67 protein-coding genes (2 of these 67 cut by a window edge) are annotated in these 52,698 nt (G+C 62.0%); 18 read left to right on the top strand and 49 right to left on the bottom strand.

Annotated elements, in window-relative coordinates; genetic code table 11:
• From H7A76_RS06560 to H7A76_RS32595, 34 genes are all read right to left on the bottom strand, one after another.
• Positions 1–583 carry the start of a DNA circularization protein gene (locus tag H7A76_RS06560; protein WP_185697753.1) on the bottom strand. The gene continues 806 nt to the left of window position 1, outside the view, so 583 of the gene's 1,389 nt are visible here — the first part of the coding sequence; its start codon is at positions 581–583; the stop codon falls past the left edge of the window.
• Positions 584–585: 2 nt separating this feature from the next.
• The gene (locus tag H7A76_RS06555) at positions 586–2,784 is read right to left on the bottom strand and encodes a phage tail tape measure protein (RefSeq protein WP_185697752.1); all 2,199 of its coding nucleotides are present in this window, start codon (positions 2,782–2,784) and stop codon (positions 586–588) included.
• Positions 2,785–2,920: 136 nt separating this feature from the next.
• Positions 2,921–3,220, bottom strand: a complete 300-nt coding sequence (locus H7A76_RS06550) for a phage tail assembly protein (RefSeq protein WP_185697751.1) — start codon at positions 3,218–3,220, stop codon at positions 2,921–2,923.
• Positions 3,220–3,567: a phage tail tube protein gene (locus H7A76_RS06545; RefSeq protein ID WP_185697750.1), complete on the bottom strand. Its 348-nt coding sequence runs from the start codon at positions 3,565–3,567 to the stop codon at positions 3,220–3,222. Before H7A76_RS06545 ends, H7A76_RS06550 begins: the two co-directional genes overlap by 1 nt.
• A 57-nt stretch (positions 3,568–3,624) precedes the next feature.
• Complete coding sequence (locus H7A76_RS06540; protein WP_185697749.1) at positions 3,625–5,121, bottom strand: phage tail sheath subtilisin-like domain-containing protein; 1,497 nt, start codon at positions 5,119–5,121, stop codon at positions 3,625–3,627.
• Complete coding sequence (locus H7A76_RS06535) at positions 5,118–5,318, bottom strand: DUF2635 domain-containing protein (protein WP_185697748.1); 201 nt, start codon at positions 5,316–5,318, stop codon at positions 5,118–5,120. The genes H7A76_RS06540 and H7A76_RS06535 overlap by 4 nt, the downstream gene beginning before the upstream one ends.
• Positions 5,318–5,914 (bottom strand): hypothetical protein, encoded by a 597-nt coding sequence (locus tag H7A76_RS06530; protein ID WP_185697747.1) that lies wholly within the window; start codon positions 5,912–5,914, stop codon positions 5,318–5,320. The genes H7A76_RS06535 and H7A76_RS06530 overlap by 1 nt, the downstream gene beginning before the upstream one ends.
• Before the next feature lie 38 nt (positions 5,915–5,952).
• A complete protein-coding gene (locus H7A76_RS06525) occupies positions 5,953–6,453 on the bottom strand; it encodes a hypothetical protein (RefSeq protein WP_185697746.1) in 501 nt (166 codons plus the stop codon).
• A complete protein-coding gene (locus tag H7A76_RS06520; protein WP_185697745.1) occupies positions 6,431–6,811 on the bottom strand; it encodes a head-tail adaptor protein in 381 nt (126 codons plus the stop codon). Before H7A76_RS06520 ends, H7A76_RS06525 begins: the two co-directional genes overlap by 23 nt.
• Complete coding sequence (locus H7A76_RS06515) at positions 6,808–7,191, bottom strand: head-tail connector protein (RefSeq protein WP_185697744.1); 384 nt, start codon at positions 7,189–7,191, stop codon at positions 6,808–6,810. The genes H7A76_RS06520 and H7A76_RS06515 overlap by 4 nt, the downstream gene beginning before the upstream one ends.
• A 39-nt stretch (positions 7,192–7,230) precedes the next feature.
• Positions 7,231–8,466, bottom strand: coding sequence for a phage major capsid protein (locus H7A76_RS06510; RefSeq protein ID WP_185697743.1), 1,236 nt, complete (start codon positions 8,464–8,466; stop codon positions 7,231–7,233).
• A 15-nt stretch (positions 8,467–8,481) separates the two neighbouring features.
• Positions 8,482–9,105 carry an HK97 family phage prohead protease gene (locus tag H7A76_RS06505; protein WP_185697742.1) on the bottom strand — a complete coding sequence of 208 codons (624 nt, stop codon included), beginning with the start codon at positions 9,103–9,105 and terminating at the stop codon, positions 8,482–8,484.
• A gap of 4 nt (positions 9,106–9,109) precedes the next feature.
• Positions 9,110–10,279: a phage portal protein gene (locus H7A76_RS06500; protein ID WP_221775118.1), complete on the bottom strand. Its 1,170-nt coding sequence runs from the start codon at positions 10,277–10,279 to the stop codon at positions 9,110–9,112.
• A 53-nt stretch (positions 10,280–10,332) separates the two neighbouring features.
• Positions 10,333–10,479, bottom strand: a complete 147-nt coding sequence (locus H7A76_RS06495; RefSeq protein WP_185697740.1) for a hypothetical protein — start codon at positions 10,477–10,479, stop codon at positions 10,333–10,335.
• 6 nt (positions 10,480–10,485) lie between these two features.
• Entirely contained in the window at positions 10,486–12,192 is a 1,707-nt protein-coding gene (locus H7A76_RS06490) for a terminase large subunit (RefSeq protein WP_185697739.1), read from the bottom strand.
• A 3-nt stretch (positions 12,193–12,195) separates the two neighbouring features.
• Entirely contained in the window at positions 12,196–12,684 is a 489-nt protein-coding gene (locus H7A76_RS06485) for a phage terminase small subunit P27 family (protein ID WP_185697738.1), read from the bottom strand.
• Positions 12,685–12,865: 181 nt separating this feature from the next.
• Positions 12,866–13,192: an HNH endonuclease signature motif containing protein gene (locus H7A76_RS06480; protein WP_312026242.1), complete on the bottom strand. Its 327-nt coding sequence runs from the start codon at positions 13,190–13,192 to the stop codon at positions 12,866–12,868.
• Positions 13,193–13,284: 92 nt separating this feature from the next.
• Positions 13,285–13,608: a phage holin, lambda family gene (locus tag H7A76_RS06475; RefSeq protein WP_185697736.1), complete on the bottom strand. Its 324-nt coding sequence runs from the start codon at positions 13,606–13,608 to the stop codon at positions 13,285–13,287.
• A 101-nt stretch (positions 13,609–13,709) separates the two neighbouring features.
• Positions 13,710–14,231, bottom strand: a complete 522-nt coding sequence (locus tag H7A76_RS06470) for a hypothetical protein (protein ID WP_185697735.1) — start codon at positions 14,229–14,231, stop codon at positions 13,710–13,712.
• A gap of 321 nt (positions 14,232–14,552) precedes the next feature.
• Positions 14,553–14,942 (bottom strand): antiterminator Q family protein, encoded by a 390-nt coding sequence (locus tag H7A76_RS06465; protein ID WP_185697734.1) that lies wholly within the window; start codon positions 14,940–14,942, stop codon positions 14,553–14,555.
• The gene (locus H7A76_RS06460) at positions 14,939–15,226 is read right to left on the bottom strand and encodes a hypothetical protein (protein ID WP_185697733.1); all 288 of its coding nucleotides are present in this window, start codon (positions 15,224–15,226) and stop codon (positions 14,939–14,941) included. The genes H7A76_RS06465 and H7A76_RS06460 overlap by 4 nt, the downstream gene beginning before the upstream one ends.
• Positions 15,219–16,607, bottom strand: coding sequence for a replicative DNA helicase (locus H7A76_RS06455; RefSeq protein WP_185697732.1), 1,389 nt, complete (start codon positions 16,605–16,607; stop codon positions 15,219–15,221). Before H7A76_RS06455 ends, H7A76_RS06460 begins: the two co-directional genes overlap by 8 nt.
• Entirely contained in the window at positions 16,604–17,404 is an 801-nt protein-coding gene (locus H7A76_RS06450; protein ID WP_185697731.1) for an ATP-binding protein, read from the bottom strand. Before H7A76_RS06450 ends, H7A76_RS06455 begins: the two co-directional genes overlap by 4 nt.
• Positions 17,385–18,152: a hypothetical protein gene (locus H7A76_RS06445; protein WP_260497913.1), complete on the bottom strand. Its 768-nt coding sequence runs from the start codon at positions 18,150–18,152 to the stop codon at positions 17,385–17,387. Before H7A76_RS06445 ends, H7A76_RS06450 begins: the two co-directional genes overlap by 20 nt.
• Complete coding sequence (locus H7A76_RS06440; protein WP_221775117.1) at positions 18,149–18,613, bottom strand: HNH endonuclease; 465 nt, start codon at positions 18,611–18,613, stop codon at positions 18,149–18,151. The genes H7A76_RS06445 and H7A76_RS06440 overlap by 4 nt, the downstream gene beginning before the upstream one ends.
• Entirely contained in the window at positions 18,610–18,837 is a 228-nt protein-coding gene (locus H7A76_RS06435) for a hypothetical protein (RefSeq protein ID WP_185697730.1), read from the bottom strand. The genes H7A76_RS06440 and H7A76_RS06435 overlap by 4 nt, the downstream gene beginning before the upstream one ends.
• On the bottom strand, positions 18,834–19,124 hold the full coding sequence (locus tag H7A76_RS06430; protein ID WP_185697729.1) for a hypothetical protein: 291 nt from the start codon (positions 19,122–19,124) through the stop codon (positions 18,834–18,836). Before H7A76_RS06430 ends, H7A76_RS06435 begins: the two co-directional genes overlap by 4 nt.
• Complete coding sequence (locus H7A76_RS06425) at positions 19,121–19,453, bottom strand: hypothetical protein (protein ID WP_185697728.1); 333 nt, start codon at positions 19,451–19,453, stop codon at positions 19,121–19,123. Before H7A76_RS06425 ends, H7A76_RS06430 begins: the two co-directional genes overlap by 4 nt.
• Entirely contained in the window at positions 19,450–20,181 is a 732-nt protein-coding gene (locus H7A76_RS06420) for a Rha family transcriptional regulator (RefSeq protein ID WP_185697727.1), read from the bottom strand. Before H7A76_RS06420 ends, H7A76_RS06425 begins: the two co-directional genes overlap by 4 nt.
• Positions 20,178–20,402, bottom strand: a complete 225-nt coding sequence (locus H7A76_RS06415; protein WP_185697726.1) for a hypothetical protein — start codon at positions 20,400–20,402, stop codon at positions 20,178–20,180. The genes H7A76_RS06420 and H7A76_RS06415 overlap by 4 nt, the downstream gene beginning before the upstream one ends.
• Entirely contained in the window at positions 20,399–20,686 is a 288-nt protein-coding gene (locus H7A76_RS06410; protein ID WP_185697725.1) for a hypothetical protein, read from the bottom strand. The genes H7A76_RS06415 and H7A76_RS06410 overlap by 4 nt, the downstream gene beginning before the upstream one ends.
• On the bottom strand, positions 20,683–20,982 hold the full coding sequence (locus tag H7A76_RS06405) for a hypothetical protein (RefSeq protein WP_185697724.1): 300 nt from the start codon (positions 20,980–20,982) through the stop codon (positions 20,683–20,685). The genes H7A76_RS06410 and H7A76_RS06405 overlap by 4 nt, the downstream gene beginning before the upstream one ends.
• Positions 20,979–21,299, bottom strand: coding sequence for a hypothetical protein (locus H7A76_RS06400; RefSeq protein ID WP_185697723.1), 321 nt, complete (start codon positions 21,297–21,299; stop codon positions 20,979–20,981). Before H7A76_RS06400 ends, H7A76_RS06405 begins: the two co-directional genes overlap by 4 nt.
• Before the next feature lie 143 nt (positions 21,300–21,442).
• The gene (locus H7A76_RS32595; RefSeq protein WP_185697722.1) at positions 21,443–21,739 is read right to left on the bottom strand and encodes a transcriptional regulator; all 297 of its coding nucleotides are present in this window, start codon (positions 21,737–21,739) and stop codon (positions 21,443–21,445) included.
• 92 nt (positions 21,740–21,831) lie between these two features.
• Between H7A76_RS32595 and H7A76_RS06390 the strand changes: the two genes are divergently transcribed.
• From H7A76_RS06390 to H7A76_RS06355, 8 genes are all read left to right on the top strand, one after another.
• The gene (locus H7A76_RS06390; protein ID WP_185697721.1) at positions 21,832–22,602 is read left to right on the top strand and encodes an XRE family transcriptional regulator; all 771 of its coding nucleotides are present in this window, start codon (positions 21,832–21,834) and stop codon (positions 22,600–22,602) included.
• A 165-nt stretch (positions 22,603–22,767) separates the two neighbouring features.
• On the top strand, positions 22,768–23,151 hold the full coding sequence (locus H7A76_RS06385) for a LuxR C-terminal-related transcriptional regulator (RefSeq protein WP_185697720.1): 384 nt from the start codon (positions 22,768–22,770) through the stop codon (positions 23,149–23,151).
• A gap of 94 nt (positions 23,152–23,245) precedes the next feature.
• Complete coding sequence (locus tag H7A76_RS06380) at positions 23,246–24,028, top strand: Bro-N domain-containing protein (RefSeq protein ID WP_185697719.1); 783 nt, start codon at positions 23,246–23,248, stop codon at positions 24,026–24,028.
• 179 nt (positions 24,029–24,207) lie between these two features.
• Positions 24,208–24,759 carry a hypothetical protein gene (locus H7A76_RS06375; protein ID WP_185697718.1) on the top strand — a complete coding sequence of 184 codons (552 nt, stop codon included), beginning with the start codon at positions 24,208–24,210 and terminating at the stop codon, positions 24,757–24,759.
• Positions 24,756–25,022 carry a hypothetical protein gene (locus H7A76_RS06370; protein WP_185697717.1) on the top strand — a complete coding sequence of 89 codons (267 nt, stop codon included), beginning with the start codon at positions 24,756–24,758 and terminating at the stop codon, positions 25,020–25,022. The genes H7A76_RS06375 and H7A76_RS06370 overlap by 4 nt, the downstream gene beginning before the upstream one ends.
• Positions 25,019–25,219 (top strand): hypothetical protein, encoded by a 201-nt coding sequence (locus H7A76_RS06365; protein ID WP_312026241.1) that lies wholly within the window; start codon positions 25,019–25,021, stop codon positions 25,217–25,219. Before H7A76_RS06370 ends, H7A76_RS06365 begins: the two co-directional genes overlap by 4 nt.
• A complete protein-coding gene (locus tag H7A76_RS06360) occupies positions 25,212–25,700 on the top strand; it encodes a hypothetical protein (RefSeq protein WP_185697716.1) in 489 nt (162 codons plus the stop codon). The genes H7A76_RS06365 and H7A76_RS06360 overlap by 8 nt, the downstream gene beginning before the upstream one ends.
• A gap of 159 nt (positions 25,701–25,859) precedes the next feature.
• Complete coding sequence (locus tag H7A76_RS06355) at positions 25,860–27,047, top strand: Arm DNA-binding domain-containing protein (RefSeq protein ID WP_185697715.1); 1,188 nt, start codon at positions 25,860–25,862, stop codon at positions 27,045–27,047.
• A 256-nt stretch (positions 27,048–27,303) separates the two neighbouring features.
• On the opposite strand, the gene H7A76_RS06350 is transcribed toward H7A76_RS06355, so the two are convergent.
• From H7A76_RS06350 to H7A76_RS06320, 7 genes are all read right to left on the bottom strand, one after another.
• On the bottom strand, positions 27,304–28,881 hold the full coding sequence (locus H7A76_RS06350; protein ID WP_185697714.1) for an anti-phage dCTP deaminase: 1,578 nt from the start codon (positions 28,879–28,881) through the stop codon (positions 27,304–27,306).
• Positions 28,882–29,187: 306 nt separating this feature from the next.
• Entirely contained in the window at positions 29,188–30,702 is a 1,515-nt protein-coding gene (locus tag H7A76_RS06345; RefSeq protein ID WP_185697713.1) for an ABC transporter substrate-binding protein, read from the bottom strand.
• 28 nt (positions 30,703–30,730) lie between these two features.
• Complete coding sequence (locus H7A76_RS06340; RefSeq protein ID WP_185697712.1) at positions 30,731–31,702, bottom strand: ABC transporter ATP-binding protein; 972 nt, start codon at positions 31,700–31,702, stop codon at positions 30,731–30,733.
• Entirely contained in the window at positions 31,699–32,685 is a 987-nt protein-coding gene (locus tag H7A76_RS06335) for an ABC transporter ATP-binding protein (protein WP_185697711.1), read from the bottom strand. The genes H7A76_RS06340 and H7A76_RS06335 overlap by 4 nt, the downstream gene beginning before the upstream one ends.
• A complete protein-coding gene (locus tag H7A76_RS06330; protein ID WP_185697710.1) occupies positions 32,682–33,533 on the bottom strand; it encodes an ABC transporter permease in 852 nt (283 codons plus the stop codon). The genes H7A76_RS06335 and H7A76_RS06330 overlap by 4 nt, the downstream gene beginning before the upstream one ends.
• A complete protein-coding gene (locus tag H7A76_RS06325; protein ID WP_185697709.1) occupies positions 33,530–34,477 on the bottom strand; it encodes an ABC transporter permease in 948 nt (315 codons plus the stop codon). Before H7A76_RS06325 ends, H7A76_RS06330 begins: the two co-directional genes overlap by 4 nt.
• 3 nt (positions 34,478–34,480) lie before the next feature.
• A complete protein-coding gene (locus tag H7A76_RS06320) occupies positions 34,481–35,368 on the bottom strand; it encodes a proline iminopeptidase-family hydrolase (protein ID WP_185697708.1) in 888 nt (295 codons plus the stop codon).
• Positions 35,369–35,532: 164 nt separating this feature from the next.
• Between H7A76_RS06320 and H7A76_RS06315 the strand changes: the two genes are divergently transcribed.
• Both H7A76_RS06315 and H7A76_RS06310 read left to right on the top strand, forming a co-directional pair.
• Positions 35,533–36,294, top strand: coding sequence for a LuxR family transcriptional regulator (locus H7A76_RS06315; protein WP_185697707.1), 762 nt, complete (start codon positions 35,533–35,535; stop codon positions 36,292–36,294).
• Between the two features lie 89 nt (positions 36,295–36,383).
• A complete protein-coding gene (locus H7A76_RS06310) occupies positions 36,384–37,289 on the top strand; it encodes a proline iminopeptidase-family hydrolase (protein ID WP_185697706.1) in 906 nt (301 codons plus the stop codon).
• Between the two features lie 40 nt (positions 37,290–37,329).
• On the opposite strand, the gene H7A76_RS06305 is transcribed toward H7A76_RS06310, so the two are convergent.
• The gene (locus H7A76_RS06305) at positions 37,330–38,211 is read right to left on the bottom strand and encodes a LysR family transcriptional regulator (protein WP_185697705.1); all 882 of its coding nucleotides are present in this window, start codon (positions 38,209–38,211) and stop codon (positions 37,330–37,332) included.
• Positions 38,212–38,327: 116 nt separating this feature from the next.
• Here H7A76_RS06305 and H7A76_RS06300 point away from each other — a divergent pair, with 116 nt between their 5' ends.
• The 3 genes from H7A76_RS06300 to H7A76_RS06290 are packed head-to-tail and all read left to right on the top strand — an operon-like array spanning position 38,328 to position 40,348.
• Positions 38,328–38,747 carry an ester cyclase gene (locus tag H7A76_RS06300; protein WP_185697704.1) on the top strand — a complete coding sequence of 140 codons (420 nt, stop codon included), beginning with the start codon at positions 38,328–38,330 and terminating at the stop codon, positions 38,745–38,747.
• Between the two features lie 3 nt (positions 38,748–38,750).
• Entirely contained in the window at positions 38,751–39,788 is a 1,038-nt protein-coding gene (locus H7A76_RS06295) for an SDR family oxidoreductase (RefSeq protein WP_185697703.1), read from the top strand.
• A 17-nt stretch (positions 39,789–39,805) separates the two neighbouring features.
• Positions 39,806–40,348 (top strand): histidine phosphatase family protein, encoded by a 543-nt coding sequence (locus tag H7A76_RS06290; protein WP_185697802.1) that lies wholly within the window; start codon positions 39,806–39,808, stop codon positions 40,346–40,348.
• A gap of 51 nt (positions 40,349–40,399) precedes the next feature.
• Here the strand turns inward: H7A76_RS06290 and H7A76_RS06285 are convergent, their stop codons facing one another.
• Positions 40,400–41,017, bottom strand: a complete 618-nt coding sequence (locus tag H7A76_RS06285) for a helix-turn-helix domain-containing protein (protein ID WP_260497912.1) — start codon at positions 41,015–41,017, stop codon at positions 40,400–40,402.
• A gap of 165 nt (positions 41,018–41,182) precedes the next feature.
• Between H7A76_RS06285 and H7A76_RS06280 the strand changes: the two genes are divergently transcribed.
• From H7A76_RS06280 to H7A76_RS06270, 3 genes are all read left to right on the top strand, one after another.
• A complete protein-coding gene (locus H7A76_RS06280; RefSeq protein ID WP_185697702.1) occupies positions 41,183–42,319 on the top strand; it encodes an NAD(P)/FAD-dependent oxidoreductase in 1,137 nt (378 codons plus the stop codon).
• 30 nt (positions 42,320–42,349) lie between these two features.
• On the top strand, positions 42,350–42,727 hold the full coding sequence (locus H7A76_RS06275; RefSeq protein ID WP_185697701.1) for a RidA family protein: 378 nt from the start codon (positions 42,350–42,352) through the stop codon (positions 42,725–42,727).
• 101 nt (positions 42,728–42,828) lie between these two features.
• Positions 42,829–43,884 carry a hypothetical protein gene (locus H7A76_RS06270; RefSeq protein WP_185697700.1) on the top strand — a complete coding sequence of 352 codons (1,056 nt, stop codon included), beginning with the start codon at positions 42,829–42,831 and terminating at the stop codon, positions 43,882–43,884.
• A 95-nt stretch (positions 43,885–43,979) separates the two neighbouring features.
• On the opposite strand, the gene H7A76_RS06265 is transcribed toward H7A76_RS06270, so the two are convergent.
• Positions 43,980–47,141 (bottom strand): efflux RND transporter permease subunit, encoded by a 3,162-nt coding sequence (locus H7A76_RS06265; RefSeq protein ID WP_185697699.1) that lies wholly within the window; start codon positions 47,139–47,141, stop codon positions 43,980–43,982.
• A gap of 12 nt (positions 47,142–47,153) precedes the next feature.
• Positions 47,154–48,359, bottom strand: a complete 1,206-nt coding sequence (locus H7A76_RS06260) for an efflux RND transporter periplasmic adaptor subunit (protein WP_185697698.1) — start codon at positions 48,357–48,359, stop codon at positions 47,154–47,156.
• 90 nt (positions 48,360–48,449) lie between these two features.
• Here H7A76_RS06260 and soxR point away from each other — a divergent pair, with 90 nt between their 5' ends.
• Positions 48,450–48,935, top strand: a complete 486-nt coding sequence (gene soxR, locus H7A76_RS06255) for a redox-sensitive transcriptional activator SoxR (protein WP_185697697.1) — start codon at positions 48,450–48,452, stop codon at positions 48,933–48,935.
• Positions 48,936–48,983: 48 nt separating this feature from the next.
• Here soxR and H7A76_RS06250 read toward each other — a convergent pair whose 3' ends face one another.
• Both H7A76_RS06250 and H7A76_RS06245 read right to left on the bottom strand, forming a co-directional pair.
• On the bottom strand, positions 48,984–50,171 hold the full coding sequence (locus H7A76_RS06250; RefSeq protein WP_185697800.1) for a type II toxin-antitoxin system HipA family toxin: 1,188 nt from the start codon (positions 50,169–50,171) through the stop codon (positions 48,984–48,986).
• Between the two features lie 8 nt (positions 50,172–50,179).
• Positions 50,180–50,431, bottom strand: a complete 252-nt coding sequence (locus H7A76_RS06245) for a helix-turn-helix transcriptional regulator (protein WP_185697696.1) — start codon at positions 50,429–50,431, stop codon at positions 50,180–50,182.
• A 238-nt stretch (positions 50,432–50,669) separates the two neighbouring features.
• Between H7A76_RS06245 and H7A76_RS06240 the strand changes: the two genes are divergently transcribed.
• Positions 50,670–51,608 (top strand): cyclase family protein, encoded by a 939-nt coding sequence (locus tag H7A76_RS06240; RefSeq protein WP_185697695.1) that lies wholly within the window; start codon positions 50,670–50,672, stop codon positions 51,606–51,608.
• Positions 51,609–51,675: 67 nt separating this feature from the next.
• On the opposite strand, the gene H7A76_RS06235 is transcribed toward H7A76_RS06240, so the two are convergent.
• Positions 51,676–52,125, bottom strand: a complete 450-nt coding sequence (locus H7A76_RS06235) for a GNAT family N-acetyltransferase (protein ID WP_185697694.1) — start codon at positions 52,123–52,125, stop codon at positions 51,676–51,678.
• A 66-nt stretch (positions 52,126–52,191) separates the two neighbouring features.
• Positions 52,192–52,698 carry the 3' end of a glycosyltransferase family 39 protein gene (locus H7A76_RS06230; RefSeq protein WP_185697693.1) on the bottom strand. The gene runs 1,134 nt beyond the window's last position, so the window shows 507 of its 1,641 coding nt (coding positions 1,135–1,641); its start codon lies off the right edge, out of view — the gene reads right to left on this strand; it ends in the stop codon at positions 52,192–52,194.

The raw sequence follows: 52,698 nt of genomic DNA, 5'->3' as shown, positions 1-52,698 counted from the left end.
CAATGCCCAGCAGTTGCCCAAACTCCTGTTGAATCACCTGCTGTATCCCGGCTATGCCGTTCTGCAGCACGGTGATAGCCATCCGCGCCCGGTCTACCACGGCCATCGCTTGCTTGTAGCGAGCGATGGCCGACTCAAGCAGGCTTTCGGAATCCTCCTCGACCTGCACCGCTTGACGCTTGACCCCGACCGGGTAGCCCTTCTCCCCGGCTTCAATGAACACCAGGGCGAAGCGCACCAGGCCACCGGCCCGGCGTTCGTGCGATACCTCGCAACCCTCCCCGGCCGTCACCTGCAGGCGACCGAACCAGGGATGCACCAGCTCGCCAGAGCCGGGCGTGTCCAGGGCATGCAGCAGGTTGTCCCGCTGGAACAAGCAGTCATCGCCGATCACGAACGCATCGAGCTTTATTTCTCGGGTCTTGGCGCCCATGTCTTCCACCTGCGGCCGGTCCCGCTGGGGATATTCATGCAACTGCGTCCGACGCCCGACCGGGGTTGCGTCGCTGTCAACGTAGAACGGCACCCCGCGAAAGCTCGCCGGGTGCAACTGTTCCCGCCATGTATCCGGCTTATCCGCCACACTCACCTCCCGAGGGATCGATAACCCACCTGCGGGCTAACCGACAGCCCGGGCTGGTTCGTTTGCGCAGGGTCCGCCCGCATGCCGGCCGGCGCGTTCTCGAAACGCACGACCATGGCGCCGGTCAGCTCGGTACGCTGTGACGCGGCCGTCTGCTGAATCAGCGATCCACGTCCGGCCGGCAGGCTGCCGGAGCCCTGGCCGGCCCCAGGCGCACGCAACAGCGCGCCATCGTTCGCCGGAGCGCGCAGCAGGCTGGCCACCTGCGTCGCCTGCGGCAGCAGCTCAGGCGCTGCAGCAATCGGCTTGACCAACTGCCCCGGCGCCGGCAGCCCTTCGCCGTTGCGGGCGTTCTGCTGCTCGGCCCAGCTGCGGATCTTCGACGACGCCGCGCTGATCACCCCGTCACCGTCCGAGCTGACACCAAAGAAATTCATCATCGGTTCAATGATCGGCTTGAGGTCGTTCCACAGGTCTTGGAAAAACTGCGTGATCGGCGCCCAGTGCTTGACGATCAGGCCGAGCGGGGTCCAGTCGAACATGTGTTTCATGTAGTCGATGATTGGCACGGAAAACGCCTTGATCAGCTCCCACAACGCGCTAAAGAACTCGACCAGGGGCCCCCAGTTCTGAATCACCATGCCGATGGGGGTCCAGCTCAGACCGGCTTTCAGGAACTCCCAGGCCGCCATAGCCGGCGCCTTGACCTGCTCCCACAGCCGCACGCAAAACGGGATCAGCTGCCCCCAGTTCGCCGCAATCAGGCCGAGCGGGGTCCAGCGGAACGCCTGCTTGAACCAGCCCCACAGCATCAGGGCCGGGCCCTTGATTTGCTCCCACAGCCGCACGAAGTACGGGCCCACCGTTGACCAGTTCGCAATCAACACGCCGGCCGCAATCGCGATGCCGCGCACGATCAGCCCTACCGGGCTCATCATGGCCACGCCATTCATGATCGTCAGTACTGCAGTAGCGCCGGCAGCGGCCAGGCGCAGCGCGGTGAACCCCACGGCCGCGCCGAGAATGCCCTTGACCAGCATCGGGTTGGCTCCGGCGAACTCGGCCACCTTGCTGACAATCGGCCCGACCACGGCCACAAAGTCATTGAGCGGCGGCAACAGGGCGTTGCCTACCGTGATGCCCAAGCGGGTTACGCGGTTCTGCAGCAGCTGCAGGGAGTTTTCCGTAGTCGCGGCGCGGGACGTGTACTCATCGAGCATCGAGCCGCCGTACTGCTCCGCATCACCGACTTTCGTTAGGTTCCCCTTCAATAGCTCAAGATTGGTCACTAGCGGGGTAATTGCGCTGACTGACTCGCTGCCAAACAAGTTGGTCAGCAAGGCCGGGCGCTTCGCTGCATCCACTTCGGATATGCGCTTGAGCAGATCCAACAGAGTGGCCTTTGAGTCCTTCTGCATGGCCACTGCCACTTGCTTGGAGTCCAGCCGTAACGCCTTGAACGCCTGGGCTTGAGACTTCGTTGCCGCTGACCCTTTAGTCATTGCCAACATAAAGTTCTTGATGCCCGTTGCCGCTACGTCTTGCTTGACCCCCACGCCGGCCATGGTGGCACCGATGGCCGCCACCTGCGCCGAACTCAAACCGGCCACCTCGCCCAGGGCACCGACTTCCGTGATGATTGAGGAAATCTGCGCGGTAGTCGCCGGCCCCGTGTTGCCTAGGTAGTTGATTTGATCCGCGAGCGCGACCACTTCGTCCTGATTCATCCGGAACGCTGTGCGCCACTTGGCCATCATTTCCCCGGACTGCTCGGCCGTCTGGTCGAAGGCCACGCCCATTTTTACCGCGTCCTCCGCAAACCGCATCAGGTCGTTCCGTTCGATACCTGATTGCCCACCGGCCGCGACGATCTTGGCGATCCCGTCCGCCGCCATCGGCAGGCGTTCGGACAGGTTCAGAACGTCCGTGTTCATCGCCTGGAACTGCTCGGGCGTATCGAATTTAACGACCTTCTTAACGTCCGCCATGGCGCTTTCAAGCTTGATCGCCGCACGCACGCCCATCACGAACGGGGCCGCAATGGCCCCGCCCTGGATCGCATCGCCGAACGTGATTTTCCCAAGGCCCGAGCTGTTCAACTGCTTGCGCAGATTGGCCGCGTTCTTGCGAATCCCGGTCAGTACCGGCGACAGCTTATCGACGCCGGTAATCAACGCCTTGAGCTGGAATCTGTCCGCCATCATTCACCCCCTGATGCGGTCTGCCGCTGTATCCGGTGCGCGTGTTCTTCACTTTCGAACAGCACGTCCAGGGGCCAGGCCTTGACCTGTTCCGGGCTGGTTTTCCAGTACCAGGCCAGGTCATAGGCCAACTCGGTCAGCTCTCCGATTTCGGCGAAGCGGCAGCCATGAAAAAACCCGCAACCGCCCAGGCAATGCCGTTAAAGTCGTGCAGCTCCAGCTGGCTAACAGAGCCCGGGGGAATGCCGGCACACACGGCGATGTACTTGCTGGCAATGTCCAGATCCAGGGAAACCGACTCGTCTTTGTCGATCTTGTACGGCAGCGCCTTGATATCGCGGCAGTCCTGCACCGTTGGCCGGCGCAACTCCAGGGTGTTCAGGGTTTCACCGTGGGCTTGAATCGGTGTGCTCAGGTCAATAGTTACCTTGCTCATTACTGCCAGTCTCCCGCGATACCTTCGAAATTGAGGGAGACCTTGCCGTCATCCCCTGTCACCTTCACTTCGTCGACCAGGTAGGCCCCGGACAGCACGTAGCTAGTGCCGTCCTTGAATTCGGCCGTGATCGTCATGTTCGTACCGTTCTCAAGCTTGGCCATGGGAAAACGCGGGGTCTTCACCGCGTCCACTTTCAGAAAGGGCGTCAAGTCTTCCTCTTTGAAATAGCCCTTGATGATGGTTTCCCGCTTGAACTTCGACAGCGGCACCTCAACGCCGCCCGTAATCGTCAGCTGGTCGCCATCGACCTTGATGTAACAAGTACCTGCAACTTTCTGACCCATAAAAAAGGGCTCCACAAAAAGGCCCGCACAGGGCGGGCCGGGGTGAATCGGTAGGGTTTAGGCGGCGTCGGGGTACTGCAGCCGGAACTGATACGACAGCGCCAGAACGCGCAGCTGGTTGACCAGATCCGGCGGGAACAGCACCGCGATACGGTTGGGGTCTTTCGCGTCGCGCTCAACGATCAGGTGTTGCTTGAACAGTTCCATGTTCTCGACCAGGCCGGCGCGCTCCAGCTCGCCGTAGGCCGCCACCAGCTCGCCACGGATCACCAACGGCGTCACGATGGCCTGGCCATCGCCGAAGGGGGTGCCATCGTTGGCCAGCTTGTGACGGCCATACTTGCTGGTGATACGGCCCTGCAGGTTGCGGATTACATGCGCCGACTGGTGCAGCGGCTCACTGTCCAGGTAGGACGTATCGGCCTGGCCGTAAGCGTTGCGCTGGTAAGTCGTCACGGCGCGCTGGATGCGATACGAGCCGCCCTCGTAGTACGCGGTAGCAATGCCGTAGCTCAGCAGCGATTGACGCTCGGTCAGGGTGAAACGCTCGCTGGCCGGGGCCGGATCGATGCCCGACAGGGCACCGGTCTGCGTTGGCCGGCCGGGGTCGGCACTGATGAACACCGCCGTTCGTGCTGCGTACTGCGCCGCCACTTCCCAAACCGGCTGCGGCAACCCACGTTCGAAGCCGTGCAACGTCATGTGCTGATCGTTGCGGGCCCGGCCGGCGGCCACCAGCTCGCCGACGCTGCCGCGCTTCGCGCTGTAGACATGGCCATAGAGCTGCTTGGCCCAGGACCAGCGCCCGGCCGTGTCGTCCATGGTGGTCTTCCAAGCGTCGAGCGTGGTCGTGTCGCTCCAGGGCTGGCAAATGAACTCGAACGGTTCATCGCCCAGCGCTGCCAGCGCGGCGGCCATGTCCGGCGCGCCAAGCCCGCCAGTCATCACACCCGCCACCAGGGTCAGGCCTGGCGGGGTTTCCTCGCCAGAAGCGCGCCCAAGGCGGTTCAGTTCGACGCGAATATCGTTGCCGAGGTCGCCCTTGAACTTTGCCACCAGGTTGACCACTGCGCCGGCCGCCGTGGCCGTGACCGGCAGATCGATCGACTCGTTAACCCGGGCCGCGATGGCCGTGGCCACGGCCTCGGCGGACATGGACGCGGCGACGTTGGTCCGTACCCGCTGGCCAGCAATGTACAGATTGACCAGGCCCGGCGCCGAGGCCGTGCCCGTTACAGTAACGGTGCCCTTGGCCGCCGCGCCTTCGGTCACGGTCAACGGCAGACACCAGACCTCGCCGGCCACGTCGATGGCCCGATGCTGGTTGTACATGGCCGCGAGCATCGAGCCGGCGCCGCCGATGTCCAGCACGTCCGCCGGCCGCGTCACCAGCACCAGGCGGCCAACTTCGGGGCTGGTGACACCTTCGTTCACCTGACCGACGATCAGCCGGCGCAGCGCACCGCCGCCGCTGGTGTTCGCCATCGAGTTGTCTACTTCGGCGTAGAACAGCGGGACGCGGATATCGGCGGGGATGTTGTTGAAGCTGATCATGCCTTGCCCCCTTTCGCAGGCTTGGTTTCAGCGGCCGGCAGATCCTCGACCCGCACCACGTCGCCATCGTTGAGCCGGCGTTGCCACCAGGCGTTGAGCGCCACCGTTCGCCCTGCTGCAGGTAACAGGCGGCCGCCGTCTTCCGGCACCGGGCAATCACGCCCCGGCGCCGGCATCACATGAATCAAGGTTTGCATTACGGGAAGTCCTCACGAGTTGTTAGCTCGATCCGGCCATCAGGCCCGGTCGGGGCTAAGTTTTTGTCGGCCATCGGGTCGATAAAATCGACGGCCATGTCTACGCCTGACAGCGGTGGAAGCCCGGCAAGGGTCCACTCTTGCCACGTCTCCGGGATGCCGGTACCGGACCAGTGCACGTTGCCAAGCGTGAACTCGGCAACGAACCGGAAGCGGTAAACCACCCGGTCACGGTCGATCACCAGCAGCGCGCCGCTGTCGTACTCCAGCCAGCCCATGTCCTTGTCAGGCTCGAAGCCGACTAGGGCGCGAAACAGGCTCGCTCGGACTGAATGCAGCTGATCGGCAGCGGCCTGGCCGCGCTCGTCGACGTTGCGCAGCACAACACACACGTCTATCGAGTCGCGCACGGTCTGAGTAACCACGTTCTGCGAGGCCGGTGGGTCGGCCTCGTCGCCCGTGGGGATCACAAACGCCGCCGGCAACTCGACCAGGGCGCTGGCTTGCGTGGGGTTCCAGTCCAGCGCGCCGGCCACCCGCTTCTGGAAACCCGGGCAGCGGGCGCGCAGCTGCTCCACGATTGGAGTAATTCGCATATCTAGGGGCTCAGGTAGGGCCCAGGGGGCCGTAGGTTTCAGTTCAGGGCAGCGGCAAAGGCCGCCTGCAGCACGCGCTGCACGTCGTCGCGAGCGTCCTGCAGGGCGTCGCTCATGTAGTTGTCACGCGGGGCAATCCTCCAGCCCGATTGCCGGCGGGCCTCGCGCAGCGCCTGCCGCTCGCCGCGCGCGCGGCGCTTGCCTCCTCGGCCTTTGATCCGGGGGCCGTTGCGCACCCCGTAATGCAGGTACGCGGGGTAAAACGCGGCCATGTCTTTGGTCTTGGAAGGCGCGACGCGCACCAGGAAACCGGACCGAGAAACCTTGGCATTGATCGAATGCAAGGTAGCCCCGGTACGGTTGACCGGATAACCCGCCTGCCCCTTGCCCAGGGCCAGGTTCATCTGTGCCCGCTGCAGGACCAGCAAGCCGGCCTTGCGCATCCCTGCGCGCACCTGGCGTTTGTCGAAAGCGTCACGCTCGAAGGCTTCGAACCCCTCGACATGCATGTAACCGTCAACGGAAGCGGAATTCGTCATCGATCACCTCCCCGGCCTCCACCGCGCCGCTTTGGACTTCCTCAACTTCGACCACCGACCAGACGTTGCGGCCGGCAATGGTGCTGGGCCGCTTGACCCGGAACACCTGACCGCCCTCGACAATTTCATGCCGGGCGTCGAGGCCTCGCACATAGCGAAAGTAGATCCGGTGGGTGAACACATTCCCGGTCTGCACCGTGCCTTGATACGTCGCCGTCCCGAGCGGTTCGATCTTGGCCCAGCGCGAGGCCACCGGGATAAACTCCGACTCCAGGCCTGGGCCGTCACGCTGCGCGTGATCAGCCCGACGCCGCACCTGGACCCGGTGCTGCAGCTCCCCGGCTTCTGGCGGCCTCATAGCGAGAACCAGCGGTAGGGGTTCAACAGCTCATCTACCGCCAAGGGCAGTTTCTTGGAGCCCGTGGCGGTGGATTCGGTGACGGCCTCGCGGTTGCGGTGCCAGTGCGCGACCAGCAGCAACATGGCCAGGCTCACGTCCTCCGTTACGGGTAACGCGTTCTCCGGCGCACCTGGCGGCAGCAGGCCGCGCAGGTACACTTCATCGGCGCCGGCATTGACCGGCGCGCCCTCGGGCAGCACCACCTGGAACAGCCGGCGACCGGTCGAGGTTTCAACCAGGCGCCAGGCTGCGCGCCCGTAGGCCAGCAGCAAGCGGTCTTCCTCGGTTTCGTCCAGCTCAAGGTGGCAATGCGCCTTGATTTGCTCAAGCGTCAGCATGTACGCACAGGGGCCGCTTGCGCGGCCCCGCCTCCAGGCTTAGGCAGTTTTGCCTTCCAAATGCTTGATGGCGGCAGTGTCCTGCAGCACCAGACCGAAGCGCACGAACGCCAGGAAACCGACTTGGCCAAACTCGGCGTAACGCTCCACCAGGCGCTTCAAGGTCAGGCTACGCACGGCCCGCAAAATCAACTCATTGAAGTCACCGGCAAACATGAATTTCTTGCCGGCGCCGATATTGGCAATCGCCTGATCGATCACGTATTGATGTTTGAGGATGGTTGCCGGGCGGTCGGAGTCGATGCCAGGCAGCCACAGCGGCCGGTTCTGAGCGTCCACCATTTCTTCCATCACCTGCAGGGTCTGGTCATTGAACGCCAAGCGGAACTTAGGCGACGTTCGATAGGCCGGGTCGATGGAGTGAATCAGGCTATTCACCTCCTGCCAGGTGAACGAGCCCGCCTTCGCGGACATGGCGCCGCGCGAGGTCGCGTACTCCAGGCCTTTCGGCTGCGCCGGAGCATCGGCGGTTTCACCCGCGCCGGTGCCCTGTACGATCAGGCGGTTACGGGTGCGCGACACACGCTTGCCGATACGCCCAGCGAGGAAAGCTTCCATGTCGATCCCCGAGTCCTGCAGCAGCTGCTCAGAAACGCGGATGATTTTCGAACTGATGGTGTGCGATCCGAGGGAGCCTGTACCAAACTCAACGTCCTTTTCACCGGCCGCCTTGTTCTCGCCGATCAGCTCGCCTTCTTCCTCGCCGCCGTTGCTGGTCGCCCAAGCAATCGGCGCGCCGTTGTCGGTCTGCAGCAGCTGGCACACCGAAGCAATACCGCCAAACGTTGCCAGGGACTCGATTACCTTCGCCTGCAGCGTGGTAGGCACCGTATAACCGCCCGCCTCGTTCGGGTTAGTACCCTGGGAACGCATCTGCAGGACCATCGAGCGCTGCTCTGCGCTCAAGCCTTCCATGCCCTCGCGAACCCAGCGATCCCAGGCGCTACGCTGCTCGGCCTCGGGGCCAGCCAGCTCGGCGGGCGGTCGGCCGGCGGCGCTGGTTTGGCGGGCGCGTTCTTCGACAAACGCCTGATCGTTCTCGCGCATTTCTTCCTCGCGCTCGATCTTTTCGCGCAGCGCTTTCAGCTCGCCTTTCATCGTCTCCCACTTGGCGCGGGTTTCACCGTTCCAGGCTTCATCTCCGGTGCTTTCGTGCAGGCTGCGCATTTCGGCCGATTTCTGCGCGTACAGGTCTTTCATTTGTTGCAGTGTCATAAGTCCCCCAGGGGTTCAAAGGTCGTTCAGATCAAGCAGGCGCTCGCGAGCATCGCGCTCAAACTGAGCGCGACCCTCAAGGCCTTCTTTTTGCGCCTGCTTCCAGGCATCCATGGAGCGCTGTGCAGCGCTTGAATCGGGGTAGGCCGGAAAGGACACCGGCCCCACGTCGCGTAACTCGGCGATCTTGTAGATCGTCCGGACCACTACGCCGTTTTCGTCGTGCCAGGTGTCACCGCCAGGGGCTACACGCATGGCAAAGCTGCTGCCGCTCATGTCGCCGCGCTTCAACGGCTCGACAACCAGGTCACGGATGGTTTGCGTGTTCGGCGTGTCGATTTCGTAGGCCAGGCCGCGCTGATCGACGGACAGCCGAAGCGTGCCGCTGACCGTGCGACCAAGCAGGTAGTTGGGGTCATGGTTGAACAGGCCGCGCACGTCCTGCGCCAACACGTCGTCGAAAGCGCCGGGCGCGATAATCTCGACAAATAGGCCGCCCAGCAGCTCGCTACGCTGGTTGAAAACAGCACCGTAACCGGCGATTCGCGGCGGCTGGTCCTGGGCGCCGTCGCCTGTCGGCTGGACAGCGCGAAGCTCGCATAGCTGCGCAGGCAGCATGCGTTTTTCAAAGTCACTCATGGAATTATTCCTTTGGCGTTACGGGTAACGGCATGCCGTCAGCGCCAAGCAATTGCGTGTTGACGTTGAGCAACATCTGGTCGAGGCCGGTCAACGGGTTGAGATCTTCCAGCACGCGCACTTCATTGCGGCTCATCCAGCCGTCTTGAATGGCGATGCGGTAAAACTCGGCGCGCTCTTTCGGGGTGCCGCGCAGCAGGCCGGCCAGGTTGAACTTGACGTAGTAGCCCGCCAGGCGCTCGGCACGGGTGAACACCCGCCGGTTTATTTCTTCTTCCCAGTTCTTAATCCACGGCATGACGGAGTGCCGCACGAACTGGATAGCCTGTTCGCTGATGTTGGAAAACGTGGCCTTTTCAAGGTCGTTGATCATGTGAGACGGCACGTTAAACATGCTCGCAATCTCACTGCGGGTCAGCTTGCGCGTCTCCAGAAACTGCGCATCCTCGGGCGCAATGGTCAGGGCCTTGTAGTCCAACTCCGCCGGCATCAGCAGGGTCTTGTTATCCGAACGCTTGAGCGCACCTGCCGCGTCTCTCCAGACCCGCTTGAGCCGCTCCCAGGCATCATTTCCAAGCTTGCCGTCCTTGACCGACACAATCCCGGTAGGCCGCCCGCCGCCTTCAAAGAATTCCTTGCCGTAGCGCACCGCCGCCATGCCCAGGCCCACGGTTTCGGCGTTCTGCTGTATGGGACTGGTACCCATACGCCGCTTGGAGCCGATGGCGCGCAGGTGAATCATGTCCTCCGGCGCCACGGCCAGCGGCTGGCCGTCCTCGTCCTGGGTCGAGTAGACCCACCGGCTACCGTTCTTGACCAGATCCGTTACCCAGGGCTCGCACATGTCCAGCGTCTGCAGCTCGCCGCGTCGGCTGCGCACGATCCGGGTAAAACCGTTGCCCCAGCCCAGGGCGTGGGCCTGCTTGGTTTCACGCCAGCGGTAGGAGGTCTGCCACTGGTTCGGCTCGTCGTGCAGCAGGTAATGCGCCGGGTGATCCGTCCCCGGCTCGATGCGGCCGCCTACCTTACGCAGCACGCTCAGCGGCAATTGCCCCATGGTGCTGGACAGCACATAGATACAGGCATACACCGCCGTCAGCTTTAGCGCGCTGGCCGGGCTTACGGCAATGCTATTGCCCAGGCCGACCCACTCAGCCAAGGCCTTGCTGTTCATCGGGGTGCTAGGGCTCTCCGGACTGCTACGGCTCTCGAACGCCGCACGAAAGATCACCGCGCCACCGCCTTGACGGCGAGAGCCAGCAGCAGGACGCCGCCGGTAATCAGCGCAACGCCCAAGTCAAACTTGACCCACAGTCCAGCAGACAGCAGGCAATAGCCGGCCGTCCCGAACAGTTCAGGAAGCCACTCTTTCATAGGAACTCACATAGCTAAGGGTTCGTCGTAATCCGACAGGGAATCCAGCAGGCTGCGCGGCGCCCCTTCTGCCATCAGGGCCCGACTCATGGCCATGAGAATGGCCACCATGCCGTCAATCTTTTTCGAGCCGCTTTCCTTGGTCGGGGTAATACAGCCCTTGTATTCGTGGGCCACCACGTTACTGGCCATCCAGGACAACAGCGGGTCGCCGTTGTGCCGGACCCGGCCGGAGACTAACGCCGCCTCCAGCTCCCTCATGGCCAGGTTCATGGTCTGGATGCCACCCCCTACCTCGATCACCTCGGCGCCATCCTTCTGCAGCTGGTGCGCCAGTTGGGTAGCGCGCCACTTGTCGTAGGCGACTTCCTCGACTTGGTGCATGCCGGCAATGTCCTTCACGTCCTCGCGGATTACGTCAAAGTCCAATTCCTCGCCATCAGTGGTGATCAGGTGCCCTTCAATGGCCCAGCGCTCATAGGCTTCTTGGTTGGGGCCGTCACCTTGGACGGCCCCCTCGGGCAGGTAATGCCGGTTGAAGAACGACCAGATATCGCGGCCGTTCTCGTCCTTCTCGCGGAACACCAGGGCAACGTCGGCAATGTCACACTTACTCGCCAGGTCAACGCCCAGGTAGCAGCGCTGCCCCTTGAAGTCATCCAGGGACAAGCCCGGGACAGCGGCGCGGTCCCAATCCAGCTGGTTAAGCCATGCCATTTTTGCGTTCACCCATAGGTTGCAATGCTTGGTTTTGAATGCGTTCTGCCGTGACGGGTAACGCACCGCGTCCGCCAGGCTCCGCTGCAGGTTGTCCGGAAAGATCGAAACGCCGTAGTTCGGGTTTGCCTTCTTCAAGGCCTGCAGCGAACGCCAGTCGTCTTGCTCGTCGAGCGTGTAGATCAGGCCGAAAATTTCATCGTTGGCCACCGTCTTATCAAGCATCGCGCACACCTGCTTACGCTTCTCGTAGCACGGACCGGCGATGTTCGATCCGGCGGTGGTGATGGTGAAAATCAGCGGCTGTTCACGGGCCCCCATGCCGGTCAGCATGGTTTCGTAGAGGTCATCACTGTCGTGTTCGTGGTACTCGTCCACCAACGAACAACTCGGCGACGAACCGTCGCCCGGGTCGCCAATGATCGGTTCCAGGCGGCTGCCATCCTCGGGAATAACCAAGCTGCGCGCATTGATTTCAACGCCGGCAGCGTCTGCCAGATCCGGCGTTCTGAGCATCATCAGCCGCGCCGGGCGGAACACTTCCCATGCCTGCTTCTCGGTGGTGGCCCCGCAATACACCTCAGCGCCAAACTCGCCATCCGCGCACAGCATCAGCAGCGCGACCCCGGCGGCAATCACGCTCTTGCCGTTCTTCCTGGGAATCTCGCAATACACCTCGCGGAACCGGCGAAGGCCGGTCTTCTTGTGGAGCCACCCGAACACACAACAGAAAATGAATTTCTGCCAGGGCTCCAGCTTGAGTAACCGCCGCTCGCGAGCCCACTTGCCCTTGGTGTGCGGCAGCAGCTCAACAAAGGCGCAGACCCTTTCAGCCTCAGCCCTGTTGAACTTCCACTTGAACCCCTTTTTCTTGCTGGCCTCCAGGTCGTCCAAGTGACGCTGGCAAGCCAGGCGCACCCACTTACACGCCTCGACCTTGCCGGCCACCACGTCGCGGGCGTACTTGTTCGCCGCGTTAACGCTGAAATTGGCCATTGATCAGTTCCCGCGGTTGCCTCCGAGCAGTGCGGAAAAGGCATTGGATTTCTTGGACTTGGGCACCACCAGGCGCGCCCGACTGGAGGGGTCGAGCCCCAGTGCGGCGCCATAGCTGGTCATCTGGCGCATGGATTCATTGGCCACGGTGCAAGCCGGGTTCTTTACAACCCCCATCGCGGTTGTGACCTTGATCCCGTTACGCATAACGTCCGCCTCGGCCTCTCGCCACCGGCTGTAGGCCAGGCAAAAGCCCTCCAGAACATGCAAGTCCGTCAGGGTCAGCACCTTGGAGTCGATCAGTTCTGGAGCCAGCTTGTCCCACATGCTGCAGGCGATATCGCTCATCCAGTCCGGAGCCGGCGGCGCAATCAGCAGCGTCGAGAACTCCGGTTCCGCGTCGTTGAGTTTGCGTTTGCCGGGGTTGCCGGCCGCTCGCTTCTGCGCGGTGGGCTTGGGCTTGCGGCCGCCACCAGGGGCACGAGTTGCCATGTAACTCCCCGTATTCGTTGTCGGGTCGCCCGGCGCGCCCGGGATACCCTGATTTTTTTATTTCGCGGTCGTATGGAAAAGGCTGGGCGATCGGTGAGGAACGCGAAAACCTGCAGAGATTTTCACCCGCCCCCCTTTTGGCCAATTTTTTGACGATTTTCGGCGGTTTTTCGCCACTCGTTCACGACCTGGCCGCTTTCGCCTCGCGTTGCGTCTTTTCCTTGTGGCAGGCCTCGTTTATCGCTGCCAAATTGCCAGGATCGTCCGTTCCGCCCAGGTGTTTTGGTATTACGTGGTCAACTTCTGTCGCCGGAAGGCGGCGACCTTGGCAGTTTTCGCACTGGCACAAGTACCGATCACGCTTTAGCACAGCGTTGGCCAGCTTCCGCCAGGCCCAGCCATACCCGCGCTGTTCTGCAGTGCCTCGCCCTGGACGGTTCCAGCCGCTGGCCAGGTGCGAGTGAGCATCGCAGTAGCCGTGGTCACTTTGCGTCTTGCCGGGACACATAGGTGAGCGACACGGGCGCTTGGCTCTTGGTGGCATGGTGAGATCTCATGGTTCGGCGCCACGAAATGGCGCACTCGAAAACGTGGCGCGGATCAACTCTCGACCTTTCGACTCATGAAGCGATCGGAGTAATCCCGCAGTTTCTCCACTCCTACAAAGCCGACCATACAGCCAGCAAAAGTGGCCAGGTTGGCCGGGAGCGTGAAGTACTCAAGCAGAGGGATAAGGCTGGAGCCGATCAGGCCGCAGATGACGGCTTCAAGCACCATCTTGCGACCACTACCACCGCCATAGATCACGCGAAAAACGGCAACGATGGCAGCGGTGCCACCTGCATAGATCTGGGGCTGATGGACCGCAAACCATGCCAGTGCTGCCGCCCACAGGTCAGGGTTCTTTTCTGGCATGTTGGACATACTCGATTCCTCCCTTTTTGGGAGAGCAAATAAAAAGCCCCAGCGATTGCCGGGGCTTAGAAGGGAAACCCTATACGGGTTCGATTCAGTTCAAGTTGAAACTAAAAAACATTCATTTCAAACGGCACATACTGAGTCTTGATGCTGTTGAAATAGAAAGCCATCGTGAAAGGCTTGCTTGCGGCCGATTTCCACACATGAGCCATGTTTCCACTTGCTTGCTCTGGTGTTTCATAGTCCGGCTGCAAAGTCCGCATAACCGCATAGGTCGAGCACATCATAGCTTGGACCTGAGCGTCGTTTTTTGCCCCCTGGGAGCCAGTGAACTTGGCGTTAGCAATTTTTCCATTCGCGCTCAAATCAAGAATGACTTCTATCGATGCACTACCCAGCTTCAGCGTCTGATAAACCACCTTGCCGTCTTTGATCAATTCCCCCTTGCTCAACTTCGCAGCGGAGCATTGAGGGATCTCCTTGAGGTGCTTTCCCATACCAGCCTGGAACGTTTTAGGCGTCAACTCCAGGTGGCTTTCCTCTTTGGCCTCCGACTTACCCGCCTCCCAGTTCTCTGGAATGAGGTACTCCGTCTTTTGGGCAGCGCCTGCAATCAGAGGGATCAGCATGAGGCTAATTACAGCTGTTCTCGCAAACATTCCTTTTGCTCTCTCATGTTTGAATGACGCCAGAATGCTATCAGGCTTTCTCACCCCTCAGAAACGACAAACCCCGCTCACTGGCGGGGTCTGGTCCACCCCTCATCCCAGCCCCCAAAAGAGAGGGATGGAGGACTGGGTATGAGGAATGGCGGCCGGATGATGCCAAACAAGGATCAACCGGGCAACACAAAGCCCGACTCAATGGCCGGGCTTTCTCTTGGGTGTCGCGCTTGAAAAGCTAAACACGCTGCCATGAAAACAGGTGTTTATCCGCGAGGAAAGAACTTTTTACGCAGCATCTCGGAATTGCTCCAGCGCGCAATCGATCCAAGCTACGCCAGCCTTGATAACCTCCCTGGCCTTCGCCTCGCTCAACCCGTTCTCGCGACCGACCCGGAGTGCGGGCCACTTCGCACCGTAGTACAGCCAGATGAATCCCCCCATCTGCTCGTCGCGCTTAGTCAGTCTGCCAACCGCACCATCTACGGCCAGGGCCAAGTCGTCGGTGATCACGTACTGTTTCATGCCGCCCTCCGACGGCACATTGTCCCGCATCAGTGCATACAGCGGCGACGTGTAGCGCGGCACACCCATTCCATCCATTCGCCACCAGCCCCACTGCTCTAGCAAGTACTCAGTGTCCCCCAGGGGCTTGTCGATATACGTTCGCTTCTTCATGCAGCCCTCCGCGGGGTCGGATCTTGATCAAGGCCAAACAGCTCTCGTAGCAGCTTGTTGGCGTGTTTGTTCTTGGCGTTGCCCTCGGTGATCCAGCTCTTGGCAAACTGCTCGAAACCGATGTTCGCCCGAGCACCGTGCCAGTCGGCAACGATGTCCATCAGGGCCGCCGAAGCGATACGGCCATTGACCTGCTCTAGCAGCATCCGGTTGCCGACCTTCAGGAACTTGCATTCGACTGAGCTCAGGCTTTTGCGCGGCAACGCCGCAGTTACGTTATTCATTGTCTTTTCTCCCCTTGTATCGATTGGCGTAGCTGCCGCGCCCCATCTCGACCTCGTCGTCGCTGGGCAGACTGCCGGTGAAGTTGGCGAACCGGCCATACTGCCCCTCCTGCTGGACGAAGCAGCTACCGACCCGGGCATGGCGACACTTGGTCATCAGAATCTCGGTGACGCCGTTCTGGCCCGCCTCGCTATCCATGTCACGGTGAGCCATGAGGATGCAGCTGGCGTCCGCCTCGATCTCCCCGGAGTCGCGCAGGTCGCTGGATTGGGGCTTTTTCCCTACCCGCTTTGTCGAATCCCGGTTGAGTTGGGCCAGCTCAATGACCGGAATGTCCAGCTCCTTCGCCAACTGCAAGAACGCCTTGCTGATCTTGCCGACCTCCTCGCTACGACTTCGGCCTGCACGATCGCTACGCACCAGGGTCAGGTAGTCCACCACGATGCCGGCCAGACCGTGCTCACGCTGGCATTGCCGGGCCGTGGCACGGATGGTCGCAGGGGTCTGCACAGGCTCATCGCAGACGAACAGCGGAGCGTTGTTGGCGATTGCTACCGCTCCCACCATGTTCGCCCAGTCGTCGTCGCGCATGTCCTCCGGGTTGTCCAGCTTGCGCAGGCTGACACCGCCTAGCGAGGCGATGGCCCGCAGGCCAAGTTCTTCGCCGGGCATCTCGATAGAGAAGACCAGCCACGGCTGTTTGCGCCTGATCGCGTTGTGCTGGGCAATCTGTAGCGCCAGCGTGGTCTTGCCACTGCCCGGCAAACCAGCAATCACCGTGACCTTTTTCGGGCGAATGCCCTGCACCAGCTCATCCAGTGTTTCAAGGCCAGTCGAGGGCCATTCAGGTGCAACCCCGCGGTGCTTTTCGTCCACCAGATCGGCAGCATCCCCCATCCATTGATCAAGCCGCTTGAACGACTTGGCCTCACCGTCCAAGTTGCGCAGATCCGCCATGGCCTGCTGGGAGGCGGCGATGATCTCAGCGGTGCGAGTGCCCTCCTCCACCATTTCCCTGGCCTGTTCGGCGATGCTGAGAATGCGGCGGATAACGCCCCACTCTTTGACGTGTTTGGCGTATGCCTTCCAGTTCGCCATCGACGGAACGTTGTTGGCGAGCTCCGAGGCATAGGCCAGGACCAGGTCACCGCTGGGCAGCGTCCGCTGAACGGTACCCACCATCACAGGGTCAACCGGTATGCCTTGGGCGTGACACTCGAGCATTGCCTCGAACAGCGCGGCATTGTCGTCATGGAAGAAGTCGCCAGAGGCCATCTGCCCAAGAATATCCTCGACCAGGCCGAAGTCCTGCCCCAGAGCGGCCTGCATCACAGCGCCCAGCACGCCGTGCTCGGCCTCAATGCTGTAGAGCTCTCTCATGCCGTAGCCCTCATGGAGGGCCAGGTGAAGCCCAGCGCCTTGCCACCGTTTTGCCGCAGTCGATCCAGGGCGCGATCGCCAATGTAGGCCTTGAGCCCTTCGGGGCCGAGGTTGCTGATCAGCACCGTGGGCAGCACGGCCTGATAGCGGCGGTCGATGATGCTGTGCAGTAGCCGCAGCTCGTACTCGCTGCCTTTCTGACAGCCGACCTCGTCGATCACCAACAGGTCCAGGGCGCCCAGATGCCGCACCACGTCGTAATCGGTGTACCCGGCACCGGGTACCATCGAGCCTTGGGCAATGCTCACGATCTCCCCGGCCGGAACGATCAGCGCAGTGGCCCTGTCCGCTACAACGGTGCGTACGATAGCCGTGGCCAGGTGGGTCTTGCCGCAACCGACATTGCCGGTCAGCAGCAGCGAGCGGCCATCGCGAAAGTGCTCAGGGAACTGCTCGGCATAGGCCCGGCATTCAGCCAGGGCCTTCTGCTGTCCTTGATGCTCCACGCGGTAACTCTCGAACGTCGCATCCGAAAATCGCGGAGTGATCCCGGCAGAGATCAATGCGGACATTGAGCGCTCGGCTTGGCGCTGGGCGTTGGCCAGGGCATAGGCCTGCGAATCGCGAGGGGCGTTATGCAGCGCCTCCCATGCACAGCGCTTGCAACCACGCGCCAGCATCGAGCCATCGAGCTGCTCGACCTCGCTCATGTCGACCTCGCCATGGACGGCACACTGCCCGGCAAAGCTACGCATGGTCTGGCGGCGATGGAACAGTTCAGAAATTTGCACGGCCATCGTGGCTCTCCTCATACATATCGGGTGTGTGTTGCGGCAGGTCGTTGAAAGACCCAGAGCGGGCGGCGGTTGCGGGGAGTTCGTCCTCCCAGCGCTTGCCGTTCAGCCAGGTGGCAGCGTGGGGAATGAACTGACCACCATCCTTGGTCCATTCAGGAGACTTGCTCCAGGCAGCCAGGGCGGTACCAATGCGGGCGAACAGGGAGGCGTCCACCTTGAGCTTTGCCCAGACCTTCGCGGCCTTGTCCTTTCCAACCCTGCGAGGGTAGAGCTTCCAGAACCGCTCAAACTCGACGCTCGACTCTCCCGAGTTGCACGAGGGTTTTTCAGTCCTTGCTGGTTTTTTCAGTACTTGCTTATCTTCAATACTTACTAGTGTCGGATTTGCCGGATACGGCTGAGCCGTTTCCGGTGAAGCCGGATACGGTGAATCCGGAAGCGGTGTTTCGGACACCACGTAATGGATTTCACCGAGTACGCCATCTTCGGATCGATCCTGCCTGCGCTCGACATAACCTGCCGTGATCAGCTCCTGCAGCAACCCGTAAACTCCATCTCGACCAGTGGGTTTGAACGCGTTGGCAGTTTCGTTACGCAGGTGAGCGACAGACACGTTCCAGTGGTCAGGCTTGCCAAGCAGAAACACCAGCAGGCCGCGAGCAGCCCATCCGAGACGACCATCCTCGATGATCGCCTTGTTGAGCATGTAGAAATTTGCCTCGGGCCGAGGCGCGCGGATGATGCTCATACAGATACCTCTACCCGCCCGCCCTTGCTGGTATTGCAAGGGCGGCAGAGTGTTTGGAGATTTTCAAGGGTTGCCTCACCTCCCAGCACCTCGGGAAAGATGTGGTCGGCGCACAGCTCACGATGCGAGCCGCACCGAACGCACCGGTACATATCGCGCTCCATCACGGCCGTGCGCAGGCGATCCGGGATTTTCTTCTTCCGGTAGGCGGTCTTCTTGTCGTCTCGAGCCCCGAACAGCGCTTGCTTGAGGATTTGCACCAGGCGACCACCCTCCCCATCGCCCTGACGGGCGACGTACATCAGCAGGTCGCGGTTTTCATCCAGGTAGGCGCAGAAATTGTCGATAGCTTCTGTCTCTTTCGCGGCGATCGCTTCGAAGTACTGATCGCGGTCTTCGTAGATCACCCCATCGACTTCGCCGAAGTAAACGGGCTTCCGCAGGATTTGGTCGATGCTCATACATCAAGCTCCCCAGAGACGCGGCCGATGAAGTCGTCGTAGCTCTCGCTGATCTGGAAACCTTGCCGCTCCAGCGCTTCGCGATAGGCTTTGGCCGATCCATACAACACCCAGCGCTCGCGCTCGGGCAGATCCTTGAACTGGGCGTAGGTCGGCCAGGGGCCGGTCACGATCGTGGCTGTACGGAGCTCCTGGGGGGGTGTATGAGGGTTGATGATGGTCATTGCAGCGTCTCCCCAATCATCGGGGACTCGCCCGCCGCCCGCGCTTCCGCAGACTCACTGCTCAGCCTCAGCACCAGCACACGAAGGGCCATGTTCGCGTTCGCGATGGATGCAGCCAAATCCCATGCGGTGTCAGCGTCAAGGCGCAGATCCTGCGTGTGAGTCAGCTCGTCATAGGCATCGTCGGTCAAGTTGAAGCTCATCGCTGCCAGCGTGAAATTGTCGAACTGCTCGAAATAGAACTGGTCATGGTGGATTTGACGATCGACTTTGAATTGAGCGCTCATGCCTCACCTCCGTCGCGCGAAATTCCGCATGCGGCGAGCAAGCGGCGCGTCTGCTCTCTCTGAATTTCGCGGGGTTCTACGCCAATGATTCGGCGAACCAGCACCCGAGCGCATATCTGGGCCTCCAGCGAGTTGCCATAGGCTTCTTGCTGATTGATCTGCCAATGGTCACGCGAGTCGGGGTCATTGGGGTTGCCGATGATCTCGACTGTGCTGTCGAGCAGATCCCAGATCCGGTAGATGAGCTGATCACTGGCAAGCAAGCTCATGGTCTCGTCGTTGATGTGCACGGTTGCTGCAGGCTGAGGAAATCCGATGACATTGCTCATTGAGGCACCTTCTGGACCAGGCGGAACCGGCCCTCGAAATATGGGTGGGTCGCCTGGGTGGCGGTGACCATCGTGGATTCGGAAACGAAGCGGTGGAAAGCGGCTGTGACGTGGTGCTTCGACCAGACGAGATACTGCGAGCCGAGCGCTTCTTCGTGGCCGTTGCGAACCATGCCGGCCGGGTTTGGCTGGTTCGGCCAGACCCTCAGCACGTAGTCGACGACGGCGCCTGAGAGCCCGTGGCGCTTGAGCATCGTTTCCTTGACGCGAGTGAGCGCCTGGCAGTTCTGCGGGCAGTGATCCCATACCACCGTCTGGCTAAGGTCCTCGACGCGGCGCTCGATCCGTTCCAGCGCCACCTGCTGCTCCCGCTGCTGGCGCTCGACTGCCACCAGGTGGTTCGCGTTGGCGGCGATGATCTCGGCCTGGGTCATCGGGCGGGCGGCCTGCTCTTCCAGGGCCTGCCAGCGATCGACCAGCGCCGCGGTAAACTCTGGGCAGAGCTGAGCCACGACGATGAAGCTGTCGCGCTTGCTGACCAGGTACTCGACCGCCGGCCGACCGAGACTGTCGAGGTATTCCACCGATGGTGGCGCACCGATAACCTTCCGCTCGACCAGCCTTTCAATGGTCCGCTTGACGCTATCGTGGCGAGAACCAACCAGATCGGCGATCTCACGGGAGGACATGGTGACGGCATCGCCGCCTTGGAATTTGACGATGCTCATTGGCGCGCCTCCATCGAGTTCATCACCTCGCAGAAATCGTCGTGAGCCCGACCGCTGATCAGCAGAACCGCCCTCATGACCGCGTCAACATCAAGCGAATCGAGTTGAGGTGGCTGATCACTTCCGCGCAGCGCCTCGTTGTTGATCAGGATCTTCGCCAGGCTCTCGATGGTGATCAGTGAGGTCTCTAGGCGATCTTCAAGAATGGCCTCCCGGCTCATAGGTCACCCCCGGTAGCTTGCTGGGCTTTGCCATTGGCCTTGGAAACAATGGCTGCAATCGACCTGAAGTGTTCGAATGCAGCGGCCATGCTCGTAGCGCCCGCGTCGTCGAAATACTTCGCCAAGTCGGTCAGCACTGGTACGTCTTTGCCACCGCCGGTCTCAGCGTCACGAGCGATGGCGCGAGCGATGGCTGCAACCCAGGTGCAAACTTCAATGGTCGCGTCTGCCTGAAATTCCGCGTCATCTGCCAAGCTCTTGATCTCATCGATAGAAGTACTCATCGCGAGCCCTCCACGGGAATCCGCGCCACGTTCTGCGATTCGCCGTTTTGTGGCGCAGAAATAGCCTCGTCATACCGCCCTTCAAGGCTGCTGATGTTTTCAGATTCGAGGTTGGCGATGTCGCCAGCTACGGAAAGCCCCAGGTTGACCAACTGCTCCAGGGTGTCACGGGTGAGGTCTTGATTTTTCATAGCAAGAAACAAGGCCTCGATCTGGAAAAGCGCCTCCCGGCAGGTGATGAGCTCATTCAGGGCCGCGCGGGCAATTTTCTGCAGGTTCTGAGTTGAGGCGGTCATTGGGCATCCTCCGCCGGGTATGCGGCCCTCAGTCCGCGCTCTGCAGATCGGCACAAGGTACCGACCACATCGCTGAGGAAGCCCAGTGCACGAATTTCGCTCAGATAGCTGAGCTCGCCGTCATTGATCGCATACGCAAGGCGACCAGACAGCTGGCTAGCGCCGTCAGCAAGGTCGGCGGCAAATCCCAAAGCGCCAATGAGATCGGCATCTGGATTGATGCGAAAAAGATCGGTGTAATCCGGGCCAAATTCGCAAACCCTCAACTTGGGGAGTTGCGCAACTGATGGGGCGGTGCTATTTTTTGGGTTCGGCATTACTTCGTCTCCTTCAAGACGATTAGATACAAACCACTCGTTGGCGCGAGTGGCGATTAGAAAAGCTCAGCCAAGTGCTGGGCTTTTTTGTTGCCCGGAGAAAAGTCAGCCGGACAGCAAAAACAGGGGGGAATGACGGAGGCTCACGGGAAGGCCTGCTTGGTACTGGATGTTTGAACAGCACCATCAGCGGACTGATGGGCGGGCGGGACTGGGCGTACAGTTTCGGTCAAGGTTGGAGCGGGGTTTGCGAGGGATGGCCTAAGTTGAGACGCAAGAAATTTGCCATCGGTAATGCGCTCGGCAAGAAAGGCCACTTCAGCAGAGCAGCCATGGACACCCCGAATCCATCCGCTAACAGTTCCCTGGGTTACTCCAAGAGCTGCAGCTGTTGCTACCTGCCCCCCGAAGAAGGACGCTAATTCGTTGAAGATGCTCATGATAAAAACAGACCTTGTAGAGGTATTCCTTTATCGTATTTACAGGCAAACCTTTTTGCAAGGAAAAAGGCAATCCATTAAATTGAGCAGCTATGGAACTTAAAGATCGCCTCAAGTACGCACGCAAGAAAGCAGGGCTCACTCAGGTGGAGCTGGCTGAGCGTGCGGGCATAAAACAAGCATCCGTGTCCGAAATAGAGCGCGGCCTCTCAAAATCCAGCGGCCATCTAGTCCGCCTGGCTCAGGTTTGCGGAGTTGACCCGGTATGGCTGTCAGAGGGAACGAAGTTCCCTGGGCACCAGTGGGCGTCGACGGTTGGAGGGTTTCAGGCCAAGATTATCCCTGAAGACTTCCAGAAAGTGATTGAGTCAAGCCCTGCCCAGCTTGGAGCGATTGAAACTTGGGACGACGAAACGCCGCTCCATGACGACGAGGTTTACGTCCCCTTCCTTCAAGAGGTCGAGCTAGCCGCGGGCACAGGCCGATTCGCGATCGAAGAAAGCGATACCGCCCGGCTACGCTTCTTTAAAAAGGATCTGCGCCAGAATGGCGTGCAGTTCAATAACGCAAAATGCGTAGCCGTAAGCGGCAGCAGCATGCAGCCCGTTTTGCGTGATGGAGCAACTGTGGGCGTCAATACAGCAAAAAGCGCGTTCACCGACATCGTTAACGGCGAGATGTATGCGATCAGTCATGATGGCCAGCTACGCATAAAGCAGGTATTTCGACTGCCTACTGGGCTACGCCTGCGCAGTTTTAACCGGGATGAATACCCTGACGAGGACTACACCTTTGCCGAGCTTCAGGAGCAACAGATCTCAATCATTGGGCACGTATTCTGGTGGGCAATGTATTCCAGGTGATCCTCAGGTCAACGCAGCCCGCCATGAGCGGGCTTTTTTCACCCCCTCGATCCTTCTGCCGCAATTAAGTTTCGAATTAAGCCAAAAAATAAAGGTATTCCTGTTGACCTTTTAATAAAGGATATCCTATATTTTGTCCATCGCAACCAGCATGGAGCTACCAGCATGACTTCCACCACCATCAACTTCGCGGGCTTCACAGGCTTCCTTGGCCGCGGCGCAGCTCCGCGCGAGCTGCAGTGTCTGATGGCGATTGCTGGTGGCGCATCGGGAAAAGAGGTCGCTCGCGCCCTTGGAATCAGCGAGGACGGCGTGAAGAAGCGCCTAATCGCGCTGGGCACTAAGTGGGGCGTCACCCGCCGAGCCGCATTGGTTGCCGAAGGCTTCCGGCGAGGAGTTATCAGCCCTGCCGCGATCCTGGCCGCAATTCTGGCAGTGCATGGCGCAGTCAGCGACGACCAGGTCCTGCGCATTCGCCGTGGTGGTAGCGAGAAACGGGTCGAGCTTCGCGTTGCGGCACGGCGGGTTGAGCAACAGGTGGCGGCGTAGTCAGCGTCGAGGGCTTTCAGCGAGAGCCCTGTGCGGTGACCAAGCCTGATCGAAGGGGTAGCGAAACGCGACCCCATCCTTTCGGAGATACCAGATGAACTTGATTCAACGCAGCTTCAACGGCCACTCGATCCAGGTGATTCTGGATGAGAACGGAGAACCGTGGTTCATCGCGATGGAAGTCGCCGAGGTACTGGGCTACAGCGATGCCTACGAGATGACCAAAAAGCTGGATGACGACGAAAAGCAAAACCGGCAAATCGCAGGTTTTGGACCACGCGGCATCTCGACCATCAACGAACCAGGCCTGTTCTCGGCAATCCTTACCAGTGGCAAGCCGGAAGCCAAGCCATTCAAGCGCTGGGTAACCCATGAAGTACTGCCAACCATTCGCCGCAGCGGCAGCTATTCGATGTCCCAGCAGCAACAACCCCCAAGCGCCAATGACGCGACGATCTTTATCGAATCAGCGGCCCGCGCTTTGAACCTCTCGCCCAGCGCTACCTTGGGCATGTATCAAAAGTACGGAGCGAAAATCGGTCAGGCCGACCTGCTACCTAACTATGCAGTTGATGCTCCGGATGGCAGCGATAGCAGCCATACAACTGCTGCCCTTGCCACTTTGATCAAGAAGAAGTCTATGCCCTTTACGGCGCGCAAGGCGTACTTGTGCATGCAGTCTGCGGGGATGGTCGAGCGCAAGCAGCGTCCAAGCAAAAGCAAAGGACTCAAAGAGTTTTGGGCGCTGACTGATGCAGGCCTGACATACGGCAAAAACGTAACTAACCCGGCGAATCAACTTGAAGTTCAAGTTCACATTTACGAAAGCAAGTTCGACGAACTGTGCGAACGTCTGGATATGTACGACCTGCGTTAACTAGAAAGTAACGCCACAACTTTAACTGATTGCCAAGTTATTCGGCACGCCCTCGGCTTGCCTGGAAAAACCAATAAGGAGGCTCGCTCGAACCGATTGGTCAGCCATCCGTGACTGGTAAAGAACCAAAGGCTCGAGCGAGCCGGCCAGTAGTAGATCCTATTTATGGAGCCAAAACCATGAGCAGCATTGATCGCGTGACTTTGATCTTACGCCCCAGCGATGGTGGCAACCTGGAAAGCATCCTGCCGTTCGCCAAGCTCGGCGCCCACGTTTCGATCGGGCGCGGACTGGCTGTGATTGCCGGCGCCAGCCTGGGCGACCTGCAGGCCATCCTTGAGGAACAACAGGCGAAGCCTCGATCGACCTCGGTTGACAGTGGCACTGTCAACCAGAACGTCAATTTCGGTGAAAACGTCAACCAGCACCAAGACGACCTGGAGCCTGACCTCATCGCAATCATTGCCGCCCTCCAGCAGAAGATCAGCCTGATGGAGGCGCCGCTCGATATCGATGATCGCGTCCGCATGACTGCCGATGCCCGCCGGTACCGATGGCTGCGCGATCATGCCGTGTCAACCGGAAGCGGTTTCACTCCCGCCGTGTTCGATAGGGCAGGCGGTATCGGCACAGCGCGTGTTGGCGAGGACCTGGACCTGCGCATTGATGCTGCGATCCGGAGCTTCACCCAGCAGCAGGCGGCGCAGGGAATGCAGGAGCATCCGCTATGAAGTCCATGATCATTCTCGCGCTCGTTCTGCTCGCCAGCGCCAGCCATGCCGCGACCTGGTACCCGGGTTTGCGGGTTGTGCATGACCCAAATCGTCACGTCACCTGCTGGATCGTAGGCCCAGGCGAAGGCACGGGCATCAGTTGCTTGCCCGACGACCAGATCCAGCGCCAGCCCACCCTGGCCCCGGAGCAAGATCAGGACGGGCCTACCCCGGCCGCGGTTCCGCTCCAGCGCCAGCACGAAGAGGTATTCCAGCTATGACCATGACCTTCAAATTGGAAGATAAGCCCGGCGCCGGCTCTGTATTCGCCAGCCTCGGCGCCCGTCTGGTGCGCTTCGGCCAGGCCCTGCAAGAACCCTCCACCAGGGTCGGCGAGCTTGTGGCCATGGCCCAGGCCTGCGGGATCAACTTCAAACTTCGCGTAGTGACCGAGTCGGAGGGGCGAAGTGATGAGTAAGGCAAGCGCCGAGCTGACCGCCCTGGCAAGCCGCATCCTGACCGATCGCAGGTTCTGCTCGGACGAAAACCACAGAAACCTTGCTGCAGGCTGCTTGGCCCTGAGCGAGGAGATCGATCGGCTCAAGGAGGAGCTGAAGGTCGCAAACCACGCATGCTTTCTGAGCATCGCCGAGAACAAGTCCCTACGGGGACAGCTGAATAGCGTACTGGATGCCAACGAGAAGCTGAGCCAGTACCCAGCGCCATTGCGCGCTTTCGCCATCGAGCTGGTTGATGCCAGCTATGAGGGCGGTAGTTTTGACGGTTGCGATATTCAGGACATCGCCGTGAGGCACGGCCTGCTGCGCATCGAGCGGCGGGACAAGGAGTGTGGCGAAGCTTGCGCCTGCCGCGAGTATGGATTCCCGGTCGACTGCTACCGCAAGACGGCGCTGCTAGATCAGCGTGACAGTCAGAACCTGACGCATCAGGCGGAGTAAGAGCATGCGTTACATGACCGTCAGAAAGTTCGCCAGCGAGTCTGGCTACACCGAGGACGCGATCAGATCGAAGATCCGCGACGGGGTCTGGCGGCTGGGTGAAATTTGGATAAAGGCGCCGGACGGCCGGACGCTGATCGACTTGGAAGGATACGAGACATGGGTAGAGGTGGGAGCGGTGTCAGGGCAGTCTCAGACTCGAGCATCGAGATCACGTTCATGTTCCGGGGTGTTAGGTGCCGCGAGCGCGTCGCGCTCAAGCCCACCGCCACTAACCTAAAGAAGGCCCAGCAACATAAGGCGGCGATCGAGCACGCAATCGACCAGGGAACCTTCGACTATTCCGTAACGTTTCCTGGATCTCCCAGGGCGGCCAAATTCGCTCCGGAGACAAGCCAGGAAACTCTCGGTGGATTCCTTGCCCGGTGGCTGGCCGGCAAGCAGAAGCATATTTCCAGCAGCACCTTCGACGGCTACCGGAAAATAGTCGAGCTGCGCCTTGTTCCTGCGCTTGGGCACCACCTCATCCTCGACCTCAAGAGGAAGACGATCAAGGACTGGCTGGATACGCTGCAGGTCGGCAACAAGACCCTGAGCAACATCCAGAGCTGCCTACGGTCAGCTCTCAACGATGCGGTCGACGAGGAACTGCTGGACATGAACCCGTTGGCTGGGTGGACCTACGCCAGGAAAGAGGCGCCGCCAAAGGATGACGATGTGGACCCTTTCACACCAGAGGAACAGCAGACGATTCTGGCTGCCCTGAGCGGCCAGGCCAGGAACCTGGTGCAGTTCGCGCTCTGGACTGGTCTTCGAACAAGCGAACTGGTCGCGCTGGACTGGGGTGATGTGGACTGGGTGCGAGGGGAGGTGATGATCAGCCGAGCAATGACCCAGGCTGCAGGAAGGGAGGCCGAGGTAACAAAGACTGCTGCCGGCCGACGGACAGTGAAGTTGCTGCGGCCAGCCATGGAGGCGCTCAAGGCGCAGAAAGAGCACACCTTCCTGGCTGACAAAGAAGTGTTCCAGAACCCGCGCACACTTGAGCGTTGGGCTGGTGACCAACCGATCCGCAAAACAATGTGGCATCCTGCGATGAAGAAGGCCGGCGTTCGGTACCGGCGTCCCTATCAAACGCGGCACACCTACGCCTCCATGATGCTCTCCGCTGGTGAACACCCCATGTGGGTTGCCAATCAGATGGGTCATAGCGACTGGACTATGATCGCAAGAGTCTATGGGCGGTGGATGCCAAATGCAGACATCCACGCGGGAGCCAGAGCTGAGACGCTTTGGGCTCCCGACGATCTAGCAGTGCCCGGGGCTAGTAAAAGCGAACACTGCTAACGATCTGATTGATCAGGTCTGTGTCAGACTCCACGGTTACCGCCGGTCTGAAATGCGAGGTTGCGAGCACTCGATCACTCCTGAACTGCACGACGTTCGAGCGGAGCGCAGAGACGTCTACACTGTAGCTCGCTACCTCTGAGTAAGCTAAATGCTCACCAGGCTGCACCGTAACAGACTGAAAATCCAAGGAAAGCTGCATCTGCTGCTCCATGCCATTCCCCATAGGATGCTGGTCTCTGTCCGACATTGATGATCACCGTTTGTTCAAGCCGGCGGATTTTAATGCTCTTAAGGTGAACGCTTCAAGCGTATGTATAGCCTCAAGAGTGATTGCTGTCACGGGCGAAGCCTCGTGGACATGCATCGCACCTTTTGGATCCTTTCTGCCGCCTGGGTGGGCCGAGAAAAACCGTAAGAACCTAGAAGGAGCTACTCCGTCAAAAGGCATAACTCGTACCTTTGAGTCATCGCTTTCTCGCTCTGTGATGGAGTCGGAGTGCAATCTAGTCGCTAAGCTCTTTCTATAGGGTTCGAGAAAGTAGACTTCTTTCACGCCAGCGGCGACAAGATGCCGTGCACATGAGTGACAAGGGTAGGTAGTGACAAAGAGTTTCCCATTTCTAATCTGCCCCCCCTTTGTTTCTCCTGCTGTCAACAGAGCATGCATTTCCGCATGCACAGCACGAGAAAATTCAATAAGGCTCTTTAGCTGGGAGTCTTTTCTAAGCATTTCAAATGCGGATGAACGCTTTTTCTCCTCCACGAGCCCATTTGCAATAAGCCTGTCTACCATGGCATTAGCGATGTCGGTTTTCTCAGCATCGTTAAAACAGCGCCCGCCCTCGATATTCCAACACCTACGATCCTCGTCCGTTGAAGAGTTTTGATCAGCTGTATGATACAAGCCACCAAACGCTTTTGGGACATCATTCCAACCTGAAGCGAGTATTTCACCCTCCGAATTAGTTATGGCTGCACCTACTTGTCGTGAAAGACAAGCAGAATTGCGCGCAGCTGAGTAAGCCGCATACATCGCACGCTCATTGACGGTGGGGGTAATAATTCTTGTGCCTAACATCAGCTCGAGAAATCGCCTAACCCTCGTGTTTCGCTGCGAATCTGTAGCCGAGTCAACCCTCAAGAAAAAATCACACTGCGGGAACGTATCCTCAACACTTTGGCCGTACTTAACTTCTTCGCCAGAGTCTCGATCAATGAGCTTATGAATCTCATCTGTAGGGCCTTTTATTCTTGCCAAACGCTCAAGCCGCATCTCAATTGGCGAGTACACACCTACGACATGAAGCATATCGCCATAAACAGATCGAAGGAGTGTTAGCTCGTCAATATTTTTTATTGAATCAATAATGTGGCAACACTTCCTAGCCGCCCTTGGCATGACTGCTGCGCTATCTTCTGCCGCCTCAGGCTCTTTCTGTCTTAGTTCCGAGTCATGTGCGTTCTGATGTGCAGCCCGTGATAACAATATGTCTTGAACTGCCAACTTCGCAAGAACAGCATTGCCATACTCCTTACGAAGTTCGTTCCCTGCATCAATTAGCCGTTCAATTGATTTTTCATCCATCAGGCCTTTCAAGCGCCGGATTTCATCACTCAACCGCAGAATCTTGACTTCTGCATATCCAAAATCCGTTCCTCGAATCAACTCTTGAAAAGTTTTTGCAACCTCATGTAGCGGCGTACCCATCGGGCCACATAGCGCTATAACAATTTCAGGTGTAAGCGATTTTAAGTATGCACCGTGATCATCGAACACGGTACGCTCGGCACGCGGGGTGTCACTAGGGGCTGCGGCAATGGGCACGACCATACGATTCCTTCCGTCTGGATGCTAAATGAATAGCAAGTCAAGGAAACCCAAGAATGGCACATCCGTCGTGGCATCGCGACATATGACAGCTTTTTGCCAGCTTTACCGGTGGAGCCCCCGAATCATAAGGGTTAGACGCGGGTTCAAATCCCCCCGGCTCCACCAAATGATCAAAAAAAGACGTCCACGGACGTCTTTTTTTGTGCCCGGAATCCGCCAAGTCAAGGGCGCCCCCAACAGCATCGCCCCCTCCAGGCGATCATGCAGGGACAACGCTGAACGCTCTCCCTGCATCGTCCATCACCCTCAGTTCTTCACCGTCTCTTCCAGCGACAGGCGGCCCAACGGGCTCTGCTGGAAGTGCTCGATGTTCTTACGCGAGATGTTGATGTACGGACTGTAGTAGAGGTCGATCCAGTTGACGTCCTGCTTGGCGATGGCTTGCAGCTCGGTGTACATCTGCTGGCGCTTGGCCGGGTCGGCCTCGACCCGGGCATCGGCTACCAGGGCCTTGACCTTGTCGTTCTTGTAGCGGGTCATGTAGTTCATGTTGGTGTCGTGCCCGAGGACGAAGGTGCTCTTCTGGTCGGGGTCGAGGATGTCGTTGGTCCAGTACATCACCGACAGGTCGTAGTCGCCGTCCACCAGCATCTGCCAGCTCTGGGTCGGGTCGACTTTCTGCAGGTTGGCGGTCACGCCCACGGCAGCCAGTTGCTGCTGGACCAGGACGGCGACCTGCTCGTCGGCCTCGTTGCCGGCATTGACCACGTAGTTGAGTTTCAGGCCCGAGGCCCCGGCATCCTTCAACAGTTGCTTGGCCTTGACCGGGTCATAGGGGCGCTGCGGGTTGTTGGCGTTGTGATACAGCGCGCCCTTGGGGATGTAGGAATAGGCCACCTGGCCCAGGCCGAAGGTCACGGTGTCGACCAGGGATTTCTTGTCGATCGCCATGTCCAGGGCCTGGCGCACTTCGGGTTTGCCCAACAGGCCGTGATCGTGGTTGATCAACAAGTGATCTTCACGGGTGGACGGGTCCATGTGGATCACCAGGTTCGGGTCTTTCTTCAGGGTCTCGACCCGGGAGAACGGCACGAAGATCGCCGAGTCCAGCTCGCCGGCCTGGACCTTCAGCATGCGAGTGTTGTCGTCCGGGATGGAGATCCACTCCACGCCATCCAGGCTCACCTTGTCGGCCTGCCAGAAGTGCGGGTTCTTCTCCAGCACCACGCGCTCGCCGCGCAGCCATTCCTTGACGATGAAGGCACCCGAGGCCACGGGTTCCTGGGCATAGGCGTCCTCGCCGAGTTTCTCCATGGCCTTCTGCGACAGGATCGAGACGTTGGGCGTGGCCAGTTGCGCAAGGAAAGGCACGGACGGCGCCTTGAGGGTCACCACCAGGGTCTGCGGGTCGGTGGCTTGGGCCTTGTCGATGATCTTGTAGGAATCGCTCCACAGCGAGCCCTTGTTGTCGCGAATCCGCAGCAGGCTGAACGCGGCATCGCCGGCAGTGATCGGCGAGCCGTCGGAGAACTTGGCCGGACGCAGCTTGAAGGTGTAGGTCAGGCCGTCGGCGGAAACCTGCCAGCTTTGTGCCAGGCCCGGCAGCAGCTTGGTGCCGGTGTTGTCGACCCGCACCAGCACGTCGTAGACGTTGGCGAAGACCCAGCTGTCGCGGTTCTGTGCGCTCTTGATCGGGTCGAAGGTGGTGCTTTCCTCACGGCAACCGATGGTCAGCACCCCGGCTGCCTGGGCGATACCGGCGGCCAACGAACAGAGGGTCAAGGTGGCGGCGGTCAGCAACCGCAGGTGTTTCGAACGCATGGTCAAACTCCTTTTTGATGAACGTATTTCAAAGCACGGGGTCGGCGAGCACACATCGGTAGCTGTGCCCACCCAGGTCTCGATGGGGTGGCGGTGTTGCGGCGCAGGCGGGTCGGGCCTGCCGGCAGCGCGGGTGGAAGGCACAACCGCCTGGCAGTTCCAGGGGACTGGGCGGCTCGCCCGGCAAGGGTTCGCTCGCCAAGGGCCGATGGGGGTCGATATGCGGGATCGACTGCATCAACGCAGCGGTATAGGGATGGCGCGGGGCACCGAACACGGCATCGGTAGGCCCCTGCTCGACGATCTGCCCCAGATACATCACCGCCACCCGGCTGCACAGGCGCTGGACGATCGCCAGGTCGTGGGCGATGAACAGGATCGCCAGGTTCATGCGCTCGCGCAGCTCCAGCAGCAGGTTGATGATCTGCCCCTGGATGGACACGTCCAGCGCCGCCACGCATTCATCGGCGACGATCAAGCGCGGCTCCACCGCCAGCGCCCGGGCGATCCCCACCCGCTGGCATTGGCCGCCACTGAGCTCGCCCGGCTTGCGCCCGGCCAGTTCCGGGCGCAGCCCGACCAGGGTCAGCAACTCGTCGACCCGGCGCGCAATCAACGGCGCCGCGATCACGCCCTGTACCCGCAGCACTTCGGCGATGGCCTGGCCGATGCTCAGGCGCGGATTGAGCGCGGCATAGGGGTCCTGGAAGATCATCGCGGTCTGCCGGCGCAGGTGCTGGATATCCAGCTTGCGGCCGCGCGTCACGTCCACGCCATCGAACAGCACCTGGCCTGCGTGGATCTCATTCAGGCGCAGGATGGCGCGGCCCAAGGTGCTCTTGCCGCTGCCCGACTCGCCCACCAGCCCCAGGATTTCCCCCGGGGCAAGATGCAGCGACACCCCGTTGACCGCTTGCAGCCACTGCGGCTTGAAACCGAACAAGCCCGTGCCGGGCGCGGCGAAGCGCACCTCCAGGTCCTTCACTTGCAGCAGGCTCATGACGGGCTTCCAGCCAGCAAGGGGTAATGACAGGCCACCCGCGTACCCTGCCCCAGGGCTTGCATGTCCGGCAGCGCCTGCGCGCAACGGCTGCCCGGCTGGAGGCAGCGGGGATTGAAACGGCAACCCACCGGCAGGGCATCGAGCAACGGCGGCTGGCCGGCGATGGTGCGCAGCCGGGCTTCACCGGCGCCATGGGTCGGCTGGCAACCGATCAGCGCCGCGGTATAGGGATGTCGTGGATGGGCCAGCAGCGCCTGCTTGTCGCCGTGTTCGCAGAGCCGGCCGGCGTACATCACCGCGATGGCATCGCAGGTCTGGGCGACCACGCCCAGGTCGTGGGTGATCATGATGATCGACAGCCCATGCCGGTCGCGCAGGTCCAGCAGCAGGCGCAGGATCTGCGCCTGCACGGTGACGTCCAGGGCCGTGGTCGGCTCGTCGGCGATCAGCACCTGGGGATTGCAGCCCAGGGCCACGGCGATCATCGCCCGCTGGCGCATGCCGCCGGAAAACTCGTGGGGGTAGCTGTCGATCCGCCGCTGCGGGTCGGGAATGCCTACCTGGCGCAGCACATCGATGGCCTTGGCCCGCGCTTCGCGCCTGGAGGCACCCTGGTGCAGGCGGATACCCTCGGCTATCTGCTCGCCGATGCGCATCAGCGGGTCGAGATGACTGCTGGGGTTCTGGAAGATCATCCCCAGGCGCCGACCGCGCACACTGCGCATACCGGCCTCATCCAGTTGCAGCAAGTCCTGGCCGGCCAGTTGCACGGCCTTGCCCTGGGCCCGCAGGTTCGTCGAAGGCAACAAGCGCATCAGAGCCCGACAGGCCATGGTCTTGCCCGAGCCGCTCTCGCCCACCAGGCCAAGGATCTCGCCCTCGGCCAGGTCGAATGACAAACGATCCACCAGGGTGACCTCACGGCCATCGTTTTGGGCGATCACGCTGAGTTCCTCGACACGCAATACCGGCGAGCTCATGAATGCCCCCCGACGTGCTCGGCGATGCCGTCGGCCAACAGGCTGAAGCCCATGGCCAGGGTGACGATGGCCAATCCCGGGAAAGTGCAGAGCCACCAGGCCGAGGTGATGAAGCTCTGGCCCTCGGCGACCATGGTGCCCCACTCCGCGGTGGGCGGCTGCACGCCAAGGCCCAGGTAGCTGACCGCTGCGCCATTGAGCAGCACCAGCACCGCGTCGGACATGGAGAACACGATCGAGCCGAACAGCGCATTGGGCAGCAAATGGCGGAACAGGATGCGCCCATGGCCGAACCCCAGGCTCTTGGCCGCCAGGACGAAATCGCTGTGCTTGAGCACCAGGATCTGCGAGCGGATCAGCCGCGCGTAGGACACCCAGCCCACCAGGGCCATGGCGATGTAGAAGTTGCTCAGGCCCGGCCCGAGGATGGCCATGATCGCCAGCATCAGCACCAGGAACGGGAAGGCCAGGATCACATCGATCAAGCGCATGCACACCGTGTCGAAACGCCCGCCGATGTAACCGGCCAAGGCGCCGATGCAGGTGCCGATGAGGAACGGGAACAACACGCCGATCACCGCCAGCTGCAAGTCGATGCGCGCGCCCCAGATCACCCGGGAGAAGATGTCGCGCCCGAAGTTGTCGGTGCCAAAGGGGTGGGCCAGGCTCGGCGCCAACAGGCGGATATCGGTGTTCTGCACGATCGGGTCGAAAGGCGCGACCCACGGCGCGCAGAACGCCAGCAGCAACCAGCCGCCGACGATGGCCAGGCCCAGCACCGTGGCCAACCGACCATTGCGCAAACCCAGGCCCAAGCGCCCGACAGGGATCGAGGCCTGGACGCTCATCGCATGTTCACCCGGGGATCGATCGCCACCGTCACCACGTCGGCGAGGAAGTTGACCAGCACCGTGGCACAGGCCAGCACCATGGCCACGCCCTGCACCACCATATAGTCACGGGTGAAGATGCCGCGCACCAGCAACTGGCCGATGCCGGGAATGGCGAACAGGCTTTCGATGACCACCGTGCCGCTGATCAGCCAGCCGATGTTCACCGCCAGCAGGTTGACCGCCGGCACCAGCGAATTGGGCAAGACATGCCGACGAAAGATCGCCCCTTCGGACAAGCCTCGGGCCCGGGCAGCAGTGGCGTGGTCGGCCTGCAGCTCCATGAGCATGCTGGCCCGCAGGTTGCGCACCAGCACCGCCGATAGCGCCAGGGCAATGGTCAGGCACGGCAGGACCAGGTGGTGCAGCTTGTCGGCCAGGGTGCGGCCATAACCCGAGACCGGGAACAGCCCCAACTGCACGCTCAACAGCAGGATCAGCATGATCCCCAGCCAGAACGCCGGCATGCCGAGGCCGGCGGTGGTGAACAGGCGGATCAGGTGGTCGCTCCAGCCGCCCTTGTTGCGCGCCGCCAGCGTGGCCAGGGGAATGGCGATCAACAGCGCCAGCAACACGCTGCCGGACACCAGCAACAGCGTCGGCTCGATGCGGCTGGCAATCAGCTTGAGGGCATCGACCTTGTACAGCAGCGACTGGCCGAGATCGCCCTTGAGCAGGTTCTTCAGAAAGTAGAAGTACTGCAGCCACAGCGGCTGGTCGAGGCCGTACTGGGCGCGGATCTTGATCAACGCATCCGGGGTACTGCGCGAGCCCAGCAACGCCCGTGCCGGGTCGCCAGGAATCGAGCGCACCAGCACGAAGGTGATCAGGCTGATGCCGAACAACACCGGCAAGAGCTGCAGCGGGCGCGACAGGATGAAGCGATAACGCGCCAGGTTCATGCACTAGCTCCGGTGGCGCTGCAGAAAGTCCAGCAACACCGGGAAGTAGGCCTGGGGTTCTTCGTAGAACGGCATATGGCTGCTGTTGGGGAAGACATGCAACTGGGCATCCTTGAGCGCCATCTTCATGCGCATGGCGCAGGCCGGGGTCAGCTCGTCGTGCTGGCCGGTGGTGATCAGCACCGGCATCTCGAAGCTGGCCATCTCCTGGATGCGGTTCCAGTCCTTGAGATTGCCGGTATAGAGGAATTCGTTGGGGCCCTGCATGGTGACGTACGGCCCCATGTTCCAGTCGCCCAGGGAACGGTTCACCGGTGCCGGCCATTGGTCCAGGCGGCACACGTGCCGGTAGTTGAGCAGGGTGACCGCGGCCTGGTACTGGGGATGATCCAGGGTGCCCATGGCCTCGTGGCGCTGCATCATGGCCACGGTCTCGCTGCCCAGGGCGCTGCGCAGGCGCTCCAGTTCCAGGGACAGGTGCGGCAGGTCGCCGGCGGTGTTCTCCAGGATCAGGGTCTTGAGGGCCTGGGGATGATGGATAGCGTATTCGATCCCCAGCCAGCCCCCCCAGGAATGCCCCAGCAGGTGGACCTGGCCCAGCTCCAGGGTCTGGCGCACGGTCTCCACCTCGGCCACGTAGCGGCCGATATCCCATAGCGCCGGGTCGGTGGGCCGGTCCGAGGCGCCGGTGCCCAGTTGGTCGAAGGCAATCACCCGCAACCCGTGCTCCTTGAGCCAACCATGGCTATCGCGCAGGTAATCGCAGGGCAGGCCCGGGCCGCCGTTCAGGCACAACAGCACCTCATCGCCTTCGCCAAAGCCATAGGCCACCAGTGTGTGACCATCGACTTGCACTTCGTATCGCTGGTCTGGCTCGACTTCACGCCACATCCTTGTTCTCCATCTGGTCAATGCCCTTTTGGCGCAACCTTACCGAGGAAGCCGTACGTCCATAACCTAGTATTTCCTATAGGTTTGGCCTGGCAGTCCTTTACCCGGGCGTGGCATTCTACCGGCCCGATTTCAGGATTGAAATTGCCAAGGGAGCTGAATGGATGCAGACCAAGCTGTCTGATTTCAATGCCCGTCTCGTGCCCGGCAGGAGCCTGGACGAACAGATGGACAACGTATTGCGCATGGCCCGGGCGCTGGGCTTCGATGCCCTGGTCTACGACTACAGTCCGGTACCGCTGGACCACGAGGGAATACTCCTCACCCCTTCGGTGGTCAGGCTGCGCAACACCCCCGATGACTGGCAGTCGCTCTGGTGCCAGGAAGGCTTCTACCAGATCGACCCTGTCCAGCACGTGGCGGTCAATGCCGTTTCCCCTTTTGCCTGGTCCTATCGCCCGGAAGACGAGACGGTGCTGCAGCGGTTCATGGACCGCAACCACGCGCCCGTGATCAGCTACCTGCACGATTCGCAGATGACCTGCGGGGTCACCGTGCCGATCCACCTGCCCAAGGGCGGCTTTGCCACCCTGACGGGGCTGCGCTCGGACCCCAGCGCCGGCTCCCTCGCCGATGCCCGCCAGGCCCTGGGGGATTTCACCCTGCTCTCCCACGCCCTGCAGGAAGCGGCCTTCCCGCTGCTGGCCAAGGAGTCCCAGGCCTGCCCGATCCACCTGACCAAACGCGAGCGCGAATGCCTGAAACTCGCGGCCGACGGGCTGACCGCGGGCGAAATCGCCAGCCGCCTGAGCCGCTCGCTGGCCACCATCACCCTGCACCTGACCTCGGCGATGCACAAGCTGGGCGCCAAGAACCGGGTCCAGGCCGTGGTCAGGGCCACCCACTACCGCCTCCTGGATAGCTGAGCCGGTAAAAACCTATCTGTTTCTCTAGTTATCCCAGGGGCTGGGCGCCGGTATCTTGTGTTGCAGGGTTTTTCACAGAGCGGCATGAAATGGAATTTCTCGCAACACGCGAAGGCTTCGCATCTTTTGGTCCCTACCAGACCTGGTATCGCATCACCGGCGACCTGGACAGCGGCTACACGCCGCTGGTGGTCATCCATGGCGGCCCCGGCTGCACGCACGACTACCTCGATGCCTTCAGCGACATCGCCAGCAGCGGGCGCCCGGTGATCCACTACGACCAGTTGGGCAACGGCCACTCGACCCACCTGCCGGAAAAGGACCCTGCGTTCTGGAACCTGCAGCTGTTCCTCGAAGAACTGGACAACCTGCTGGACCACCTGCGCATCAGCAACGACTACGCGCTGCTGGGGCAATCCTGGGGCGGCATGCTGGCCAGCGCCCATGCGGCCCGGCAGCCGGCCGGCCTGCGCGCGCTGATCGCCGCCAACGCCCCGGCGGACATGCGCACCTGGGTCGAGGAAGCCAATCGCCTGCGCCAACTCCTGCCGGAGGATGTGCAACAGACGCTGCTCGAGCACGAGCGGGCCGGAACCTACGGGGCCGCCGAATACCTTGCCGCATCACGGGTGTTCTACGACCGCCATGTGTGCCGGATCAGCCCCTGGCCGGACGAAGTGGCGCGCACCTTCGCCCAGGTCGATGCCGACCCGACCGTCTACCACGCCATGACCGGCCCCAACGAATTCCACATCATCGGCAATACCAAGGACCTGTCCATCGTCGATGGCCTGCACCGGATCAAGGTGCCGACCCTGTTGATTTCCGGGCGCCACGACGAAGCCACGCCCACCGTGGTCAAGCCGTTCCTGGACCACGTCCCGGATATTCGCTGGGCGCTGTTCGAAGCCTCCAGCCACATGCCCCACATCGAGGAACGCATGGCCTGCATGGGCACCGTGGTGAAATTCCTCGACGAATCCCTGGCCCGCTGATCCACCAGCCCTCTGCCGGGCCTGGGCCGGCACCCAGGACTCAATCGTCAACCCTTGCAACCTCCAGAACGTCGAGCATGACCTGCTCCAGGATCTCGAAGAAACCTCTGATGTGCGCCTGCTTCAGCGCCTGAGGCCGAGTGACCAGATAGACCTCCATATCTGGAATTTCAAGATCCGGGAACACCTCGGTCAGGTCCCTCGCCAGAAGACGCGGCAGGACCGCCACACCCAGGCCGCGCCTCACCGACTCCAGTTGCACGGCGAACGAGCCCACGCTGATTTGCCCACGGTCCAGGCCCGCCGCCTTGGCAGCACGCATTTGCGGCAGCATATCCAGCGGAGGAAGCAAGGCGATGTTGGCCGCCGTCGCCAAGGTCACCTGCGGGAACCGCTTCAGGTAGCTGGCCTGGGCGAAGACGCCATAAGCGAGCTTGCCCAGGGGCCGATAGATCAACGAGGGCTCGCCCAAGTGCACGGTGCGCACGGCAATATCGGCCACGCCGCGAACGATTTTGTGAAAGTCGCCACTGACCAGAAATTCCACGGAGCAGCGCGGATGCAGGGCCGTAAAGCGACTTGCTGCCTCCAGCACACAAGAAGAAAACCCCTCTCCGGCACTGACCAGGACAGTGCCACACAGCTGCGCCTGCCCCCTGGACAGATCCGTCGCCGTTTGACGCCTCAAGCCGGCTTCCGCCGCCAGAGCCACTTCCACCAGGGACTGGCCACGCGCGGTCAGCCAACAGCCTTCAACGCCTCGCTCGACGAGCGGCTCACCCAGGGCCACTTCCAGTTGGGTCAGGCGACGGGACACCGTCGACGCCGCGATACCCAACAGCTGGCCCGCCTGCAGAAAACTGCCACGCCGCGAGACGGCCAGCAGCAGCCGGAGATCGTCCCAATTTGCCTGCAACGACATACCTTCCATGCCCCTTGGTTTGCATAAATGCAAAGCCATTATGCAGTAGTCGCTGTTTTTCAAGCACGGTCTCGCCGGTATATCTACCGGCCTTCGAAACCACTGGAATGCAATCTATGACGACAGGCCCCCACGACTACGCAGAACGCGCCGCTCGCGCCTTCAATCACCGTGACCTGGACTCGATGCTCGCGCTGGTATGCGAAGACTTCATCTACCTCGATGGCATGGGCATGCAAAGCGGTCGTGAATCCATGCGCAAACGGGAGACCGCCCTGTTCGAGGCGTTCCCTGATGCCCACGTGACCCTCACGCCCTTTATCGTCGCTGACGACCGGCTGGCCCTGAGCGCCCTGTTGACCGGCACCTTCACCGCCCCTCTGGTACTGCCGGGCCGGGTCATCCCGCCTCATGGGCAACCGGTGGCCGTGCGCTACAGCGCACACTTCACCTTCACAGACGGGTTGGCCCGCCGCGAAGAAGTGTTCTTCGACAGCGCAGCGTTGATGCCCCCTGCCGACCAGCAGGAGGGTTGAGCCATGGGTACTGTATTCGTGACAGGTGCCACCGGCTTGCTGGGCTACAACCTGGTGCGGGAACTGGTCGCCCGTGGCTACACCGTCAAGGCCCTGGTGCGCTCAAGAGCCAAAGGTGAGCAGCAGTTCAGCGATCTGCCGGGGGTGAGACTGATCGTGGGCGACATGGCCGACATCGAGGCCTTCGCACCTTCGCTGCGAGGCTGCGATACGGTGTTCCACACGGCGGCGTTCTTTCGCGATAACTACAAGGGTGGCAGCCACTGGGCAACCCTGGAAAAGATCAATGTCACAGGTACACGAGACCTGCTGCACCACGTCTACCGCGCGGGCATACGCCGGTTTGTCCACACCTCTTCGATCGCCGTGCTCGACGGCGCCCCCGACACCTTTATCGATGAGACCTGCCTGCGCGCCGAAGCCGATGCGGATGACTACTACCGCAGCAAGATCCTCGCCGACCGCGAGGTCTTGAGCTTCCTCGACACCCATCCGCAGATGCATGCCTGCATGGTCCTGCCCGGCTGGATGTGGGGCCCGGGCGACAGGGGCCCGACGTCCTCGGGACAGTTGGTCAAGGATGTGGTCGACGGCAAGCTGCCCGGGCTGATCCCGGGCACCTTCTCTGTGGTCGATGCCCGTGACGTGGCCTGGGCCCAGATTTCCGCGGCCAAGAATGGCCGGCGAGGAGAGCGCTATCTCGCGGCGGGTCGAAACCTGAGCATGCGTCAGTTGGTGCCGCTCCTGGGGCGTATTGCGGGCGTCAAGACCCCTACCCGGCAACTGCCACTGCCCGCGTTGTACCTGTTGGCGGCGGTGCAGGAGGTCTACGCGCGCCTGACCGGCAAGCCCGTCTTGCTGAGCATGGCCACGGTGCGCCTGTTGGTACGCGAGGAGAACCGGACCAGCTTTAACCACCGCAAGAGTGAACAAGAGCTTGGCGTGAGTTTTCGCGCGCTGGAGCGAACTGTTTCTGACACCGTGGCCTGGTATCGGCAACATGGCGGGTTCACGAAGACCAAGGACGAAGGCCAGCAGTGAGCAAGACAATCATCCTGATGCGTCACGGCCAGCCAAGGATCGCCGCAGCCGAAAAGATCTCAATGCTCGAGATGAAGGACTGGATCGCACAATACAACCGATCCGAAGTCATCCGCGCCCCTGCGCCGGAAGCCAGCCTGCAACTCGCCGCCACCGCCGGCACCGTTGTTTCAAGCAGCGCGCCTCGTGCCCTGTCTTCCGTCGAGGTACTCGGACTGCAACCTGCCGTGGTCGACGCGCTGTTCTGCGAAGCACAACTGCCCCATGGTGGCTGGCGATTTCCCCGGTTATCGCCGTTTACCTGGGCCTTCATCTTTCGCGTCCTGTGGCTGTGCGGCTATTCGAGCAACGTCGAATCCTTCGGTGCTGCAAAGCAGCGTGCCAGCGCCGCCGCTCAACGGCTACAGGCTCTTGCCGGCGATGAACCGGTGCTGCTGCTCGGTCATGGCGTCATGAATCGGATGATTGCCAAGCAACTGCTGGCAAGCGGATGGACTCGCCAACAGCGTAGTGGCAGCCGCTATTGGAGTGCGTCGGTGTATCACTACGCAGGTGTCTAGACGGTGCTCGCCACAGCACGATCTGTCACGCGGTAGCTTGTGAGTCGGGGCTCAGCGCTCCGACATCACCACCATCACTTCCGCATCCTCGTTTCCCTCGGCCAGGTAGATATGGCCGATGCTGCTGTTGAAGTAGGCGGTTTCCTGCGGCCCGATGCTCACCTGCTCCCCCGTCTCGAACTGGATGCACACCCGCCCGGACAGCACCAGGGCGAACTCCTGGCCGGGATGGCGGATGTAGTCCTCGAACTGCTGCAACTCACGGGCGAAGATCCGCGCATACATGGGCGTCATGTTGCGCCCGGGGAAATCACCGGCCATGGGGTGGTAGTCATAGTTGCCGGTGCTGTAGCCCGGCGCGTCGGCGATGGTGGTGCTGACCACCGTGGGCTGCACCGCCCGGCTGGCCATGGCCGACGGGGCGAACAACTGGGCGATATCGACACCCAGGGCCCGGGCCGCCGCCGCGAGCTTTTCATAACTTACCGAGACCTGGGCCAGCTCCATTTTCGACAAGGTCGACAGCGCCACGCCGGAACGCTCCGAGAGCTGCTTGAGGGTCAGTTTCTGCGCCTTGCGGATGCTACGCAGGCGCGCGCCGACCTGGGTCCGGTCGGTCAGTGGATGGGCGGGGGAGCACGAGGCGGGCTGGGCTCGGTCGGCACTCATGGAGGCTCTCTGTCAGGCGGATAAGGACTGCCACGACAGGAGCCGGGGCAATGGCGAAATATTACCCCATGATCTCCGGTTGACTGGAAAATTCTCATATCTTAGATTTCTCTTATGCGAGAATTTTTCTCGCGACCTTTTTTCGGACAATGAAGGTAGTTCGCCATGCACGACACCCCATGCTTCGACTTCGTCATCATCGGCGGCGGTATTGCCGGCGCCTCCCTGGCCTACCGCCTGGCCGGCCAGGCCAGCGTGCTGGTGCTGGAACGCGAATCGCAGCCGGGCTACCACGCCACGGGGCGCTCGGCGGCGATGTTCATGGAGGCCTACGGTACCCCGCAGATCCAGGCCCTGACTCGCGCCAGCCGGGCCTTCTACCAGCAACCGCCGGAAGGCTTCAGCGAGCACCCGCTGCTCGAACCCCGGGGCTGCCTGTATGTCGCCAATCACGAACAGCTGGAGCAACTGCAGCAGACCTACGACGAAACCCGCGCCCGTTCCGCCAACGTGAGCCTGATCGACACCGACCAGGCCAGGGCGCTGGTGCCCTGCCTGCGTCCCGAAACCACCGCCGGCGCCATGCTGGAAACCGCCGCCCAGGACCTGGACGTGCACGCCCTGCACCAGGGCTTCCTGCGGGCCATGCGCCGCTCCGGCGGAACCTTGCAGTGCGACGCCGAGATCGTCGAAGCCTTGCGCGCAGACCGCCATTGGAACCTCACGCTCAAAGATGGCCAGCGGCTGCAAGCCCGCAGCCTGGTGAACGCCGCCGGTGCCTGGGCCGACGAAGTGGCCAGGTTGTGCGGCGTGGCGCCCATTGGCCTGCAACCCTGCCGGCGCAGCGCCTTCACTTTCGAGGGCCCGCAAGACACCGACTTCAGTCGCTGGCCGGCGGTGATCGGCATCGATGAAAGCTTCTACTTCAAGCCCGATGCCGGCCAGTTGCTTGGCTCTCCGGCCAATGCCGACCCGGTGCCGCCCCAGGACGTGATGCCCGAGGAGCTGGACATCGCCACCGGCATCTACCACATCGAGAACGCCACCTCGCTGAACATCCGCCGTCCGCGCCACAGCTGGGCCGGCCTGCGCTCCTTCGTCGCCGACGGCGACCTGGTGGTGGGCTGGGACGACGAATGCGAAGGATTCTTCTGGCTCGCCGCACAGGGCGGCTACGGTATCCAGTCGGCCGCCGGCGTCTCGCAACTGGCCAGTGCCCTGCTGCTGGGGCAACCGATCCCCGAAGAGCTGTTGAGCCAAGGCGTCGATCCGCAGCGCCTGGCCCCTGAACGCTTGCGTTAATCCAAAAACCCCGTCCACGAGGAATATTCCATGTCCAACGAAATCCAGCGTTACCCCAGCTCCCTGCCCTTGCCCTTTTCCAGGGCGATCCGGGTCGGCGGCTTCCTGTTTCTCTCCGGGCAGATCCCCATGAGCGCCGAAGGCGAAGTGGTACGGGGCGATATTCGCATCCAGACCGACGCGGCCATGCAGCGTATCGGCGACACCCTGGCCGAGTGCGGCGCCAGCTTCGACCAGGTGGTGAAAAGCACCGTCTGGATCACCGACATGCAGCACTTCGCCGGCTTCAACGAGGTGTACCAGGGCTACTTCAAGAACGGTTTCCCGGTGCGCTCCACGGTCGCTGCGCAACTGGCGCTGGGTGTGGACGTAGAGATCGAAGTCCAGGTCTGGGTCGGGGACAACTGAGCCACCCGCCCAACCTTCAAGTGCGATGCCCAGGATGACCACGACCCTCCAGCGCCGTGGCGTCCTCCTTACATAACAAGAACAATCCGAGGCCAATCGTCATGAAAGAAAGTCTGAAGATCGCCGGCGCCTTCGTCGGTGTGATTGTCGGGGCGGGGTTCGCCTCCGGCCGGGAACTGCTGCTGATGTTCGTCGACTTCGGCGTCTGGGGCCTGCTCGGGGCCGTGGTCAGCGCCGCGCTGTTCACCTTCCTCGGCATGGCCCTGGCCAGCCTCGGCAGTCGCTTGCGGGCTGCCTCGCACAAGGACGTGGTGCATGCCCTGTGCGGCCGGCACCTGGGCGCCCTGGTGGACTTGATGATCACCTTCTTCATGTTCGCCGTGACCGTGGTCATGCTCGCCGGCGGCGGGGCCTTGCTGGAGCAGCAGTTCGGCATCCCGGCGATCACCGGCAGCGTGCTGGTCACCCTGGTGGTAGTGGCCATCGTTTGCCTGGACGTGCACAAGGTGATCGGCATGATCGGCGCGGTGACCCCGTTCCTGATCGTCACTGCCGTGGGCATCGCCCTGTATGGCGCCGCGACCCGCCACCTGGACTTCCAGCAACTCGACCAGCTGGCCGGCCGGCAGCAGGCCGGGGCCAGCCACTGGCTGCTGGGCGCCCTGCTCTACGTCTCCTACAACATCGTCGCCGGCGTGCCGATCCTGGCGATCATGGGTGGCGCGGCCAAGGGCGAGAAACAGGCCATGTGGGGCGGCATCCTCGGTGGCGCGCTGCTGGGCCTCTTGATGCTGGTCATGAGCCTGGGCCTGTTGTCACGCCTGGACAGCGTGGCGGACCTGCCGATGCCGATGCTGTCGATCGCCAACGAGGTCTCGCCGCTCCTGGGCCTGCTGATGGCGCTGATCATCTTCTGCATGATCCTCAATACCGCCGTCGGCACCCTGTACTCCTTCTCCGCCCGCCTGTTGCCCGCCGGCACCCGGCAGTTCCGCCTCGGTTCCATCGCCGCCGGGGCCCTGGCCTTCGCCGGCAGCCTGGTGGGCTTCATCAGCCTGGTGGGCCAGGTCTACCCGTTCTTCGGCTACCTGGGCTTCCTGCTGATCGCCGCCGTGGTCATCGGCTGGCTGCGCCCACGGCGGCTGGCCATGGCGTAAGGCGCCAGTTCGGATAGGCTCGGTACAAGCCACAAAAGCCCGGCCTGAACCGACAGCGGGTGCCCGAAGGCACCCGCTGTCTCGTTGCACCAGCCCTACGGCTGAACCGGCTCGGCCTGCGCCAGGGCATGCACCGAACCACCGGCCAGCTTGCGCAGGGTCACGTAGAACACCGGGGTCAGGAACAAGCCCAGGAGCGTCACCCCGAGCATGCCGAAGAACACCGTGATCCCGGTGGCGGCGCGGATTTCGCTACCGGCGCCCGTACCGATCAGCAACGGCACCGCCCCGGCGATGAAGGCCACCGAAGTCATGACGATCGGCCGCAGGCGCAAGCGACAGGCCTCCAGCGCTGCGTCGACGATGCCCCAGCCCTGGGCCTCCAGCTCCCGGGCGAACTCCACGATCAGGATCGCGTTCTTGCAGGCCAGGCCCATCAACACCACCAGCCCGACCTGGACGAACACGTTGTTGTCGCCGCCGCTGAGCCACACCCCGCTCAAGGCCGCCAGCATGCACACCGGCACGATCAGGATCACCGCCAGGGGCAGGGTCCAGCTTTCATAGAGCGCCGCCAGCACCAGGAACACCAGCATCACCGCCAGGGGGAAGACCACCAGCGCCGCATGGCTCTGGGTCACCTGTTGATAACTCAGGTCGGTCCACTCCAGGACGATGCCCTTGGGCAGCACCTGGTCGGCGATCTCCTGCAACTTGACCAGGGCCTGGGCCGAGGACAGCTGCTTGGGGTTGGCATCGCCGATCATCCCCGCCGCCGGATAGCCGTTGTAGCGCACCACCGGGTCCGGGCCGAAGGTGTGGGTGACGGTGATCATCGCCGCCAGCGGCACCATCTCGCCCCGGTCGTTGCGCACCCGCAGCGCGCCGATGTCCTCGGCGCTCTGGCGATAGCGGGCGTCGGCCTGGGCCATCACCCGGTACACCCGCCCGAACAGGTTGAAGTCGTTGACGTAGGCCGAGCCCAGGTAGACCTGCAAGGTGTTGAACACATCGCTCAGGGCCACGCCCTGGGCCTTGGCCTTGACCCGGTCGACCTGCACTTCCAGCTGGGGAATGTTGGCCTGGTAGGAGCTCACCGGGAAGCTCATGCCCGGAGTCCGGGCCACGGCCGCCTGGAAGGCGCTCATGGCCCCTTGCAGGGCGCCGTAGCCCAGGCCCTCGCGATCCTCCAGGTACAAGGCGTAGCCCGAGCCGTTGCCCAGGCCCTGGATCGGCGGCGGCAACAGCGCATAGGCGAAGCCTTCATGCAGTTGCGACAGCTTGGCGTTGAGCTCGGCGTTGATCTGCGCGGCGCTGCGGGTGCGCTGGTCGAACGGCTTGAGGATGATGTACGCCGCCATGACGTTGGGGGTGTTCGTTCCCTGCAAGGCGTTGAGGCCACTGAAGGCTGGCGCCATGTCCACGCCCTCCACGCTCAGGGCCGTGTCGATGACCTTGCGCGTCAGCTCGTCGGTGCGCGCCAGGGAGGAGCCCTCGGGCAGCTTGGTGCCGGCGAACAGGTAGAGCTTGTCCTGGGTCGGGATGAAACCGCCGGGCACGATCTGGAACAGCCACACCGTGGCCACCAGCAACAGGCCGTAGATCGCGAAGACACTGCCGCGATGACGCAAGATCCCGGTGACCGAACCCTGGTAGCGCTCGGAGCTGCGATTGAAGAAGCGGTTGAAGACCTTGAAGAAGCCGCCCAGCAGGCGCTGGATCAGGCGTTCCAGGGGGTCCTTGGCGGCATCGTGGGGCTTGAGCAACTTGGCCGCCAGCGCCGGCGACAAGGTCAGCGAGTTGATCGCCGAGATCACCGTGGAGATGGCGATGGTCACCGCGAACTGCTTGTAGAACTGCCCGGTGACGCCCGAGAGGAAGGCCATGGGCACGAATACCGCGCACAGCACCAGGGCGATGGCGACGATCGGCCCGGAGACCTCCTTCATCGCCCGGTGCGCGGCTTCCCGCGGACGCAGGCCCTGGGCGATGAAGCGCTCGACGTTCTCCACCACGACGATGGCGTCGTCCACCACGATGCCAATGGCCAGCACCATGCCGAACAAGGTCAGGGTGTTGATCGAGTACCCCAGCAGGTAGAGCCAGGCGAAGGTGCCGATGATCGACACCGGCACCGCCAGCAGCGGGATGATCGAAGCCCGCCAGGTCTGCAGGAACACGATCACCACCAGCACCACCAGGATCACCGCTTCGATCAGGGTGTGCTGCACCGCGGCGATGGACTCGCGGACGAACACCGTCGGGTCCCAGATCGCCTTGTAGGCCACGTCCTCGGGGAAGTTCTGCGCCAGCTCGTCGAACTTGGCATAGACCGCATCGGCCACCTGCAGGGCGTTGGCCCCCGGCAGCAGGAAGATGCCCACGGTGGCCTGCTCCTTGCCGTCCAGGGAGGCGCGCAGGGTGTAGTCGCCGGCCCCCAGCTCGATGCGCGCCACGTCGGCCAGGCGCACCACCTGGCCGTCCCTGCCGGACTTGAGCACGATATCGCCGAACTCCTGCTCGCTGCGCAGGCGCCCGCGAACGTTGATCGACAACAGGAAATCGGCTTTCTGCGGCGATGGCTCGGCCCCCAACTGGCCCGCCGAGACCTGCACGTTCTGCTCGCGCACGGCGCCCAGCACGTCGGCCGCCGTCAACCCGCGGGACGCCAGGGCATCGGGGTCCAGCCACAGGCGCATGGCGTAGTCGCCGGAGCCATAGACCCCGACATCACCGATGCCGGGCAGGCGCGACAGGGCATCCTTGACGTGCAGGGTCAGGTAGTTGCGCAGGTACAGCGAGTCGTAGTGGCCTTCCTTGGAATACAGGCTGACGTACATCAGCGGGGTCGGCGACTGCTTCTGGGTGGTGACGCCGTATTGCCGCACCTCCTCCGGCAAGCGTGACAACGCCTGGCTGACGCGGTTCTGCACCCGCACTGCCGCGGCGTCCGGATCGATGCCGGGGCTGAAGGTCACGGTCAGGGCCAGGGTGCCGTTGGAGCCGGCCACCGACTTCATGTACATGATGCCTTCGACACCGTTGATCGCCTCCTCCAGGGGCACCGCCACCGACTCGGCGATCTCCTTGGGGTTGGCGCCGGGATAGGTGGCGCGGACCATGACGCTGGGCGGCACCACCTCGGGGTATTCCCCGGAGGGCAGCAGCGGGATCGAGATCAGTCCCAGGGCGAAAATGATGATCGACAAGACAATGGCGAAGATCGGCCGGTCGATGAAGAACTTCGAGAAATCCATGGTCCGTCTCCGTCAGTGGGCCGACAACGCCGGGGCATCTGGGCTCAACGACGGTTTCGCGACGGGCGGCGCCACCTCCTTGGGGCGGATCGGCATGCCGGGGTAGAAGATTTTCTGCGCGCCGCTGACCACCACCTGGTCACCTGCGGCCAGGCCCGACTCGATCACCCGCAAGCCATCGAGCAAGCGCCCGAGGGTCACGTCCTTGCGCACGGCCTTGTCCTCCGGCCCCCGCACATACACGTACTTGCGGTTCTGGTCAGTGAGGATCGCGCGATCGTCCACCAGCAGCGCCTGGGTTTCCCCGGCGCCCTCCAGGCGCACCCGCGCATACAGCCCGGGGGTCAGCTTGCCCTCGGGGTTGGGTAGCACCGCCCGGGCGCGGATGGTGCCGGTGGTGGCATCCACCCGGTTATCCAGGAAGTCCACCTGGCCACTGAAGGGAAAACTGTCGCGCTGGCTGGCCAGGCCGACCCGCACCTGATGGGCCAGCCCCGGGCGCGCCCCCGCCCCGGCCTGGTCGCTGTAGCGCAGGAAGCTGTGCTCGTCGGCATCGAAGTAGACGTATATCGGGTCCTGGGACACCACCGTGGTCAGCACCGTCTGGTCGGCCTGGGCCAGGTTGCCGGCGGTGATCTGCGCCCGCCCGGCACGCCCGGCGAACGGCGCCCGCACCTGGGTGAACCCCAGGTTGAGCCGGGCCATGGCGACATCGGCGATGGCCGCATTGACCTGGGCCTGGCCCTGGCCCAGGGAGGCGCTGCGGATATCGCCCTCCTCGCGGGAAATCGCCGCCTGGCGAACCAGCGCCTGGCCGCGCTGGTCCTGGGCCCTGGCCAGACGCAGCGAAGCCTGGGCCTGCTGCAGGCGCGCCTCGGCGCTGGCCAGGGCCTCGCGGTAAGGCCGCGGATCGATCTCGAACAGCACCTGGCCCTGGCGCACCTGTTCACCATCGCGAAACGCCACGCGGTCGACATAACCGCTGACCCGTGGCCGCAGGTCGACGGTGTCCACCGCACTGATGCGCCCGTTGAACTGGTCCCACTCGCGGATAGTGCGCAAGGCCAGGGTACTGACCTCCACCTCCGGAGCCTGCGCCGCCGGGGGCGCCTTGCTTTCACCACAGGCCGCCAAGGCCAGGACCACGCCGTACAACGCCACACCTCGCGATACACCACGGGCCCGGTAGAGAACTCGCTGGGCTGAATTCACGAACATGCACTCCCCGACAATCGAACATTGGTTTTTTTGCTGCCGGCACGGTACAAGTTAAAGTCAACTTTAAGTAAAGCCCTCCCAGGAGCGAGCATGTATTCCCAAGGCGATCCCCACCTGACCATCACCGAAATCGCCCGACGCAGCGGGGTCAACGCCTCGGCGCTGCGTTTCTACGAGTCTCGCGGGCTGATCAATTCAGCCCGCTCCGGCAGCGGCCACCGGCGCTATCCACGCTCGGTGCTGCGGCGTGTGGCCTACATAGTGTTCGCCCAGCGGGTGGGCTTCTCCCTGGAGGAAATCAGCGAGCAACTCGACGGCCTGCCCAACAACCACGCCCCCATGGGCGAAGACTGGCAACGCCTGTCCGCCACCTGGAAAGCCCGGGTGCAACAACGCATCGCCGAGCTGGAACGGCTGAACATGAGCCTGGAGGAGTGCATCGGCTGCGGCTGCATGTCCATGGACCACTGCAAGATGAACAACCCGGGGGACATCTACTCGCGCAACGGCTGCGGCGCCCGGCGCTGGATCGGCGACGAGAAGATCGATGTGGAGGCGTTGCGGGGGGAAGCTTGAATTTCTGGCAGCTCACTGGCTATCGGGGCTGCCAGCGTGTGCCTGGAGCTAGCCGAAGGTTCTCATGAACGGCTCGGCACACTGCCTGATTGCGGCGACGACCTGGGGCGCTTGTTCAACCCATTCTGGCGAACGGGCCAACACCCGCTCCACAACTTGTAGTTGCTCGCGAATGACCTCTTCGGGCCGCGCTACATCACAGACCCTGGCAAATTCCAGCAAGCCTTGGCGCGAAGAGAACAGAGACTTGTTGCCAAGCAGATCCAGTGCCAGGACATCTTCCGGAATATACGCCGTGGTATTGACGATGTCGTAGGCCGGCGCAAGCCGTGCGTTGCGCTGGGTAGGGTCGGAGTACAACAGGCCGAAATTCTTCAGGTGGGCATCGCCATTACCCACGATGCAACTCAGGCTTACCATGGCAAACAACTGGGCCAGCGAGGCCCGCACCTGCTCGGGCGCACAGAACAGGCGGACTGCCTTGGCAATCGCCGAATAACTCTTGCTGTACTTCTGTTCGGTGCCCAGCCCCATCAGCGCAGCCATGTCCTCGAACCCCAGTGGATCGAGCCGCTCGTCCCGATCGAAGCGACGCATGACGAACAATTTGCCGTTGGCGGATAGATAGAACTCCGGAACCGCAATCCCCGCCTCCCGGGCCATGGACATGCAAAGAAATTCGTTGATCGCCAGCCCTGGAAACTCATCCCGGCCACTCTTGATGATCAAGTCGGAAGTCTTCGAGGTAAAACGCGGTGACATGGCGTCCTGCTGCTCAGGCACCAGCACCTTGGGCTGAACGCCCGAGATACCGGCGCGCAGGATGTAGCGATCCACCAGGCCAGCGAAAATATCCTCGGCGCCGTCCCAGGCCAGGATTTCCTCAAGCCGTTCTCCGGCAAACTGCTGGCGTTGCAAGAGCGTATCGATTTCAGGGGAATGCACCATTACCCGGCCGATGGGAGAACTGCTGCCAGACAGGGCCAACAGCAACATGGGATCGATGCTCACCAATTTGGCCAGACGGTTGCGCAACTGCTCCAGCACATAACCTTCCGGCAGGTTCATCTGGAAAATCGGGTGCAGTTCGCGGTAGCGGTATTCCTCCAGGCGCACAGGCATCAACAGACTGATAGCGGCCTGGGCCACAGCGTCTTCGTGGTAGCGAAACAGATAGTCCCCGGCTGTATTGAAGACCTTTCCGCTCCCTCCCTCTGGCGTTGCGACTTGCAGCATGGCCGGCTTCACTCGAACACTCCCTGGATCTCATCCAATGTGGGCATGGCGGCAGGCATCAGCGTGAACTCACAGTCCAGGGCTGCCAGTACTCGTGCGTAAGCCATCATGCCCACCGACAAATCGCCCCTTTCGATGGTTATGACTTTCTGCCGGGTAATGCCCGCCAAGGACGCCAAGCTGGCCTGGGTCAACCCGCGGTTCAGGCGGCGCTGGCGAATCTGCTCGCCTAGACGCAATGCAATGAGCGCATGATCCATGTTCTATATACGTAACAGTCAAACATTAAAGTAACGTATACATTACCTATAAAAAAATCAAAGCGACTCAGACCAGTTGCATTCCAGGCCCCAGGAGAAGCGGCTCCTGACCATCGGCGATACGGATTCCAGCCGCTATTCCTGACTTCTACGAACAACTGTATTGAGCATACCTGCCTGTTTCCCCCAGGCCGCGCCACGTACCTTGGCCCCACTGCAACTTGCCAAGGACTTTCCCATGTTCAATCGCTTGATCCTGCCCTTCACCCTGCTGTTTGCCATCGGTGCGGCCCATGCCGCCGATACCCAGAAGTGGTACCCCTCCAAATACGGCGCGCAAGACGAGATCGGCGCGGCCAACCTGCTGGATGCCCAATCGGTGCTCGATGCCGCGAAGCTGATCAAGACCGGCAAGACCTACCCGCTGGCGGTGCCCATCGACAAGAACCTGCCGGCCTTCCGCCACCGCAGCTTCCACCTGACCAACGTGCAACCCGGCGAAGCCGGCGGCACCTCCCTGGGCCCCAACCACTTCACCTTCAACGATGAACTGGTGGTGGGCTGGACCGGGGTCGGCACCCAACTCAACGGGATCGGCCATATCGGTATCGACAACGTCTACTACAACGGCAATCGCGCGGCGGACTTCGTCAGCGTCGAAGGCGTGAAGAAGCTCGGTATCGAGAAAGTGCCGCCGATCGTGACCCGGGGCGTGGTGCTGGACATGACCGCCGTCTACGGCAAGGCCATCGTCCCGGAGAAGACCGAATTCACCGTCGCCGACATCCAGAAAGCCCTGGACCGGCAAGGCGTCAGCATCCGCAAGGGTGACGTGGTGCTGTTCAACACCGGCTGGCTGGAGCTGATCGGCAAGGACAAGCAGAAATTCCTCGCGGTCGAGCCCGGTATCGGCATGGAGGCCGCCAAGTGGCTGGTGGACAAGCAGATCGTGGCCTTCGGCGGCGACACCTGGGCCTCGGAAATCTACCCGGCCAAAGATGGCCAGGAGTTCCCGGTCAACCAGTACATGCTGGCCAAGAACGGCATCTACAACCTGGAGCTGATCGACAGCCGCGCCCTGGTGCGGGACCAGGCCTGGGAGTTCATGTTCGTCCTCGGCCAACCGCTGTACAAAGGCTCGACCCAGGTCAACATCAACCCGGTGGCGATCCACTGATCGACTGACCCGGGTACGACCCGGCCGCGCCCTCCCCCGGAAGGCGCGGTTTTTTTATCGCCCTTGCTCAAAGCGGGCGCTCCATGACCAGGGTCCGCTCCTCGCCGTCGAACTGCTCGCGCACCGTGCGAAACCCCAGGCGCGCATAAAAACCTTCGGCGGTGATCGAGGCTGGGACGATCAACGACTGCGCGCCGGCCTCCCTGGCCGCTTGCTGCAAGACGGTCATCAGTTGCCGGCCGACACCGCGCTTATGCCAGGAGGGCTCGACGAACAGGGTACGCACCACATTGGCGTCCAGGCTGGCGGTGCCCACCAGCACGCCATCGACCCAGGCGACGAACATCCGCCGGCGCTGCATCAGCTGCAGCACCCCGGCGGCGGTGAAACCGTGCCGGACCCGTTCGATCACGCTTGCCGGATAATCCCGGGCATTGCTGGTGAGCAGCGCCGCCAGGATCACCTGGCTGATCCGCGGGGCATCGGCCGCTGCGGCTTCCCGTACCTGACACTGCATGAGCGCTCCCTGCCTGGCCCTGGTCAAAGGGCCAAATTACGTTGTGGAGCGCCGGCTGCCAAGGCGCTAGGGCAACCGGAACACCAGGCTGGCATTGTCGTTCAGGCGCCCCTCGTACACCGGCTGGAGCTGTTCCAGCGAGGTGCCCCGGAGCCTCTCGCGCTCCTTGCGTGTCACTATCACCCAGGAGCCGTGGGGCAACCGGTCCAGCTGTTCCGGAGCATCACCCATGACGAACAGCGGACGCTCGTCGTAGTCCAGGTTCATCATGTAGCGCACCGCCCCGGTGTCCTGGCCGAGGTCGAAGAATACCAACGGCCCTGGGCGTTCGGCACGCAAGCGCTCGACCTGGGAGACGAAGCCCCGGGTGTCGTATTGCCGGTCCTTGGCCGGGTCCAGCACCGATACCAGCAGCCACCATTGCGCCGCCAGGGCCAGGCCACTGAGCACCACCAGGCGGCGTCCCTGGTCTGCCACGGTGCGCCGCCAGTGATACAACGCCAGCGCTTGCAGCAAGGCAAAGATGACGACCAGCAACGGCATCGACACCGGCGGCCAGTAGCCGTGCTTGTG

It is taken from the genome of Pseudomonas sp. MSSRFD41 (genome assembly GCF_014230245.1).
GTDB classification, from domain to species: domain Bacteria; phylum Pseudomonadota; class Gammaproteobacteria; order Pseudomonadales; family Pseudomonadaceae; genus Aquipseudomonas; species Aquipseudomonas piscis.
Note: the sequence above shows the minus strand (reverse complement) of the source record. Positions and strands in the feature narration are given on the sequence as shown.

Excerpts from the sequence above, each read along its gene's own strand:
- H7A76_RS06235 (WP_185697694.1), bottom strand. The coding sequence starts at position 52,125 with ATGCAGTGTCAGGTACGGGAAGCCGCAGCGGCCGATGCCCCGCGGATC.
- H7A76_RS06285 (WP_260497912.1), bottom strand. The coding sequence starts at position 41,017 with ATGAGTGCCGACCGAGCCCAGCCCGCCTCGTGCTCCCCCGCCCATCCA.
- H7A76_RS06275 (WP_185697701.1), top strand. The coding sequence starts at position 42,350 with ATGTCCAACGAAATCCAGCGTTACCCCAGCTCCCTGCCCTTGCCCTTT.
- H7A76_RS06310 (WP_185697706.1), top strand. The coding sequence starts at position 36,384 with ATGGAATTTCTCGCAACACGCGAAGGCTTCGCATCTTTTGGTCCCTAC.
- H7A76_RS06510 (WP_185697743.1), bottom strand. The coding sequence starts at position 8,466 with ATGACACTGCAACAAATGAAAGACCTGTACGCGCAGAAATCGGCCGAA.
- H7A76_RS06420 (WP_185697727.1), bottom strand. The coding sequence starts at position 20,181 with ATGAGCATCGTCAAATTCCAAGGCGGCGATGCCGTCACCATGTCCTCC.
- H7A76_RS06365 (WP_312026241.1), top strand. The coding sequence starts at position 25,019 with ATGACCATGACCTTCAAATTGGAAGATAAGCCCGGCGCCGGCTCTGTA.
- H7A76_RS06240 (WP_185697695.1), top strand. The coding sequence starts at position 50,670 with ATGTTCAATCGCTTGATCCTGCCCTTCACCCTGCTGTTTGCCATCGGT.
- H7A76_RS06370 (WP_185697717.1), top strand. The coding sequence starts at position 24,756 with ATGAAGTCCATGATCATTCTCGCGCTCGTTCTGCTCGCCAGCGCCAGC.
- H7A76_RS06400 (WP_185697723.1), bottom strand. The coding sequence starts at position 21,299 with ATGCCGAACCCAAAAAATAGCACCGCCCCATCAGTTGCGCAACTCCCC.
- H7A76_RS06515 (WP_185697744.1), bottom strand. The coding sequence starts at position 7,191 with ATGCTGACGCTTGAGCAAATCAAGGCGCATTGCCACCTTGAGCTGGAC.
- H7A76_RS06345 (WP_185697713.1), bottom strand. The coding sequence starts at position 30,702 with ATGCGTTCGAAACACCTGCGGTTGCTGACCGCCGCCACCTTGACCCTC.
- H7A76_RS06385 (WP_185697720.1), top strand. The coding sequence starts at position 22,768 with ATGACTTCCACCACCATCAACTTCGCGGGCTTCACAGGCTTCCTTGGC.
- H7A76_RS06435 (WP_185697730.1), bottom strand. The coding sequence starts at position 18,837 with ATGACCATCATCAACCCTCATACACCCCCCCAGGAGCTCCGTACAGCC.
- H7A76_RS06450 (WP_185697731.1), bottom strand. The coding sequence starts at position 17,404 with ATGGCCGTGCAAATTTCTGAACTGTTCCATCGCCGCCAGACCATGCGT.
- H7A76_RS06540 (WP_185697749.1), bottom strand. The coding sequence starts at position 5,121 with ATGATCAGCTTCAACAACATCCCCGCCGATATCCGCGTCCCGCTGTTC.
- H7A76_RS06485 (WP_185697738.1), bottom strand. The coding sequence starts at position 12,684 with ATGGCAACTCGTGCCCCTGGTGGCGGCCGCAAGCCCAAGCCCACCGCG.
- H7A76_RS06525 (WP_185697746.1), bottom strand. The coding sequence starts at position 6,453 with ATGACGAATTCCGCTTCCGTTGACGGTTACATGCATGTCGAGGGGTTC.
- H7A76_RS06300 (WP_185697704.1), top strand. The coding sequence starts at position 38,328 with ATGACGACAGGCCCCCACGACTACGCAGAACGCGCCGCTCGCGCCTTC.
- H7A76_RS06315 (WP_185697707.1), top strand. The coding sequence starts at position 35,533 with ATGCAGACCAAGCTGTCTGATTTCAATGCCCGTCTCGTGCCCGGCAGG.
- H7A76_RS06445 (WP_260497913.1), bottom strand. The coding sequence starts at position 18,152 with ATGAGCATCATCCGCGCGCCTCGGCCCGAGGCAAATTTCTACATGCTC.
- soxR (WP_185697697.1), top strand. The coding sequence starts at position 48,450 with ATGTATTCCCAAGGCGATCCCCACCTGACCATCACCGAAATCGCCCGA.
- H7A76_RS06480 (WP_312026242.1), bottom strand. The coding sequence starts at position 13,192 with ATGTGTCCCGGCAAGACGCAAAGTGACCACGGCTACTGCGATGCTCAC.
- H7A76_RS06280 (WP_185697702.1), top strand. The coding sequence starts at position 41,183 with ATGCACGACACCCCATGCTTCGACTTCGTCATCATCGGCGGCGGTATT.
- H7A76_RS06505 (WP_185697742.1), bottom strand. The coding sequence starts at position 9,105 with ATGAGTGACTTTGAAAAACGCATGCTGCCTGCGCAGCTATGCGAGCTT.
- H7A76_RS06270 (WP_185697700.1), top strand. The coding sequence starts at position 42,829 with ATGAAAGAAAGTCTGAAGATCGCCGGCGCCTTCGTCGGTGTGATTGTC.
- H7A76_RS06535 (WP_185697748.1), bottom strand. The coding sequence starts at position 5,318 with ATGCAAACCTTGATTCATGTGATGCCGGCGCCGGGGCGTGATTGCCCG.
- H7A76_RS06550 (WP_185697751.1), bottom strand. The coding sequence starts at position 3,220 with ATGAGCAAGGTAACTATTGACCTGAGCACACCGATTCAAGCCCACGGT.
- H7A76_RS06545 (WP_185697750.1), bottom strand. The coding sequence starts at position 3,567 with ATGGGTCAGAAAGTTGCAGGTACTTGTTACATCAAGGTCGATGGCGAC.
- H7A76_RS06500 (WP_221775118.1), bottom strand. The coding sequence starts at position 10,279 with ATGAACAGCAAGGCCTTGGCTGAGTGGGTCGGCCTGGGCAATAGCATT.
- H7A76_RS06495 (WP_185697740.1), bottom strand. The coding sequence starts at position 10,479 with ATGAAAGAGTGGCTTCCTGAACTGTTCGGGACGGCCGGCTATTGCCTG.
- H7A76_RS06415 (WP_185697726.1), bottom strand. The coding sequence starts at position 20,402 with ATGAGCCGGGAGGCCATTCTTGAAGATCGCCTAGAGACCTCACTGATC.
- H7A76_RS06260 (WP_185697698.1), bottom strand. The coding sequence starts at position 48,359 with ATGTTCGTGAATTCAGCCCAGCGAGTTCTCTACCGGGCCCGTGGTGTA.
- H7A76_RS06305 (WP_185697705.1), bottom strand. The coding sequence starts at position 38,211 with ATGTCGTTGCAGGCAAATTGGGACGATCTCCGGCTGCTGCTGGCCGTC.
- H7A76_RS06555 (WP_185697752.1), bottom strand. The coding sequence starts at position 2,784 with ATGGCGGACAGATTCCAGCTCAAGGCGTTGATTACCGGCGTCGATAAG.
- H7A76_RS06330 (WP_185697710.1), bottom strand. The coding sequence starts at position 33,533 with ATGAGCGTCCAGGCCTCGATCCCTGTCGGGCGCTTGGGCCTGGGTTTG.
- H7A76_RS06390 (WP_185697721.1), top strand. The coding sequence starts at position 21,832 with ATGGAACTTAAAGATCGCCTCAAGTACGCACGCAAGAAAGCAGGGCTC.
- H7A76_RS06405 (WP_185697724.1), bottom strand. The coding sequence starts at position 20,982 with ATGACCGCCTCAACTCAGAACCTGCAGAAAATTGCCCGCGCGGCCCTG.
- H7A76_RS06380 (WP_185697719.1), top strand. The coding sequence starts at position 23,246 with ATGAACTTGATTCAACGCAGCTTCAACGGCCACTCGATCCAGGTGATT.
- H7A76_RS06335 (WP_185697711.1), bottom strand. The coding sequence starts at position 32,685 with ATGAGCTCGCCGGTATTGCGTGTCGAGGAACTCAGCGTGATCGCCCAA.
- H7A76_RS06245 (WP_185697696.1), bottom strand. The coding sequence starts at position 50,431 with ATGGATCATGCGCTCATTGCATTGCGTCTAGGCGAGCAGATTCGCCAG.
- H7A76_RS06470 (WP_185697735.1), bottom strand. The coding sequence starts at position 14,231 with ATGCTGATCCCTCTGATTGCAGGCGCTGCCCAAAAGACGGAGTACCTC.
- H7A76_RS06265 (WP_185697699.1), bottom strand. The coding sequence starts at position 47,141 with ATGGATTTCTCGAAGTTCTTCATCGACCGGCCGATCTTCGCCATTGTC.
- H7A76_RS06295 (WP_185697703.1), top strand. The coding sequence starts at position 38,751 with ATGGGTACTGTATTCGTGACAGGTGCCACCGGCTTGCTGGGCTACAAC.
- H7A76_RS06425 (WP_185697728.1), bottom strand. The coding sequence starts at position 19,453 with ATGAGCAATGTCATCGGATTTCCTCAGCCTGCAGCAACCGTGCACATC.
- H7A76_RS06250 (WP_185697800.1), bottom strand. The coding sequence starts at position 50,171 with ATGCTGCAAGTCGCAACGCCAGAGGGAGGGAGCGGAAAGGTCTTCAAT.
- H7A76_RS06520 (WP_185697745.1), bottom strand. The coding sequence starts at position 6,811 with ATGAGGCCGCCAGAAGCCGGGGAGCTGCAGCACCGGGTCCAGGTGCGG.
- H7A76_RS06410 (WP_185697725.1), bottom strand. The coding sequence starts at position 20,686 with ATGAGTACTTCTATCGATGAGATCAAGAGCTTGGCAGATGACGCGGAA.
- H7A76_RS06360 (WP_185697716.1), top strand. The coding sequence starts at position 25,212 with ATGAGTAAGGCAAGCGCCGAGCTGACCGCCCTGGCAAGCCGCATCCTG.
- H7A76_RS32595 (WP_185697722.1), bottom strand. The coding sequence starts at position 21,739 with ATGAGCATCTTCAACGAATTAGCGTCCTTCTTCGGGGGGCAGGTAGCA.
- H7A76_RS06290 (WP_185697802.1), top strand. The coding sequence starts at position 39,806 with ATGCGTCACGGCCAGCCAAGGATCGCCGCAGCCGAAAAGATCTCAATG.
- H7A76_RS06455 (WP_185697732.1), bottom strand. The coding sequence starts at position 16,607 with ATGAGAGAGCTCTACAGCATTGAGGCCGAGCACGGCGTGCTGGGCGCT.
- H7A76_RS06465 (WP_185697734.1), bottom strand. The coding sequence starts at position 14,942 with ATGAAGAAGCGAACGTATATCGACAAGCCCCTGGGGGACACTGAGTAC.
- H7A76_RS06355 (WP_185697715.1), top strand. The coding sequence starts at position 25,860 with ATGGGTAGAGGTGGGAGCGGTGTCAGGGCAGTCTCAGACTCGAGCATC.
- H7A76_RS06475 (WP_185697736.1), bottom strand. The coding sequence starts at position 13,608 with ATGTCCAACATGCCAGAAAAGAACCCTGACCTGTGGGCGGCAGCACTG.
- H7A76_RS06430 (WP_185697729.1), bottom strand. The coding sequence starts at position 19,124 with ATGAGCGCTCAATTCAAAGTCGATCGTCAAATCCACCATGACCAGTTC.
- H7A76_RS06325 (WP_185697709.1), bottom strand. The coding sequence starts at position 34,477 with ATGAACCTGGCGCGTTATCGCTTCATCCTGTCGCGCCCGCTGCAGCTC.
- H7A76_RS06340 (WP_185697712.1), bottom strand. The coding sequence starts at position 31,702 with ATGAGCCTGCTGCAAGTGAAGGACCTGGAGGTGCGCTTCGCCGCGCCC.
- H7A76_RS06350 (WP_185697714.1), bottom strand. The coding sequence starts at position 28,881 with ATGGTCGTGCCCATTGCCGCAGCCCCTAGTGACACCCCGCGTGCCGAG.
- H7A76_RS06530 (WP_185697747.1), bottom strand. The coding sequence starts at position 5,914 with ATGCGAATTACTCCAATCGTGGAGCAGCTGCGCGCCCGCTGCCCGGGT.
- H7A76_RS06320 (WP_185697708.1), bottom strand. The coding sequence starts at position 35,368 with ATGTGGCGTGAAGTCGAGCCAGACCAGCGATACGAAGTGCAAGTCGAT.
- H7A76_RS06490 (WP_185697739.1), bottom strand. The coding sequence starts at position 12,192 with ATGGCCAATTTCAGCGTTAACGCGGCGAACAAGTACGCCCGCGACGTG.
- H7A76_RS06375 (WP_185697718.1), top strand. The coding sequence starts at position 24,208 with ATGAGCAGCATTGATCGCGTGACTTTGATCTTACGCCCCAGCGATGGT.
- H7A76_RS06460 (WP_185697733.1), bottom strand. The coding sequence starts at position 15,226 with ATGAATAACGTAACTGCGGCGTTGCCGCGCAAAAGCCTGAGCTCAGTC.
- H7A76_RS06440 (WP_221775117.1), bottom strand. The coding sequence starts at position 18,613 with ATGAGCATCGACCAAATCCTGCGGAAGCCCGTTTACTTCGGCGAAGTC.